The sequence below is a fragment of the Enterobacter sp. HG048 genome, from assembly GCF_024702055.1.
GTDB lineage: Bacteria > Pseudomonadota > Gammaproteobacteria > Enterobacterales > Enterobacteriaceae > Enterobacter > Enterobacter dykesii.
This window is the reverse complement of record NZ_JANLIZ010000022.1, coordinates 1-57,004: the sequence shown is the minus strand read 5'-3', so window position 1 is coordinate 57,004 and position 57,004 is coordinate 1. Positions and strand designations below refer to the sequence as shown.

Below are 57,004 nucleotides of genomic sequence, written 5' to 3'. Positions count from 1 at the left end.
CACCAATGCCGGGCGATTTGATCATCATGCAGGTGGAATCGAATAAGTGGAACCATTCAGGGATCTTGCTGGAGGGGAACATGCTTCTCCATCATCTTTATGGTCACCTCAGTCAACGTGTGCCATATGGAGGGTACTGGATGGAGAGAACCATGAAAATTGTCAGGCATAAAAGCCTAATCATGCAGGAGGGATAATGTACGAATCCGTCCGTACTGTTCGCCTATATGGTGTTTTGGGTACTACGTTTGGCCGCGAATTCCAACTTTCAGTAGCCTCACCAAAAGAAGCCATCCGCGCATTGTGCGTTATCGTGCCAGGCTTCGAGCGTTTTTTGAATACCAGTAAGCAGCGCGGGCTTACTTACGCTGTATTCAGTGGAAAGCGTAACCTGAACGATGAAGAACTCTCTATGGATCAGAGTACCGCTGACATCCGTATCGCGCCGGTTATCCTCGGGAGTAAACGTGGTGGAGTATTCCAGACTATCTTAGGCGTGGCTTTGGTCGCAGTTGGTGCTGTGGCGTCATACTTTGGCGGTGGTGCAGTTGGCGTTCCTCTAATGCAATTTGGCGCTGCGATGGCCCTTGGTGGTGTCGTACAAATGCTCTCTCCGCAGACAACGGGACTTGCCAGCAAGCAATCGGCAGACAACAAGGCCAGCTACGCATTTGGTGGAGTAACCAATACGACAGCCCAGGGAAATCCGGTACCGCTTCTTTACGGCAAGCGACGAATCGGTGGTGCGATCATTTCTGCTGGCATTTATGTTGACGATCAGCAGTAGCTATAGTGCCAAGCTAAGAGTATCTTCTTGAAAGAACGCATTATATAACTGGAAATGCTTATGGATGGTTATGCTATAGACTTTCAAGATTTACTTGGATTAAGAAAATTAAACGAGCCTGGTTTGGACAGAAGGGCGTTCACAGACTGGGCTGAAAACCAGATTTCTGCTGGCAATGAGTCTTCAAATCTTTTGATTTTGGCATCTTTGGGATTAGATAAGGAAATCTCGAAAGATGAGTTATTTCGCTACTTTGATGGCTACGTTGATGAGATTGGGGAAGTGTTGCCTACTGAACGAGTCGCGTTCATATTGGCAATGCGACTAACATTCAAAAAGCTCGCCTATTCTGAACTTGAGGATGATGTCTGGAGTGAATTAACTAGAACTTTTGCTAAATGGTATGACTTGCCAAATGGCCTTTTATATAGAGTAATGACGTACTGGAGCGCATTGCATGATGATTTTACAAATAATTATGAATATGAGGTTGGGTATTATTACCTGAACTATCCGCGACACGGTGACATTCCTCGTTCGGAACAATTAGAGTACGTTCGTAATTGTGCAATTCGCTTTCTCCGTATTTTCGATGAGCACTATTATTTTGGTTTGCTTATCAAATAATATTTAATTCAACATTGTTCTAATTATGGCCACCTCCGGGTGGCTTTTTTTATGGGCGCAATATGGCTATAGCAACCGCTATTAAAGGCCGCAAGGGCGGCAGTTCAAGCTCAAGAACTCCTACAGAACAGCCAGACGATCTGCAGTCAGTAGCCAAGGCAAAAATCCTTCTCGCGCTGGGAGAGGGGGAGTTTGCTGGTGGCCTTACTGCGCGCGATATTTATCTCGATGGCACCGCACTTGAGAACGCAGATGGTTCACAGAACTTCAGCGGTGTGGCGTGGGAGTTTCGTTCTGGAACTCAGGCGCAAAAATACATTCAAGGGATCCCGGGTACCGAAAATGAAATCAATGTAGGCTCCGAAGTTTCCAGCTCTACAGCGTGGACGCGCACGTTCACCAATACGCAGCTTTCAGCTGTTCGCCTGCGTCTAAAATGGCCTTCTCTCTTCAAACAGGAGGATGATAGCGATCTGGTTGGCTATTCGGTCAACTACGCAATTGACCTGCAGACAGATGGCGGTACCTGGCAGACGGTGCTAAATACCAGCGTGACCGGGAAAACCACCTCTGGTTACGAGCGCAGCCACCGTATCGATTTATCTCAGGCTGGCAGCATCTGGACCATCAGGCTGCGTAAGATTACAGCTGACGCAAATAGCGCGAAGATTGGCGACACGATGACGCTGCAAAGCTTCACAGAAGTAATCGACGCCAAACTGCGCTATCCGAATACCGCGCTACTGTACATCGAATTTGATTCGAGCCAGTTCAATGGCTCGATACCGCAAATATCCTGCGAGCCTCGCGGACGTGTTATCCGTGTGCCCGATAACTATGACCCAGAAACACGAACGTACAGCGGCATCTGGACGGGCGCTTTTAAGTGGGCATGGACAGATAACCCTGCGTGGATATTTTACGATCTGGTGGTCACTGACCGCTTCGGCCTTGGTAATCGGCTAACGGCAGCCAATATCGACAAATGGACGCTTTATCAGGTCGCTCAATATTGTGATCAACCGGTACCGGATGGTAAGGGTGGTAGCGGAGCTGAACCTCGTTACACCTGCAACGTATACATTCAGGATCGAAATGACGCTTACACCGTCCTGCGTGACTTCGCCGCCATTTTTCGAGGCATGACCTACTGGGGAGACGATCAGATTGTTGCCCTTGCGGACATGCCCAGAGATGTCGATTTTACCTACACGCATGCTAACGTTGTCGACGGCAAATTCGTATATTCCAGCAGCACAACCAAAAGTCGCTACACAAACGCTCTTGTATCCTGGTCTGATCCGGCAAATGGCTATGCTGATGCAATGGAGCCAGTCTTCGAACAGGAGCTGGTGGCGCGCTATGGTTTCAACCAGCTTGAGATCACCGCCATCGGTTGCACCCGGCAGTCTGAGGCTAACAGAAAAGGGCGCTGGGGGATCCTGACCAACAATAAAGATAGGATTGTAACGTTTGACGTTGGTCTGGACGGCAATATTCCTCAGCCGGGGTACATAATTGCTGTTTCTGACCGAAATCTTTCAGGGAGAGATTTAGGCGGTCGATTATCCGCGGTTAATGGTCGCGTCCTCAAGCTTGACCGGGTACCAAGTGCTAAGGTCGGCGACAGGATAATGGTAAACCTGCCGTCGGGTATTACCCAATTCCGGACGATTCAGTCCCTGTCAGGTGAAATGGTTACCGTGACAACCGCCTTTAGTGAACTTCCGCAGGCTGAGGCTGTATGGGTTATTGAATCTGATGAACTTTATGCGCAGCAGTACAGGGTAATTAGTGTCACCGATAACAATGACGGGACATATACCATCACGGGGGCAAATCACGATCCGGATAAATATGCCCGAATCGATACGGGTGCCATCATTGATCAGCGGCCGGTAAGTGTCATCCCTCCAGGTAATCAGTCGCCGCCAGCCAACATCGCGATCAGCTCGTTTTCGGTGGTTCAGCAAAATATCAGCGTCGAAACCATGCGCGTAAGCTGGGACCAGGCACAAAATGCCATCGCCTATGAGGCGCAATGGCGCCGCAATGACGGGAACTGGGTTAACGTGCCGCGCAGCTCCACCACGTCATTCGACGTCCCGGGGATTTACGCCGGACGGTACCTGGTGCGCGTGCGTGCTATCAACGCAGCGGAAATTTCTTCCGGGTGGGGATATTCAGAAGAGAAGACGTTGACCGGCAAAGTGGGCAATCCGCCCAAGCCAGTGGGCTTTATGGCTACGGCCATCAACTGGGGTATTCGTCTGAACTGGGGCTTCCCGGCAAACACCGGCGATACGCTTAAAACGGAAATTCAGTACACCGCTAACAGTGACTTTTCCGATCCGTTGCTGCTATCGGACGTACCTTATCCATCTGCTGAATATACCCAGCTCGGGCTGAAAGCCGGGCAGGAATTCTGGTATCGCGCGCAGCTGGTTGACAGAACGGGTAACGAGTCCGGCTATACCGACTGGATCAGGGGAATGTCTAACGATAATGCTGATGATTATCTGGGTGAAATCGCAGACGATTTCCTTACCTCGGCCGACGGCGACCGTCTGACCAGCGATATTGATACCAATCTCGAAGCTGCAATGCAGAACGCGCTGGCCAACCATGGAACAGTTGAACATCAATGGGCGCAATACGGAGAGGTACGCGCCGATATCCTCGTTGTGAAAACGACTATTGCTGAGGTGGATAGGGCAATGGCCGAAATGTCGACACAGGTGCAGGCGCAGATCGACAACGTCACCGCTTCCCTGGAAGACAAGCTCACAGCCGTCGTCGATGCCTCAGGTGCTTCAGCAATCTACACCCTCAAAACAGGCGTGAGGATAAACGGGGTGATGTACAACGCCGGGATGTCGATTGCTGTGCTTGCTGAGGCCGGGAAACCAGTAGTTACCCGTATTGGGTTCAACGCTAATCAGTTTGTATTGATGAGTGGCAGTGGTGATACCCAGTATTCACCGTTCGCAGTGGTTAATGGTCAGGTCTTTATTAGCTCAGCGTTTATTCAGGATGGCACGATCACCAATGCTAAAATTGGCAACTTCATCCAGTCCAACAATTACGTACCAGGGCAGTCCGGGTGGAAACTGGACAAAGGCGGTACCTGGGAAAACTACGGCAGCGATGGGCAGGGCGCAAGAAAGACCACGAACGTTACTGACAGCATCAGGGATGCGAACGGTGTCCTCCGCGTACAGATTGGTAAACTTACAGGAGTATTTTAATGACGTGGGGCATTCAGACATGGGATGCCAATGGCAATCCGAACAATTATGGTATTAAGCCAGTTTCAGTGGTCGGACGTATTCAACTTTCTGAGGGGCAAAACTCTGGAAGCTGGTCGTTTACCATTCCGGCAGGAATGAAGGTCGGGTTTGTCGTTTCTCTGGATAAGGGGGCGGTCTCGGTAGGGCGCAGTATCGTCGCCAGCGGAAATACGATAACTCTTGGAGCAGCAAACAGCGCAGGGATTGGAAACTTTCCAGCCTCTGAATGTGAGCTCGTAGTTTTTGTGGAGAAAGCATAATGGCAGATTATGGCGCACTGATAGCTCTGGATAATGGAAATCCCTTTATTACGCCTCAGTCCACGCCATTTTGTCTCTACAGGAGGGCAGTGGTTAACTCAGTAGCAAGCGGGGCATATCACGGTGCATCTGCAACAATAGCTCTGGACGTTTCTTACCCAGCAATGGTTTTTTGCAAAACGAGTGATACTGCTCAACCTACTATGGTTACTGCAGCCAGATCAGGAGGAAATATTCTTGTTGGATCAAGCAATGCCTATGGACAGGCACATACATTAACGGCTTACATCTTTGCTATTTATCCTCAGACATTGCCAAAATGGGGATTTGCTATCTGGGATGCCACCGGGAAGTTGGTTCTGACAAACGAGAGTCGGATATTGAGTGACCTTGTGACTGTTGGGACGCCTGGAGCTACGACAGGTGGAATTAATATTGACGTCACTCTGCCTGGTAGTTATGCGGTGGCACCCGCTATTCTTGGCTCCCAGATCATCCAGAACAATAACACTAAACCACCCACTATTGTGAATATCACAGCCTACTCAGGATGTCGGTTTAATGGTTCATCAACCAGAATTAATGCCGCGCCCTCGACAACGTCTACCGGTTCTGCTGCGGGTGGGACAACGACTGGAATAGCTTTGACGGCTATCAACACCGCCGCCTATGATTGATCGTTTTAAGCGATCAAATTCACTTAATTGATCTGTTATATCTATTTTATATTTCAGTACCGCTGCGTTAGTTTTTACTTAATAAAAACTAACCACGGTGTGAAATGACGAAAATAATGTTAGCGATGGCATTTTGCCTGTTTCTTTCTGCTTGCTCTGGTTCAGTTCTGCAAAAGCAAAAGCCATTATGCGAGGCAGAAGCACTTATTGGAGGTCAGGTTCTGTCGGTACAGATTTACGGTGTGCGTAAAGTAGCTAATCAGACAGAATATAGAGCAGGCTACCCCTTCAACTGGCGATGGGTGAGCAAAAATAACTTCACCAGGTCGACCTGTTCAAAATGAACAAAACAAGAACCCGCTTCGGCGGGTTTTTTATTATCTGCACTCAGGAGTCTTTTATGTCGGCAGGTACCCTCACCCTGACAAATGGGTCCGCTATTGTTGGCGGTTCCGGAACTGTATTCGCAACCGAACTCTCTGCAGGTGACTTCATTGTCTCTACTGTGGGTGGTGTACCTTATACGCTGCCGGTGAAATCAGTCGAGAGCAATACCCAGCTGACGCTGGTCAGCAACTTTACCGGGCCAACTCAATCCGGCGCGGCCTGGTCAGCGGTCCCTCGCGTGGCGCTTAACATGGTCACTGCCGCGCTGGTGACGCAAAGTGCTGAAGCGCTGCGTGGACTGAATTACGATAAACAGAACTGGCAGCAGGTTTACAGCGCCGCCGGAAATATCACAGTTAAGCTGCCAGATGGTACGACATTCATCGGCCCTTCATGGAAATATCTGTCTGACAATATGGCAACTAAGAGCGGCGGGGCCGTACCTGTTAACCAGGGCGGTACCGGATCGACAACCGCATCAGGCGCTCGCACAAACCTCGGTTTAGGAAACAGCGCAATCAGGGACGTCGGCGCAGCGGCGGGAACGGTCGCCGCCGGCGATGATTCGCGTTTAAATACTGTCGATCAGAAAGCGGGTGGAAAAATTACGAGCCCAATTACAGTCCAGCCAGGGATTAACGGTAACCCCGGATTTGCCATCAATTCTGGGGATAATGGTGGCGGTGGATTGATGAATAACGGCATCAGCCTGGTCGTGGCCAGTGGCTATAACCCAAATACAGGTAATTACGTCAACCTCATCAAAGGCACCTGGTATACAGGAGAATGGTCTTTCGGGGGAGCCCGTGGTGGCGGGGCTAATTTTGATAATGTCACACTAAACCTGAAAGGGTCGAATCAGGAAGGGATGGTCACTTGGGTTTTCCATTCCAATGGCGCTGCCACAGGCAATTGGGTAACGGCATCTGACGAGCGCATCAAAGAAAATGTAACGGTAATCGCTGATCCACTTATGAAAATGCAGCAGGTTCGAGGCGTTGAATGGGACCGCCTCGACACTCCTGCGCATGGGTATGGCTTCATAGCTCAGGAAGTCGAGAAGGTTTTTCCTGAAGCAGTTAAATCATATGGAAAAACAACGTTACGAGATGGCTCAGAAATAGAGGATGTAAAATCAGTCGATACCTTCGGTGTGGCTGCCGCTCTTCACCATGAAGCCATCCTTGCTCTAATGGATGAAGTTAGTTGCATCAAAAGGCTAATCAAAGAACTGGATGTAGGGGCTTTGGATTAAAACTACTCAATTGGAGTTTGAAGCGAATAATTTACAAAAGTCATAATTCGAAACGAGAGAGAAACTTAGAAACGAAACGGCGAAGCTTTAAGCAGTGACGGTAGGGCCTGTATCTTGCGGACACTTACAAATAAAACTACTGTATATAAAAACAGTATTAGAGGTGTATGCAATGGAATTCATCAGGCCAACAGAACTGCGAGAAATTATCGCGCTTCCGCTTTTCAGTGACTTAGTGCAGTGTGGTTTCCCCAGCCCTGCAGCTGATTACGTTGAACAGCGTATCGATCTCAATGAGTTACTTGTTGCTCACCCGAGCTCAACATACTTCGTTAAAGCCGCGGGTGATTCAATGATCGAAGCCGGGATCAGCGACGGTGATCTGCTGGTGGTGGACAGCTCACGCACTGCTGAGCATGGTGACATTGTCATCGCCGCGGTGGAAGGGGAGTTCACTGTTAAGCGCCTGCAGCTGCGCCCGACCGTGCAGCTCAATCCTATGAACAGCGCTTACTCGCCGATTATTGTCGGTAGCGAGGACACGCTTGATGTTTTCGGTGTCGTGACTTTCATCGTTAAATCTGCGAGCTGAATATGTTTGCGCTCTGTGATGTGAATTCTTTCTACGCATCATGCGAGACGGTGTTTCGGCCCGATTTGAAAGGGCGGCCAGTGGTTGTTCTCTCGAATAATGACGGCTGCGTAATCGCGCGCAGCGCCGAGGCCAAAGCCGCCGGAATTACCATGGGAGAGCCTTTCTTTAAGCAAAAGGATCTATTCCGGCGCGCTGGTGTTGTTTGCTTCAGCAGTAATTACGAGCTCTATGCTGACATGTCCAACCGGGTGATGACAACGTTGGAGGAAATGAGCCCCCGCGTCGAAATTTACAGTATCGATGAAGCTTTTTGTGACCTGACTGGTGTTCGAAATTGTCGTGACCTGACAGACTTTGGGAAAGAGATCCGCGCTACAGTTCTGAAGCGTACGCACCTGACGGTCGGTGTTGGCATTGCCCAGACAAAGACACTGGCGAAGCTCGCAAACCATGCCGCCAAAAAATGGCAGAGGCAGACGGGCGGAGTTGTTGATTTGTCCAATATCGATCGCCAGCGTCGGTTGTTGGCTATTGTGCCTGTGGAGGATGTCTGGGGCGTCGGCAGGCGCATCAGTAAGAAGCTGAACGCCATGGGCATCAAAACGGCTCTCGACCTCTCAGAGCAGAGTACGTGGATTATTCGAAAGCACTTCAATGTTGTCCTGGAGCGAACTGTCCGGGAGCTGCGCGGCGAACCATGTCTGGATCTGGAGGAGTTTGCACCAGCTAAGCAGGAAATCGTCTGCAGCCGGTCATTCGGCGAACGCGTTACTGAGTATGAACAGATGCGCCAAGCTATCTGCAGCTATGCCGCCCGTGGTGCTGAAAAACTACGGGGTGAACATCAGTACTGCCGCTTTATTTCTGCGTTCGTGAAAACCTCTCCCTTTGCGCTTAACGAGCCGTATTACGGTAACAGTGCGTCCATAAAGCTTCTTACCCCAACTCAGGATTCACGCGACATCATTAACGCCGCGGTAAAGTGCCTGGACAAAATCTGGCAGGATGGTCACCGGTACCAGAAAGCCGGCATTATGCTCGGGGACTTCTTCAGCCAAGGTGTGGCCCAGCTTAACCTGTTCGATGAGAACGCGCCGCGGGCCGGAAGCGATAAGTTAATGGAGGTGCTCGATCATCTGAACGCAAAAGACGGGAAAGGAACGCTCTACTTTGCCGGACAGGGCATACAGCAACAGTGGCAGATGAAGCGTGAAATGCTCTCCCCACGCTATACCACTCGTTTTTCTGATCTCCTTAGGGTCCGATAATATTTAGCGAACCCATGGCTAACTTAATCTTGTGTTGAAAACTAAATTACTCAAATTCATCCAAGGTACCGATTACCGCACCCTGTTCAATTTGACCAAGTCCAAACTTTCCAACTAGAACATTGCATTCCATGGTAACAGAAATAGTCATACTGCGACCCGGTACTCCAACTTCTTTTCGATGCTCGCCACTTGCATTAGCTGAAATTTCTGCATAAAAGCCGTTTTCGAAACTATAGCTTTCTAAATTAATATCTTCAATATTCTCAAAAATGGTATTTGACATCGCTATAGCGCCTGCGGTTCCTTCATTATTAAAGATATCAAAAGGATAGCTCTCAAATTCATCCCTGCAAGATTCAGCAAGCAGATCGCCAGAAATTAATTTAAAAGGTTGCTCTTCAAATAAAGATTCTAGATGTTCGAAAATAAAATCCGCAGTGAGGTTTTCATTGTCTGAATTTTCGTCATCTACTATCTGTTCTAATCGTTTTGCCAATTCATCATCATAATAAACATACTTTACTTTTCCTAAAGTCTCATTATTGAAATCCTTGTCATTTACTAGTGATTCGAAATCTTCATATCCAAATAGAGACGCTATGATTGAGCTTAAAGCATTAAGGGAAAGATGAATTCCATCTTGACTTAGGCTGCTTTCAACTGTCTGCATGAGATAATATGCAGATGGAAACCTGTTGGTTGCTTGAGTGGCTCTTGCTTTAGCAGAGTCGCTTTCAAATTTTATCTTTTCCAACTCGGCTTGTTTAATTTTTTTCTCTAGGTCTATTTTAGATATATATTCTTTATTTAATGCTTCTTGTGCTAACGCCTCCTGCTCCTTAGCCATGGATTTAGCTTCTAAAGTTTTTTGTTGTAATCTTGAGGTTCTTTCATTTAAATGCTCCAGTACGACATTTCTTTTATTGATGTCTTGCTGGACTAATTGTTCTAGAAATTGTTTGTTAGGGTTTGACTTTAATTTTTCTTTGTTAAGGTTTTTTTGATGATTAATTTTTATTAATTCAATATCAACTGCTTGTTTATGAAGGCTTTCGTTAGCCCAATGCTGAAGGAAATTAATACAAAATGAGAACCAAGGGAAAATAAACAAGTAGAATGCCGCAATGCAGAATGGAATTGTAAATAGTTGATTCCATCCAAGTAAAGGTGTCTCGGAAATGTAGTTATAAAATAAATTTATTCGTTCTGAGGCTTTACCATTTCCCCAGAAAAGTAAAGATAGCTGTCTCCAGTTGCATATCAACCAAGCGCAGAAGAATGTCCCAATAAATGGATCATTTATTTTTGTCTTTGCGTTGCCAGCTATTGATGTAAATATATCATCTAAGAATTTCATTGTTTCAAGCTATAGTGAGTATCTGTAGGGATTAATCTAACAGAAAAAATAATAACATAACAATAAAACTATACATTCATTATTGCTAAGTGGGACTCAACATATGTTAACGAATGTTAAAAGTCGAACTTGTGCGGAATAATTGTTGACTTATTGATCGTTTTGTATTAAAGCAAGAGGTTAAGGTTTGTATTAACTAATTATGTCAATCAATTCTTTTCCTTGCGATTTAACATTCCCTATATTACGTGACACCGCATGCCAAACAAAGTTCTCTGCTGGCACAGCGCCGTCGACGGCTATATCTTCAGCTTCTTTCCCGCCTATATCCTGACGTATCCACTCCCTGGCGGCTTCTGGTGACAGAACAAGCGGCCGGCGGTCGTGAATATCGACTAGGCCTTTATCAGCTGCAGAAGTCACGATGAGAAAACCCTCCGCTTCATCGCCTCGCTCAAACGGAGTGCTGCCGATCGCAGCCATGAATATCGGCTGGCCATCTGCACGGTGGATAAAGTAGGGCTGTTTTTTGTCGCCTTCCTTTTTCCACTCGAACCATCCATCGGCGAAGCATATCGCTCGGCCATGCTGCCACAAAGATTTAAACATTCGACTCGTGGCCGCAGTTTCGACGCGCGCGTTAATCAGTGGCGGCTTATCCCACCACCCGGGCGCATAGCCCCAGAACACTGGATCGAGATGCAGCTGCTCGTCGCGTTCGCTCAGAAGCAGAACTTTTGTACCGGGCGCAACGTTGTAGCGTCCAATCGGCTCCGGGTCGTATGGGATGTCACGATCGGCTTCATCGACCAGGTAAGCCAGATATTCTTCACGCGTTTGAGCTTGTGCAAAACGTCCACACATAGAAACCTCCAGCCAAATGTCAGACTGAAAGTATAGGGCAGGGAGAAAAACAGGAATGCGCTGTGTAAAGTTAGGGGCAAATTTAGGGGCAAAAATGCGGAATAGGGGCAAAAAAAGGGCATTAAAAATGTAGTTGTGGGTAGCTTTAGGGAGAAGTTGCTATGCTATAATTACTTGAATAGATTGATAAAAAAAATAATATCAATGAGTTGACAAAATCAGCGTAGCTTATTCAGGTTGTATTGTTCTTTTTTGTTAATTTCTTGATTCTGTTGCATTAAGTACTACCTTCGGAGCCAGCAGGGGCAAACATTGTATGCCGCGTATGGTACGGATTCCGGCGACGAATACCAGCACGTTTTACAGCGGGGTTAAATATGGAACCCTATAATGATTCACATTATGCAGGCTTAAGGGTAATGACTAGTGATGTCGGGGTGATGCGTTATATCGACAAGGGTAGCTTTAAAAAGCCTGAAAAACCTGGGAGGGCATCAGAAGGGTGAAGGCTCGCTGGGATAAGTATCACTTTTATCTCAGCTTAAAGCACCTCAACCAATTCAAATTCTTCTGCGATCAGTTCCATATCTTCAGAAAAATGGCCTTCGCGGAAGAAAAATCGCTGATGCTCTTTCTGCCAGTATTCAAGGCTTAAATCACCTTCACCCTCTTTGCGAGCGAACTCCTCATTAACATCGCAAAAACGCACCAGCCGCATTGAAACCAGCCGGATCACACAGACCGGGACATTCTGGCCATCAAGGATTATGTTGTAGCTCCCCATCCGCGGAGCAGACATATCCTGCGCGTACGAGGCAAAAGATCCGCAGGTGGCCGTTTTGATTCCTTTTTTAATCAGGTCCGCAAGCACGCTGGCCAGTTCCGGGCCATCACCCATTTGCCAGGCCATTGCGCCTGGGTATTTCATTTGTAATTCCTCAACCTTTACCATGCCAATCCTTTCTTAACCCTTGATTAAAACAGTTTTAGCATAAACTCTGTCGTTACAGGAAGCGTAGTCGGCTTTTCCTACGCGTTTGTGCACGGGTGGGCAGGAAAACAAAGCGTTGCGCATATTGGCCGAGTAAATATAACCTTATGGGGTTATTTGTGTGGTGAATCCGTTGCCTGCAGCCAGGCGCGTGACGTTGTATAACGAGGAAAAGTCAGTGGAACAGAACCGACACCACGCTTTTTCTGTAACTTTTATATTTCTGACGCCTGACATGGTATTTCTTTCTTTATCAACCATGCTTAAGACGATGACAATTCAATCACTTCAGCATCATCGAAGCGGCAACTTCACTCTGGTCGAGAATCCTCAATGCGCCGTATATCGATTTATTTAGCTGTAGCCACGACAATTTTTATACTGGGCGTTTTTATTATCAATTTACAGGTCTGGTATTCTGCACGGGCAGACAGTCTGGCAGGGGCGCGCTACGTCGTCCGTAATATGAATGTTATTCTTAAGGAAGCCCGCGATGCAGCCCGGATAGCGATGCAACTTGCTGAAAATGAATGCGATGCTGAAGGACAATATCGGCTCGGCACCGAAGCTGCGTTACAGCCACACCTGAGAACGATCGTTATTCTGAAAAAAGATGCGGTCTGGTGCTCTTCGTTGCCGGGAAACCGCGTATTGTTGGTTAACGGCTCAGCGCTGCCTGAAACAATATTGCTGCTCGTTCCCGCGCAAAGTACAGTCAACGGTCTGCCGGTTCTTTTATACCAGACACAGCATGCCGGAAGCCGAATCATGGTGAGCATCAGTGACAGCCATATCCGGGATGCGCTGAATATGCCATTACGTGGCGTGGCGTATTCACTGCAGGTTGGCAATCGTAGCTTAGGCCAATCCGGCGATGTGATGACGCCAGCCCATGCAAACAAAGATGTACTCAGGGTAAAAGACGCTGATTATCCTTTCGCGATTCAATTTAACTCTCCGCCTTTTTTTAGCCTGACGAGACTATTCGACCAGGCCGGTGGAGTGCTGTTATTTCTGCTGCTCATTTCCTCTCTTCCTGCTTATCTTCTGCAGCGATATCTCTCTAAGGATATTTCGCCTGAGGAATCGCTGCGTATTGCCATCTACAGAAATGAAATTATTCCCTACTACCAACCCGTAGTAAGCGGTAAAGAGGGAACGTTGCGTGGGGTAGAAGTGCTGGCCAGATGGAAACACCCGAAGTCAGGGTTTATCTCTCCCGCGTCATTTATTCCTCTCGCTGAGAAATCGGGCTTAATCATTCCCTTAACCCAGAGCTTAATGCGTCAGGTTGCATCGCATATGAATTCGATTTCTACCTTGTTACCCGAAGGGTTCCATGTCGGTATTAACTTCAGCGCGTCTCATATTGTTGCCTCCACTTTTGTTGAAGAGTGTCTCCACTACAAGCGTAGCTTTATTCATCAGGATCTTAACCTTGTCATTGAAGTGACCGAGCGAGAACCCCTCCATGTCGATGAACATCTCGTTAAGACCCTGAATGCGCTCCACGAGATTGGTTTTGCTATTGCACTGGATGATTTTGGAACCGGCTATTCTGGTCTGTCTTACCTGCAGGATTTGCACATTGATTACATCAAAATCGACCAAAGCTTTGTTGCCAGGGTTAATGCCAGTGCGGACTCAACCGTTATACTGGATTCGGTACTGGAGCTGGCAAAAAAATTGTCAATCAGTATTGTGGCAGAAGGCGTTGAAACACCAGAGCAGCTGGATTATCTCACGCGTAACCACATCAATTTTTTACAAGGTTTTTACTTCTTCAAACCCACACCGTTTAAGGAACTGGTGAAAGTTCTTTTGTCGAAGCCAAAAGTTAAGGTGAAAGTGGAGTGACGTTTATCGCACCGTATAAAAAGGGGGGGACAACATCTTGTGTTTAAATAACAGAGACAGTCTTTCATTTAAGAGACAGGCGTAAGAGAGGGTATACTGTGCCCTCGGCAACCGCTTCACAACCCAGTAACCCGTGCTATGACCCTCAATCGCTTGTGTTATTCACTTCTGATTTTCGCTGCAATAGCTAGCCTTCTTACCTCGCATCCGCTGATCATCTGGTTTCTGCTGATTAACGCCCTGACGACAGGTATGTATGGCGCCGATAAAATGGCGGCGCGTAAAGGTTTGCGCAGGGTGCCGGAAGTCACGCTGCTGGTGTTTGGCGCGACAGGCGGCTGGCCTGGTGCCATTGTGGGCCAACAGGTCTTTCGTCATAAAACTCAAAAGCAGCCCTTCAAAACCTACTTTGTTATCAGCATTTTCGTCAGCATCGCCGTAATGGTGACGGCTTACCATTTCTCTTCTTTTGCTTCCTGACCAGCGCAGGGAGAAACAGCTGAAGTGCTTGTTGACATCAAGTTAACTTGAGCTTTTAAGATGCCTCCACGTGCTGATAAAGGAGTAACATCTTAAAATGAAAGATATCGATGTTGGTTTTACCCACGTTGCGTTTATGGTCAGGGATCTGGAAAAGAGTATCGCTTTCTACCGTCGCTACGCCAATATGGACGTCATCCACCTGCGTGAACCCGGTATTCCCGATGCCCGAAAGGTGGCATGGTTAAGCGACCGTACCCGTCCTTTCGCTCTTGTGCTGGTGCAGGCCGACCATGTGACTGATACGCCGCTGGGCAACTTTGGTCACCTGGGGATTGCCTGCGCCACGCGTGAAGAACTCGACAGGAAAACGGATATGGCAATCGCTGAAGGGGTGTTAAGAAAAGCACCGGAGGAGTTGGGCGATCCCGTCGGTTACTATGTATTTTTTGCCGACCCTGACGGCAACACATTAGAACTGTCATTCGGGCAGCGGGTTGGGCTTGAGGCAATCCGGACGGCTCATACGGAAAAATGAAGTTAACGGGTGATATGAGAAAAAAGATGGAAGACAGGTTGCCGTTTCAAACCCCCCGGTTACGACTACGTCCTCTGGCATCTGCCGATTTATCGCAGCTTGCAGGCTACCGTAACCAGCCTGAAGTTGCCCGTTTTCAGAGCTGGGAGCGGTTTACGACGCGGGATGCAGAAAAATTATATGCTCAGCAGACCCTTCTTGAGTTTAACAGCGATGATACGTGGTATCAGATTATTGTTGAACGGCAAACGGACGGGGCAGTGGCGGGTGATATTGGTGTTCATTTTTTTGATGAGGGCAGGCAGGCTGAACTGGGTATGACCTTTGATATGAAATATCAGAAGCAGGGTTACGCCCGGGAAGCACTCAATGCCGTTATCACGCTGCTATTTACGCATTACGCAAAGCATCGGCTCATCGCCGTTGTGGATATACGAAATACGCCTGCTGTAAATCTGCTGGAAAAACTCCACTTTCGACGAGAAGCTCATTATCGGCAGAATGTCTTTTTTAAGGGAGAGTGGGGGGATGAATATCTTTATGCATTGCTGAGAGAGGAGCACCTCCAGCCTTAACGCCTCGTTACCATTAGACGCCAGCACTGCTAATAGTAGTAGGTCTATTCTCAATGGCTTGCTGTTTTTTGCACAATCTGAATAATAAATGCACCAACAAGGAAGACAACATCCCATGAGAATTCAAACTATTACACTGGCGGCGCTGGCGTTTATTTCTGCGCCTTCCTGGTCCGCGTTTCAGGAGCGCGAATATAATACATGGTATATAAAAAATGCCGTTCTTTATGATATGACGCAGACCTCAGAAGGTTTCCCCGTCATGGTGAGTATTTCTCAACCGGCCCGGCGTTCGGCCAATCTGCTGGTGTCCTACATATCCCCTGGACAATGTGGTGCGAACCGGCAAGAGCTTAACGTCAATGGCAAGGTGCTTCCTGCACAATATCACTGTGTTCAGGTGGGAGAGTACAGAATTGAGCATTTTTCAGTACTGGACGCTGACAGCGTTAATAGTATGGTGACACATTTGAAATCCGATTTTACCGTACTGCTTCAAAATGACATCAAGGTTTGGGCGGCAAACATTAAGACACCCATATATGGGCTGACGCCGAGATTTTAAATACTAAAATTCCGTCTTACGACGGTTTTTTTTAGGTGAAAAAATCATTGCCTTAATAATAATTCCCGTATTTTATTATTCAAAATAAATGACAAGTGGTTTTATTTATTTACGCATTAACATTTCTGTACGCTAAATGATACGGAATATCAGCAAATAACTTTGCTGAATGTTATTTTTAATATGGCTAAAGCTTAACTCCAGACTTACGCTTGCTAATGGATTTTGGTTGTCCAACACATCTTTATTGGTAAGGAGCAGAAAATGTCACAACGTAATAATCTGGATTTACTCAGCCGTAAAGAAGGAATGTGTTTGTTAGAGCAAAGCATGGGTTTTGTATGGCAGGCAGCACTTCGGGCTGTCGCGGTATTAGGCGTTGCAGATCTACTGGCTGAAGGAAAGAAATCCGTTAAGCAGCTGGCGAAGGAGCTTAATGTCGATGGCGATTATCTTCATCGAATCATGCGTTTATTGTCTTCGCGTGGGGTGTTCAACGAAGTATCCGAAGCGGAATACGGTCTTAGCCATTCAGCACAATTCCTGCGTTCCGATCATGAATTTTCCTTGCGTGCGGCGGTGCTCATGCTGACAGACCAAACATTCTGGCAGCCAGCGGCCAGAATGGATGAAATATTGCAAGGTAAACCCGTTTTTAACGAATTGTTTGGCAAGCCTTTTTACGATTACTGGCAGCATGACGACACGGCGACGGGTAGCAATATTTTTCACGCCGGTATGGCCTCTATGTCATCCGTAGAGAATGAAGCGATTACTGATAGCTATTTGTTCCCTGAAAACGCTGTCGTTGCCGATATCGCCGGTGGGCTGGGTAATTTATTGCTGGCCGTTTTACGTCGAAATCCGACCTTAACAGGGATCCTGTTTGATCAAAAAGACGTGCTTGCGCGCAATCGACTGTCACTATTGAATGATAATCGCCGATGGAAGCCGGTAGAGGGTAGCTTTTTTGAAGCCTGTCCTGCAGCGGACATTTATCTGCTTAAGTATATCCTCATGGACTGGCCTGATGAGAAGGCGGTACAGATACTTCAGTGCTGCAGAAATGCAATGAAAGAGAACGCCCGCTTATTAATTTTTGAACCGCTTATTAAAAAAGAAAATAATGAGCAGGGACGATTTGAAATTGACCTTCTTCTGTTAACAAGCTTTGATGGCGGGCGGGCAAGAACAGAGCCTGAGTATCAGGTCTTGTTTGAACAGACCAATCTGAAGCTGAACAAAATAATAGATACCCGTTCCTATCTGTCGATTTTGGAGGTCATACCTGTCTGAACTTGTCCGTCATTCCGTTTTACCATATTCCTGCTAACCTTGTTTGTTGTACCAGGAGCATGAATATGAAAAACAAAGATGAACAAACCGGATTAGTGGGGCTGGCGATTGGGGCCGCCGTAATTGGGCTGGTTTCCGCCCAGAAACCGATCCATCGCAACAGTATTGTGGATGAACTGGTCAGACTCGGCAGGCAAAAAGGCGATGGCGTAGAAGATGAGGTTTTCGTTAAGGCTGCCGAGCTGGTGAGAAAAGGGGTATAGCCCATGGCTGAAAGACGGAATGCGAAGTGCCATTGCGGGGCGGTGGCGTTCACCGTTGAGCTCACTGATGGCCTCAACACCGCGCGGCGCTGCAGCTGTTCCTTTTGTCGCATGCGGGGCGCGGTCGTTGTCTCTGCGCCTTTGTCAGGGATTAAGGTGACCAAAGGTGAGGATAAGCTCACCGAGTACCGCTTTAACACGGGAACGGCACGGCATTTCTTCTGCTCGGTGTGCGGGATCTACACGTTCCATCAGCGGCGTTCTAACCCAAACGAATATGGCGTGAATGTCGCCTGTTTTGAAAACGTTTCACCTTTTGATTTTCCAGAGGTGAAGGTGATGGACGGCGTTAACCACCCCATGGATGGGGAAAGTGGGGTATTTGGTTATCTCTCTTTTCGCGAGAAAGGGGAAGAGCAGGCATGATTGCCGCCTGGCCACTCTTTACTCAGCCTGGCTATAGTGGAAAATGGTTATCTGATACAGGAGAAACTATGCTCTGTGTTGAAAAAGACGATCCGCGTGAGGCCCCTGAGTCAGGGGATAAAAAGCCTCAACCTGTGAAAAAATAACGCGACATACGCGTTTACCCGCCACCGGCACTGCTGGTGGCTTTTTATTTTCTGGAACACGGTCAACTGCCATCCAGATGGTTTAACAGCGCGCCGAGATGCCCGACAATATCACCAAAATCAAAAATTAACGCCATCCACAACAATGCTAAAAGGGTAAGTACGACAAGGGATATACGACCAAACAACGCTGTTATCCTTAGTGACGAAAGGGCTATCACCGCAGTTTAACCCGCTTGTTTTCAACTTTCCCTCAACCAATCTCTTTCTTAAACTGTCTTTTGTGACAAATGTCATAAAAAAGCGAGCCCGCATAATTATGCGGGCTCTGACCATCAGAACTGGTAAACCAGGCCTAACGCTACAACGTCATCGGTGCTGATGCCGTTGTCTTTGTAGAAGCTGTCATCTTCATCCAGCAGGTTGATTTTGTAATCAACGTAGGTGGACATGTTTTTGTTGAAGTAATAGGTAAACCCTACGTCAGCATATTTAACCAGATCCTGGTCGCCCTGGCCGTTGCCCAGGTCCTTACCTTTCGACTGCAGGTAGGAAAGGGACGGGCGCAGGCCGAAGTCGAACTGGTACTGCGCGGTCACTTCGAAGTTCTGGGTTTTGTTCGCCACGGCGTCGATATTATCACCATACGGCGTCATATTGCGGGTTTCAGAATACATGGCCGCCAGGTAGACGTTATTGGCGTCATACTTCAGGCCCGCCGTCCAGGCATCCGCTTTGTCTCCACCCGCAGTGGTATTCATGACCTGCTCGTTGGTGCGGTCAGAAGAGGCATATGCGGCACCCGCAGTAATCCCCATGCCGAAGTCATAGGTGGTAGAAATACCGAAGCCATCACCGTTCTCGTGACGCGTGTCGCGTCCGTTATTGGTACCTTCCTGGTTGTTGCTGGCGTCTTCATTTTTGCCCTGGTACTGCAGCGCAAAGTTCAGGCCCTGCGCCAGACCGTAGAAGTCGGTGTTACGGTAGGTTGCCACACCGTTGGCACGGCCGGTCATGAAGTTGTCGGCTTTGGTGTAGGAGTCGCCACCAAATTCAGGCAGCATATCGGTCCAGCCTTCCACGTCGTACAGCACGCCATAGTTACGGCCGTAATCGAAGGAGCCGTAGTCGCCCACCTTCACACCGGCGAAGGCCAGACGCGTCCAGGACTGATTATCAGACCCTTCCGTATTATTCGCCTGGATGTTGTATTCCCACTGCGCGTAGCCGGTCATCATGTCGTTGATCTGGGTTTCACCCTTGAAGCCCAGACGCATATAGGTTTGATCCCCGTCAGCGCCTTTATCGTCGGAGAAATAGTGCAGACCATCTACTTTTCCGTACAGATCTAATTTGTTGCCGTCTTTATTATAAATCTCTGCTGCATGAGTTGCGCCAGCCATTAACAGAGCCGGAATCATCAGGGCCAGTACTTTTCTTTGCATTGTGATATTCCTTTGCAGTTGTTTTTATTTAATTACCTGTTGAACTTTCATAATGAGAAAGTTGTCTCATGCTAAATCACTCCCGTGAAGGAGTAATAAAATATAATTGTTACGAACTAAGTAAAATCTAAACCGAATAAATCGGCGGTAATGGTCATTGATTTGATGAATGATTTAAAAGTTTTTATATTAAATTGAAATTATTAAACAGGGTTTAATTAAGGTAATATTGAAGGCGTTATATGCCTGTAAGATGATTAATCCATAATTAACGTGAATGCTATTAAGGAAACTAAATAGATATTCAATAATTATCTGGATTCGCCCGGTGTGAATACGCCGGGCTTTTTTTATGGTAAAAAAATGCCCGGACAAGCCGGGCAGAGGAACTAGTCGCTGGTCGGTTTTTCGGCTTTACCCGCCATCTGCGCCAGGAAGTCATAGCGTTTTTGCAGGTCAGCAGCGGCATCTTTCCAGAGTTGCTCGGCCACTTCCGGCTGCTGGGCGTTAAGGCGACGGAAGCGCTGTTCCTGCATTAACGTCTCGGCCAGTGCGTCCGACGGCGGACGCGAATCCAGCGCCAGCGGTAATTTACCCTCGTCAGCACGACGCGGGTCGAACCGGTACAGCGGCCAGAAGCCGGTTGCGGTCAGCTGGCGCATCTGGTCGTGGCTGAGGGCCAGATCGTAGCCATGCTCTTCACAAGGGCTGTAGGCAATGATCAGCGACGGGCCAGGATACGCTTCCGCTTCCTGAATCGCTTTCACCGTCTGGTTAAGCTGCGCGCCCAGCGAGATTTGCGCGACGTAAACGTGACCGTACATCATCATGCTCACGCCGAGATCTTTGCGCGCCTTGCGTTTACCGTGTTCGCCGAATTTCGTTACCGCGCCTAACGGCGTCGCTTTCGACGCCTGGCCGCCGGTATTGGAATAACACTGCGTATCCAGAACCAGGATGTTGACGTTTTCGGTCAGGCTCAACACGTGATCCAGCCCGCCAAAGCCGATATCGTAAGCCCAGCCGTCACCGCCAATCAGCCAGATTGATTTTTCGACCAGGGCGTCAGCGTCGGTCAGCAGCTGTTCAGCCCCCGTCACGCCCTGCAGCGCGCGGCGCAGCTCAGCAACCTGCTCACGGCGTTCTTCTGGCGTCGCGTCCGCGTGAAGCGCGTCATTGAGCTCCGCGGGGATCTGCCCGGCAAACTGCTCCAGCAGGCGCATCACGCGCGCGCGGTGCTGGTCGACGGTCAGGCGGAAGCCCAGGCCGAATTCGGCATTGTCCTCGAATAGCGAGTTTGCCCACGCCGGACCGCGCCCATTCGCGTCGGTGGTGTACGGCGTAGAAGGCAAATTGCCCCCGTAGATGGATGAACAGCCGGTAGCGTTGGCAATCAGCATCCGGTCACCGTACAGCTGGGTAAGCAGCTTGATATACGGCGTTTCACCGCAGCCGGAGCAGGCGCCAGAGTACTCAAACAGCGGCGTAATCAGCTGTGACGTACGAATATCAATACGTTCCAGTTTGCTGCGATCGATTTCCGGCAGATTCAGGAAGAAGTCATAATTGACCTTCTCCTCTTCAACGTGCTCCAGACGCGACATCATATTGATGGCTTTGATCTCCGGATCCTGCCTGTCTTTCGCCGGACAGACCTCGACGCACAGGTTACAGCCGGTGCAATCTTCCGGCGCGACCTGCAGAACGTATTTCTGTCCGCGCATATCGCGAGACTTCACATCCAGCGAATGCAGGCTGGCTGGTGCCGTTTCCATCTCTTCCGGTGAAACCACTTTGGCACGAATGGCAGAGTGCGGGCAGGCCGCAACGCAGTGGTTGCACTGGGTACACAGCTCTTCTTTCCAGATGGGGATCGCTTCGGCGATGTTGCGTTTTTCCCAGCGGGTCGTACCCATCGGCCAGGTGCCATCCGGCGGTAGCGCAGAGACGGGAAGGGCATCGCCCAGACCGGCCAGCATCGCCGCCGTCACGGTCTTCACGAAATCGGGCGCCGCATCGGACACCACCGGAGGGCGGTTCGGGCTTGCGGCATCCACCGGCTGCAGCGGTACCTCATACAGCGATTCGCGCGCCAGCGCCAGCGCCTGCCAGTTGCGCTCGACCAGCTCCTGGCCCTTGCTGCTGTAGCTTTTGGCAATCGCCCCCTGCAGCTCCACCAGCGCGCTGTCGCCCGGCAGGATATTGGTCAGATGGAAGAAGGCCATCTGCATAACGGTATTAATACGCGCAGCCAGGCCACATTCGCGGGCAATTTTTGCGGCGTTGACGACGTAGAAACGGGCTTTTTTCTGGTTCAGCACCGCCTGAACTTCCTGCGGCAGTCGACCCCAGACTTCGTCTGCGCTGTACGGCGTATTGAGGAGGAAAATGCCTCCGGGCTTCAGGCGCTCGGCCATCTGGTATTTATCGATAAACTGCAGCTGGTGGCAGCCAACAAAATCAGCCTGAGAAATAAGATAAGCAGAGCGGATGGGCTGTTCGCTCACGCGCAGGTGGGAAACGGTCAGGCCGCCTGCTTTTTTGGAGTCGTAGACGAAGTATCCCTGGGCGTACCACGGCGTTGAGTTGCCGATGATTTTAATGTTGTTTTTGGTCGCGGAGACGCTGCCGTCGCTGCCCAGACCATAGAACAGCGCCTCAAGTTTTGCGGTCGAGGGCAGGGTATTTTCCGGCAACGACAGGGACAGATTCGTCACGTCATCATAAATGCCGACGGTAAAGCGCGGTCTGGGTTTCGCTTCGCTTAACTCGTTGAATACCGCCTGCACGCAGTCCGGCCCAAACTCCTTGGAGGACAAACCATAGCGCCCCCCGATAACGCGCGGCAGCGTTTCACGCTCGCCCTGATTAAAGGCTTCTGCCAGGGCCGTCATCACATCCAGATAGAGGGGTTCCGCCTGCGCGCCAGGCTCTTTGGTACGATCGAGCACCGCCACAGCGCGCGCGCTTTCAGGCAGCGCCGAAAGCAGATGTTTAGCCGAGAACGGGCGATAGAGACGTACCTTAAGCACGCCAACTTTTTCGCCGCGCGTCAGCAGCTCGTCAACCACCTCTTCACAGGTCCCAATGGCTGACCCCATCAGCACGATCACCCGTTCCGCCTGCGGATGGCCGTAGTACTCAAACGGTTTGTACTGCCGGCCGGTTGCGGCGGCAAAATCATTCATTGCCTGTTCAACATGGTCGTAAACAGCGTTGTACCAGGGGTTCGTGGCCTCGCGGGACTGGAAATAAGTATCCGGGTTCGCCGATGTCCCGCGAATAACCGGGTGTTCAGGATTCAAAGCCCGGGCGCGATGCGCGTCGATTTCCGCCTGCGGGAGCAGATTCAGGATAGTATCGTCGGCCAGCGGGACGATTTTGTTGATTTCGTGAGAGGTGCGGAAACCATCAAAGAAGTGAATAAACGGCACGCGGCTTTTGAGCGTGGCGATATGCGAAATTAAGGCAAAGTCCTGCGCTTCCTGAACGCTGCTGGCGCATAGCATCGCGCAGCCGGTCTGGCGCACGGCCATCACGTCAGAGTGGTCGCCAAAGATAGAGAGCGCGTGGGTAGCAACGGTACGCGCGGCAACGTGCAGAACGAAGGGGGTCAGTTGACCGGCGAGTTTGTACAGCGTAGGGATCATTAACAGCAATCCCTGTGAGGAGGTAAACGACGTGGAAAGCGCGCCGGTCTGAAGGGCGCCGTGTACCGTGGCAATCGCACCGGCTTCAGACTGCATTTCAACCACTCTCGGGACATCGCCCCAGACGTTTTTTAACCCGTTACCCGCCCAGGCATCCGCCTGCTCGGCCATGGTAGAACTTGGCGTAATCGGGTAGATGGCGATAACTTCACTGGTGCGAAACGCGACTGAGGCAACTGCACCATTACCGTCAATAGTTTGCATAGGACAACACCCTTACATTGCGCAAAAAATAGGGGTCTGTATTACGGCAACAAACCCTGAATATTATCTGTGTATTCTAGCAAACGGGGGATTTTACGATTTTCGCTTTTGTGTCCTTGGTATTCTTGCCATCAATGAGTAGATCAAACTTTTGGCGAAAAAATTGCGAGAAATTGTTTCTGTAGCGCATAAATACGCACTTCCGCTCTCGACGACACGGGATGTGATGCCTATTATGCATAGGTTTCGTATTATTCATGGGGGAGAGAGCATGCGCTCAGCATTTTGGGTAGGGTGTGCCGCGTTATTGTTGTCGGCATGTAGCAGTGAACCAGTCCAGCAGGCAACGGCAGCCCACGTGGCGCCGGGAATGAAAGCGGCAATGTCCAGTTCAGGTCAGGCCAACTGCGCGATGATTGGCGGTTCGCTGTCTGTCGCCCGCCAGCTTGATGGTTCTGCTATTGGGATGTGCGCCTTGCCAAACGGCAAACGCTGTAGCGAACAGTCGCTTGCCGTTGGAAGCTGCGGTAACTACTGATTATTCTACACGCTTAAACATCAGCGTTGTATCGGCTGTCGCCAGCGTTAACTGGTCCTCAGTCAGGTCGACCTGCGCCCCTTTGCGCAGCATGTCGCCGATGGTCTGATCCAGCTCATTCAGCTGCTGCTCGGTACAGAGCTTACGCGTCATGGCCAGCGTTTTAACCTTAAGCTCGCCTTCGGACAATTTCCCCTGTCCGTTGAAGCGGTTACACATCTGGCCGGAAACGCTGATGTTATTCACCAGGCTGATATCTGGCAGCGCGCTAAAACCGATTTCAGGTTGCGTTGTCGCGGTCTTCACGGCCTTACCGTTTACGTTTTCCAGCACAAAGCGGTGGTTTTTAAGTTGCTCCGGCTGTACGGAGGTTTTACCCGGATTAACGCAGCCGGTAAGGACAAGACTAATAACGCTTAACGCAATGAGCTTTTTCATTTTTCTTCTCAAACTATAAGTACCGTGAATCTTTTTCCAGTGTAACGATACTCTGCCGTGGGTTAATGGGGTTTATCTGAAAGTGCGGGGAGAAGTACCGGGCAACGCAGCGGTTGCCCGGAATGACGTTAATGCGATTTAAATCCAGCCGCCGTCATCAGCATGCGGAAGAGCATACTGACAGCAGCCAGCGCCAGTACGCTGCCGCCCCAGATAATGGCCAGCCACAGTAATCTTTTCCAGACAGGTTGTTGCATCAGTGATAACCCTCCCCATGCTGAACTTTGCCGCGAAACACGTAGTAGCTCCAGAAGGTGTAGACCAGAATAACGGGAATGATCAACAGCGCGCCCACCAGCATAAAGCCCTGGCTTTGCGTCGGGGCGGCGGCCTGCCACAGGGTGATCGACGGTGGAATAATATGCGGCCAGATGCTGATCCCAAGCCCGCTAAAGCCGAGGAATATCAGCCCCAGCGTCAGAATAAACGGACGGCTATGGCTGGCGGGATTATTCAGGCAGCGCCACTGGTAGAGGCTAAAAATCACCACCAGAGCAGGGACCGGCAGCAGATAAAACAGATTCGGCAGCGTAAACCAGCGCGCAGCGATGGCCGGTTGCGCCAGCGGCGTCCAGAGGCTGATCGCCGCAATAAACGCCAGCAGCACGATTAACAGCGTTTTCGACACCTCACGCATCCGCTGCTGCAGCGCGTTTTCGCTTTTCATCACCAGCCAGGTAGAGCCTAACAGCGCATAAGCCACCACCAGCCCCGCGCCGCAAAACAGGTTAAACGCGGTAAACCAGTCAAAGGGGCCGCCGGTATAGGCCCGGCCGGTGACGGTAAAGCCGTTAATGACGGCGCCTACCGTCACGCCCTGGGTGAACGTTGCCAGAATTGAACCGCCTATAAACGCCTTATCCCAGAAAGGGCGGTGGGCCGGCGTGGCTTTAAAGCGAAACTCAAAAGCCACCCCGCGGAAAATAAGTCCGATCAGCATTAATGTTAGCGGAATGGTCAGGGCATCAACGATCACTGCATACGCCAGCGGGAATGCGCCGAACAGAGCGGCACCGCCAAGCACCAACCAGGTTTCATTTCCGTCCCAGACCGGCGCGACGCTGTTGACCATTACGTCGCGATCGTCGGCGTTCTGCGTGGCAGGGAACAGAATGCCAATCCCCAGATCAAAACCGTCCATGACGATATACATCAGCGTGGCGAAGACGATGATCACAAACCAGATAATGGAAAGATCGATACCCATTATGGCTGCTCCTTATGTTCAGTTGTGACGGCAGAAAGCGGGCGCGCCGGACGTCCGTCGGACTCGGTAGCGAAAGTTTCATGCGGCTGTGGGCCTTTTCGGATGAGGCGTACCATATAGCTGTAACCCACGCCGAATACCGAGGTATAGACGACGAAGAAGGCCAGCAGGCTCACGCTCATATGCAGATCACCGTGGGCGGACACCGCATCCTTCGTTCGCTGGAGTCCGTAGACCACCCACGGCTGGCGGCCCACTTCGGTGGTGATCCACCCGGCCAGGATGGCAATCAGCCCGGTTGGCCCCATCAGCAGCGCAAACCACAGGAAAGGGCGCGACGAATAAACGCGCTTTTTATAGCGCAGCCAGAGTGCCGTCACCCCGAGCAGTAGCATCAGCATGCCCAGGCCCGCCATGATGCGGAACGACCAGAAGACGATGGTGGAATTCGGACGATCTTCCTTCGGAAACTCTTTGAGTGCCGGAACCTGTTTATCCAGACTGTGCGTCAGGATAAGACTCCCCAGCGCCGGGATCTCCAGCCCAAATCGGGTGCGCTCCTGTTCCATATCCGGCCAGCCAAACAGCAGCAGCGGGGTAGGCTCACCCGGCGGATTTTCCCAGTGGCCTTCAATGGCGGCAATCTTGGCAGGCTGGTGCTTTAAAGTGTTCAGGCCGTGCATATCGCCAACCATGGCCTGAATGGGGGCGACAATCAGCGTCATCCACAGCGCCATAGAAAACATCGCCCGGATGGCAGGAGTATTATTCCCGCGCAGCAGATGCCATGCCGCGGATGCGCCCACAAACAGGGCGCTGCTCAGGAATGCGGCTATCGACATATGCAGCAGGCGGTAAGGGAAGGAGGGATTAAACACCACGGCGAACCAGTCCACCGGTACCACCTGGCCGTTGACGATCTCATAGCCCTGCGGGGTCTGCATCCAGCTGTTCGACGAGAGGATCCAGAAGGTGGAGATAATGGTGCCCAGCGCCACCATGCAGGTGGCGAAGAAGTGCAAACCCGGCCCGACTTTATTCCAGCCGAACAGCATCACGCCGAGGAACCCGGCCTCGAGGAAGAAGGCGGTCAGCACTTCATAGGTCAGCAGCGGGCCGGTAATACTGCCCGCAAACTGTGAAAAGCCGCTCCAGTTGGTGCCAAACTGGTAGGCCATCACCAGCCCGGAGACCACGCCCATGCCAAAGTTGACGGCAAAAATCTTCGACCAGAAATGGTACAGCGAGCGCCAGACCGGATTTTTTGTTTTCAGCCACAGCCCTTCGAGCACGGCAAGATAGCTTGCCAGGCCGATGGTGATCGCCGGGAAAATAATGTGAAAGGATACGGTAAAGGCAAACTGTATCCGTGCAAGGTGAAAAGCATCTAAACCAAACATGCACAGCCTCAATGTCAAACGGTGTGCTGTTATGGTATAGGGGCAAAGTTCGGACTATCAGACGCAGAAAAGTGATTTTTAACCATAACAGTTGGCTTAAAACTCATGCTTTAGCCATCTGATATACCTCGAGTGAGGAATAAAAACCGTCTTTTTATGAATTTTACGCATAAAACTGCTTGCCTTGTCGTCTGCGCCGTGCGTTAATGGCTCTCTGGTTTTGAGTCCAAATAAATATCTGACGTAGTTTTATAAAGCAGTTCTCATCACGTTGTGCCTCTCCGCAGCCTCTCTTGGGTCTTTATCTACTTTCCGATTCGTTTTGTTTTAAAACCATTATTGCCCAATCGGCCCATTAGTAATTTACGTTTTTACGTTCACAGGAGAATCCTATGACTTCTTATATTCATTTCCGCTGCCCATGCTGTCATGGCTCGCAGTACCGTACCTCAGCCTTTGATATGTCTGAGAAAAACCCACTCGGCGCGAAATGCATCTTTTGCAAATCGTCGATGATTACGCTCGATCACCTGGCCGCCGCGCGTCAGGCGCAAAGCCACGTTACCGAGTACCGTAAGTAATTCGTTTCCCGAACCATAACAGTTAGCTAAATCTTCTCTTTTTCTCCTGCTGATATACACTGTCGGTCACAAGGAGAATTTGATGAAAAAATACCAGCGTCTGGCGCAACAAATTATCTCGCAGATTGAGCTTGGCGTATGGTTGCCGGGCGATAAGCTGCCTTCGCTGCGAGAGCAGGTGGCGAGCAGCGGCATGAGTTTTATGACCGTTGGCCACGCGTATCAGATGCTGGAAAGTCAGGGGCGCATTGTCGCCAGACCGCAGTCGGGCTATTATGTTGCCTCGCGCCCGACCGCACATCAGCCTGCTCCACCTGCCCAGGTAATGCGTGACGAAGTGGTGGATATTAATACCTACATCTTCGACGTCTTACAGGCCAGCCGCGACCCGTCCGTTGTTCCTTTTGCCTCCGCGTTTCCCGATCCCCGACTTTTCCCGCTGCAGCAGCTCAACCGCTCGCTGGCGAACGTCAGCAAAACCGCGACGGCGATGAGCGTGATTGAGAACCTGCCGCCGGGTAACGTCGATCTCCGCCACGCCATTGCCCGTCGCTACGCGCAGCAGGGGATGAACATCTCCCCGGAAGAGATTGTGATCACCGCAGGCGCGCTTGAAGCGCTCAATCTCAGCCTGCAGGCGGTGACCGAGCCGGGCGACTGGGTGATCGTCGAAAACCCGTGTTTCTACGGCGCGCTACAGGCGCTGGAACGCCTGAAGCTCAAAGCGTTGTCGATTGCGACGGACGTCCGCGAGGGGATTGACCTGAATGCCCTTGAACAGGCGCTGAAGGAGTACCCGGTTAAAGCCTGCTGGATCATGACCAACAGTCAGAACCCGCTTGGCTTTACGCTGAGCGCTGCGAAAAAAGCGCAGCTTGTGGCGCTGTTAACGCAGCACAACGTCCCCCTGATTGAAGACGATGTCTACAGCGAGCTCTATTTTGGCCGCGAAAAGCCGCTCCCGGCGAAAGCCTGGGATCGTCAGGACATGACGCTTCACTGCTCGTCCTTTTCAAAATGCCTGGTGGCCGGTTTTCGCATCGGCTGGGTGGCGGCAGGAAAACACGCGCGGCGCATTCAGCAGCTGCAGCTGATGAGCACGCTCTCCACCAGTTCGCCCGTGCAGCTGGCGCTGGTGGATTATCTGGCGACGAAACGCTACGACGCCCATCTGCGCCGCCTGCGGCGTACGCTCGCCGAGCGAAAACAGCAGGCCTGGCAGTCCCTTTTGCGCCATATGCCTGCCGGCGTCAAAATCCACCATAACGACAGCGGCTACTTTTTATGGCTGGAGCTTCCGGCGCAGCTGGATGCGGGGCTGCTCAGCGAACAAGCCTTAACGCACCACATCAGCATTGCTCCCGGAAAGATGTTTTCCACCTCCGACGCGTGGACACCGTTCTTCCGGTTTAATACCTCCTGGGCCTGGGGAGAGCGAGAAGAGCAGGCGGTCATTCAGTTAGGAAAATTAATTAGCACGATGCTGGAATAATCAATTCGACCTTATTTAAATAATCAATTCTTATCCTGATGACGGCGCTGCGAATATTTCGCAGTGCCCTGTCATAGGAAATCTGCATACCGTCTTTCGCGCCTAACTCCTTGTCTATAATCCAGTTAACGGGGAATGCGCCCTCTGTCACACCTTGATGAAATTTCCTGAAGCCATACGGTGCGGCGCATTTGCGCGGTCTACGTTTAATAAGGGAGATATTTTTACGGCACGGCTGCCGCTAAATTTCATTGCGACAGGAGTAACTCTTATGAGCAAACATTTTGCCCGCAGCAGCCTGTGCGCGCTCGGCATGACTATCATGACAGCGCAAGCCGCAGAACCACCAAAGGCCATCGGCGACGGGGAAGGTCGGCTGGATATTATCGCCTGGCCGGGATACATCGAACGCGGACAGACGGATAAAAATTATGACTGGGTCACCCAGTTTGAAAAAGAGACCGGGTGTGCGGTCAACGTCAAAACGGCGGCCACGTCGGATGAAATGGTCAGCCTGATGGCGAAAGGAGGATACGATCTGGTGACCGCCTCGGGTGACGCCTCCCTGCGCCTGATCATGGGCAAACGCGTCCAGCCCATTAACCCCGATCTTATCCCCAACTGGAAAACCCTAGACGGACGGATTGTGAAAGGGGAATGGTTTAACGTCGGCGGGAAAGTCTACGGCACGCCGTATCAGTGGGGGCCAAACCTGCTGATGTACAACACCAAAACCTTCCCGACGCCGCCTGACAGCTGGAGCGTGGTCTTTACTAAACAGGATCTGCCGGACGGTAAAACCAATCAGGGACGCGTGCAGGCGTATGACGGCCCGATTTATATCGCCGATGCCGCGCTGTTCGTCAAAGCCACGCAGCCGCAGTTGGGTATCAAAGACCCTTACCAGCTCACCGAAAAACAGTATGCCGCCGTGCTCAAGGTGCTTCGCGACCAGCACGCGCTGATCCACCGCTACTGGCATGACACCACCGTCCAGATGAGCGACTTCAAAAATGAAGGCGTCGTGGCCTCCAGCGCCTGGCCGTATCAGGCGAATGCGCTGAAGGCTGAGAACCAGCCCGTTGCCACCGTCTTCCCGAAAGAGGGGGTGACCGGCTGGGCGGACACCACCATGCTGCACGCGCAGGCAAAACACCCGATGTGCGCCTACAAATGGATGAACTGGTCGCTGACGCCGAAAGTGCAGGGCGATCTGGCCGCATGGTTTGGCTCCCTGCCCGTAGTTGCAGAAGGGTGTAAGGCCAGCACGCTGCTGGGTGATAAAGGCTGCGAAACAAACGGTTATAACGAGTTCGACAAAATCATGTTCTGGAAAACCCCCATCGCCGAAGGCGGCAAATTTGTCCCTTACAGCCGCTGGACGCAGGACTACATCGCCATCATGGGCGGTCGTTAATTGCCCGGGAGCAGAACATGACGTACGCGGTAGAGTTTAACAACGTTTCCCGTCTGTACGGCGACGTACGGGCGGTGGATGGGGTCACCATTGCCATTCGTGACGGAGAATTTTTCTCCATGCTGGGGCCTTCGGGCTCCGGTAAAACCACCTGCCTGCGTCTGATCGCCGGTTTCGAACAGCTGTCAGGCGGGACGATCTCTATCTTCGGCAAAGAGGCGAGCGAACTGCCCCCTTGGGAGCGGGATGTGAATACCGTCTTTCAGGACTACGCGCTGTTTCCGCATATGTCGATCCTCGACAATGTTGCCTACGGGCTGATGGTCAAAGGTATCGACAAGAAAAAACGCCATGCGCAGGCCCGTGATGCCCTGGAAAAAGTGGGCCTGAGCTTTGCCGTTGCCCGCAAACCTTCACAACTTTCCGGCGGCCAGCGGCAGCGTGTTGCCATCGCCCGGGCGCTGGTTAATGAGCCGCGCGTCCTGCTGCTGGATGAACCCTTAGGTGCGCTCGATCTCAAACTGCGTGAACAGATGCAGTTCGAGCTGAAGAAGCTTCAGCAGGAACTCGGCATCACCTTTATTTTTGTCACCCACGATCAGGGCGAAGCCCTTTCCATGTCAGACCGGGTGGCGGTGTTCAATAACGGGCGCATCGAGCAGGTGGATACCCCGCGCGATCTCTACATGCGTCCGCGCACGCCGTTTGTCGCCGGTTTTGTCGGCACTTCCAACGTATTTGACGCAGTCCTTGCGCAGAAACTATGCGGTATGGAAGGCAGCTATTCCCTGCGCCCGGAACATATTCGCCTTAATCAGGGCGGAGACGTTCAGGTTCAGGGCATCGTGCAGGCCGTTCAGTATCAGGGGGCGGCCACGCGGCTGGAGCTGAAGCTCGCGGATGGCGTCAAACTGCTGGTGAGCCAGGCTAATCTCAGTGAAACCTCGCCGCTGAGCGGGATTGCGCCGGGGCAGGCGGTGATGGCGTCGTGGTCACGCGAGGCGATGATTCGCCTGCACGAGGAGAGGTGAAATGTCTATGAGCGTTGCGCATCCTCCCGCCTCGCACGGGTGCTTAAGCCGCATGACGGCGCTGTTCTGGCGCAAACCGTCGCTTGGCCTGTTCCTGCTTCTGCTCGCGCCGCTCATGTGGTTTGGCATCGTCTATTTAGGATCGCTTCTGACCCTGCTGTGGCAAGGTTTTTACACCTTTGACGATTTCACCATGACCGTCACGCCGGATCTGACCCTGGCGAACATTCGGGCACTTTTCAACCCGGCAAACTACGACATCATACTGCGCACGTTAACGATGGCGATTGCGGTGACGATAGCCAGCGCCATCCTGGCCTTCCCGATGGCCTGGTACATGGCGCGCTACACCCGCGGCAAGTGGAAAGCGTTTTTCTATATCGCTGTGATGCTGCCGATGTGGGCGAGCTACATCGTCAAAGCCTACGCCTGGACGCTGCTGCTGGCGAAGGATGGGGTGGCGCAGTGGTTTCTCAACCATATGGGGCTGGAGCCGATCCTGACCTCACTCCTTACGCTCCCGGCGATTGGCGGCAACACCTTGTCCACCTCCGGGCTGGGACGGTTTCTGGTGTTCGTCTATATCTGGCTGCCGTTTATGATCCTGCCCGTCCAGGCGGCGTTGGAACGCCTGCCGGCCTCGCTACTGCAGGCCTCAGCCGACCTCGGCGCGCGCCCTCGGCAGACCTTTCGCTACGTCGTTCTGCCGCTGGCGATCCCGGGTATTGCCGCGGGCTCAATATTCACCTTTTCCCTGACGCTGGGGGATTTCATCGTTCCGCAGCTGGTGGGGCCGCCGGGCTACTTCATCGGTAACATGGTCTACTCACAGCAGGGCGCCATTGGCAATATGCCCATGGCCGCCGCGTTCACGCTCGTGCCCATCGTGCTGATTTCACTCTATCTGGCGTTCGTGAAACGTCTGGGAGCATTCGATGCACTCTGAACGCGCACCGCTGTTCCTGAAAGTGGCAGCCTGGGGAGGCATCATCTTCCTGCACTTCCCGCTGCTGATTATCGCGACCTATGCCTTCAATACCGAAGACGCGGCCTTCAGCTTTCCGCCGCAGGGGCTGACGCTGAAGTGGTTTAGCGTGGCGGCGGGGCGCGGCGACATTATTGAGTCCGTGACGTTGTCACTTCAGGTTGCCGCGCTCTCCACCGCGATTGCCCTCGTGCTTGGCACGCTTGCTGCAGCGGCCCTGTGGCGAAGCGAGTTTTTTGGCAAGAATGCGATCTCGCTGTTGCTGCTGTTGCCGATTGCGTTGCCGGGGATCATCACCGGTCTGGCGCTGCTCACGGCCTTCAAAACGATCGATCTGGAGCCGGGGTTTTTCACCATCGTGGTCGGACACGCCACCTTTTGCGTGGTGGTGGTGTTTAACAACGTGATTGCCCGGTTCAGACGCACCTCCTGGAGCCTGGTGGAAGCGTCGATGGATCTCGGGGCCGACGGATGGCAAACCTTCCGCTATGTGGTGCTGCCCAGTCTGGGTTCCGCGCTGCTGGCCGGGGGAATGCTGGCGTTTGCCCTGTCGTTTGACGAGATAATCGTCACAACGTTTACGGCGGGACACGAGCGCACGTTACCGCTGTGGTTGCTCAATCAGCTCGGTCGTCCGCGCGACGTGCCGGTCACCAACGTCGTAGCACTGCTGGTGATGCTGGTGACAACTATCCCCATTCTGGGAGCCTGGTGGCTAACCCGCGACGGCGAGAACATCGCCGGCAGCGGGAAATAACAGTGAATTCAACAGGAAAATGCTATGCAAACACAACTGCTGATAGAGGGAAAACTGGTAACCGGAGAGGGAGAAAAACAGCCGGTCTATAACCCGGCCACTGGAGAACTCCTGCTGGAGATTGCCGAGGCGTCAGCGGCTCAGGTCGACGCGGCGGTTCAGGCGGCCGACCGTGCTTTTGCGGAGTGGGGACAAACCACGCCGAAGACGCGCGCCGAGTGCCTGCTGAAGCTCGCGGATGCGATTGAAGCGCATGGGGAGGAGTTTGCCCGGCTCGAATCTCTCAACTGCGGGAAGCCGCTGCACTGTGCTCTGGGTGATGAAATTCCGGCGGTGGTCGACGTTTTCCGTTTCTTTGCCGGGGCCGCCCGCTGTCTGAACGGGCTGGCCGCCGGGGAGTACCTTGACGGCCACACGTCGATGATCCGCCGCGATCCGGTGGGCGTGGTTGCCTCTATTGCCCCCTGGAACTATCCGCTGATGATGGCGGCCTGGAAACTGGCCCCCGCGCTGGCGGCAGGGAACTGCGTGGTGATTAAGCCCTCAGAGATCACGCCCCTCACCGCGCTGAAGCTGGGAGAGCTGGCTAAAGATATCTTCCCGGCAGGTGTGCTGAACGTCCTGTTTGGCCGGGGGAAAACGGTGGGCGATCCGCTGACCGGGCATGAAAAAGTCCGTATGGTCTCGCTGACCGGTTCGATTGCTACCGGGGAACATATCATCGGCCATACCGCGTCCTCCATTAAACGCACCCACATGGAGCTGGGCGGTAAAGCGCCGGTTATCGTCTTTGATGATGCTGACCTGGATGCGGTTGTCGAAGGGGTGCGGACGTTTGGTTTCTACAATGCCGGACAGGACTGTACGGCGGCGTGCCGGATTTATGCCCAGAAGGGTATTTATGCCGCGCTGGTGGAAAAGCTGGGCGCAGCGGTCGCCAGCCTCAAAATGGGGGCGCCGGAGGATGACTCTACCGAACTGGGACCGCTCAGCTCGGCCGCCCATCTTTCACGCGTCTGTCAGGCGGTCGATGAGGCGAAAGCGCTCGACCACATCCGCGTTGTCACGGGCGGGAGCAAAAAAGAGGGGGCGGGCTACTACTTCCAGCCAACCCTGCTGGCGGGGGCAAAGCAGGACGACGCCATCGTTCAGCGGGAGGTGTTTGGCCCGGTGGTGAGCGTCACCGAGTTTGACGACGAGGCGCAGGTGCTGGCCTGGGCGAACGATTCGCAGTATGGCCTGGCGTCATCGGTCTGGACCAAAGACGTGGGCCGCGCCCATCGTCTGAGCGCGCGCCTGCAGTACGGCTGCACCTGGGTGAATACCCATTTTATGCTGGTGAGCGAAATGCCGCACGGCGGCATGAAATTATCCGGCTACGGCAAAGATATGTCGGTCTACGGGCTTGAGGATTATACGGTCGTGCGGCATGTCATGATCAAACACTAAGCCCGCCACGCCTGGCCGCATGCGCGGCCAGGCGTTCCCCGCGCCCGCCATGAGTGTTACGTAAGATACTCAATTGTTATTGTCCTTAATCTTTAAGTGGTTATTCTGTAACGAAAAAACTTGATCTGTATCAACATATGACGCATATTGCGTGCGGTTATTTTTTCGGCTCTGGTATACAGAATGACGTTGTATCAAAAGATGTTGGTTTTTTACGCAATCATGGCTTCCATCTGCGCATTAATTACCTGGTTCCTTTCTAAAGACCGCAAACGTATCCGCCTGCTCAGCGCTTTTCTGGTGGGGTCAACCTGGCCAATGAGCTTTCCCGTTGCGCTGCTGGTCTCGCTTTTCTGAAGCACGCTTCCATTTTTAAAAGATGAATATGGCATTCCAGATACGGTAACTGTATAAATACACAGTGAATCGTAAAAGGAGTGCTTATGAACAGTTTTTACTCGCAGCAGGCCGGTTGTACCGTGCGCTGGCAAAGACGTTAGCCGAAAGTATGGCGGAGTGAGGATGGCCCGCACTGCTGCGGGCCAAAGTATCAGCGTAATAAAGACTGCAGAGCCTTCCTGGCGCCCGGCTGAACATCATGCGGATGTTGGTAATCAATGTTCTCTATCGCGCGGCTATAGAGTGCAACCAGCCAGTCGTAAACGTACGCGGTGGCCGCATGCACGGGCTGCTCCCCCAGGCGGGTCAAACGAGGCTCCGCGCTGCTGACCACTGGCGTGACGAAGATGGCCTGACCCTTGCGGATGCGGCTTGCCGGGCGCGTCGCCACGGGCGTCTGGTCGTAACCCAGCCAGCCAATGAAATTGCCCATCACGGCATGCAGCTGTGCAGCGCTGCTTTTATCCGCTTCGACAATGCGCTGAAGCTGTTGAGGCAGATTAAGCCGGTAGCTAGTGACCACCAGCACATCCGCGATTTGCTGCAATACTGCAGACTCCAGCCCGAGGCGCGCGGCCGTGGCCTCGTTGCGGCTCCACTGACGCAGATGATTTATCCAGACTCTGTGCGCCAGACGCGCTTTGTCTTTTGTCTGGAACAGGCCGGTGCTTTCCTGCGTATTCTCGGCAAACAGGTCAATCGTGTCCGTAAACAGCCCGTTCACCTGCTCCTCGCGCGGCTGCTGAACGGCGAGCAGCGTTTCAAAGGCTTTCAGCGGCGGCAGCAGGCCTTCAAGCAGTTCGCCGTGGCGGGCGGCGCTGCTTTGCAGCGTGCGCACCATGCTTTCGGCCTGAGCGCGTCTTGTCCCCGGCTCCTCAACAAGCGGCGTCAGATAGCTTTGCATCAGCGATGAGAGCTCCTGTCGCAGCAAGCCTTTCAGCGTGCCGAGACGCTTCTGTCGCTGCCCGGGCAGCGTGGCCTGAGACAGCCATTCGATGACGCGCTGCATGCTGTGGCTGTCCAGCGCCTGCAGCGTGCCCCAGCGTAAACCCGGCTTTCCGAGCAGATGCTGTACGGCTTCATCGAGATTCTGCCGGGTGGTAAAGCGGGCGTCGTGAGGGGTAATCGCCCATACCAGCCCCGGCAGGGCCGATTCTTCAGCAGGCTGCGTCTCCTTGACCCAGTTCATTAACACTTTTGCTTTTTTGGCCGTCTGCTCGTGCTGCGCCGTCGCATTGCAAATCACCAGCACATCCGGCTGAAGCTGTTGACGGTAATGCTCGAGCAGCCACTGGGACTTCGCCTGGCGTAGCGGGTCGGCACGGTTATCTTCAAAGACCGGAATATCAATAATATCGACGTTATCCAGCGCGCCGTTCTCAACCGGCAGCACCAGCTCGCGGGTCAGCAAGGCCAGCACGTCGACGGGGATGCTGATGGCGTTTAGCATTTCACCGCTATTCAGCGGATGAAGCAGCGTCTCCTGCGCGTCCTGGAGATCTAACGTGCCGTCGTGCGTCAGGAAACCATCACCCGGCAGGCCAAAGCTGTCCACCAGCAGGCTAAGCGGGGCAGCAAGCTCCCCGGCATGGCTGGTCTGGTGCAGCACATGTGCCAGTTTTAACCACTGCTGGGTCAACTCCTGCTGCTCGCCCCACAGCAGTGACCAGACGCTGGCCCGCGTGCTGAGATCGAGAGAAGGCACCAGCCGGGCGAACTCATGCCACAGGGCATCATCAATTTGCTGCTTAGCGGCGGGTACGGTGCTTTGCCAGAAGCGGGCTATCGCCCCCACTTCCTGAGCCGTGATGCCGGGCACGCCCTGCGGCTGGCGCAGCCCGCGCCATTTGTCCAGACGTGTCTCAATGACCGCCTTATCCACCGCGCGCATCTGCGGATGCAGCGTCGTGCGGGCAATAAACAGCTGTACCAACTCGGCCTCGGTGACCAGGCTCAGACGCAGCGGGAACGCCTCATCCGCCACCTCCGTGTTTTCACGGGTAAAGCGGATGGCCATGTTGGTCAGGGCATGTCCCGGATTGATATGCGAAAAATAGTCAAAGGTGCGCTGGCCCGGCGTTACGTTCAGGCGTCCATTACCGCTGCCGCACAGGGATAACAGCAGATGGGCTTTCGCACTCTGCGAATGACCGTAAAGCCCAATGCTGCTCTGGCGGGTCATGGCGCGTTCAATGGCCTGTTCCCGCGCCTGCGCCGCGTTGATGCGAGCAAGCAGGGCGTCAGCATCGTTATCCAGCACAGGGGCGTTCAGGCGCGTCTCATTAATCCACCCGATTAAGGCCTGAGTGGTGGTCGTCGTCGCTGTCATTTCAGGTATACGCTCCCGCTGTCGATCCAGTAGTGGCTACCGCTGTGTCGGCGATCGGCCAAGGTATTCAGTTTGAAGGTTAATGCGTCAGGGGCAACCGGCGTGCCGTCCTGCAGCCAGGCATCGCTCAGCTCGAAGGCCTCAGGGCCTTCCTGCTTGCTGCCGCCGCAGAGCTTCAGCCGCACGTTCAGCACGCCGTCACCGGCAATGGCTTTCGCCAGTTCAGCCGAGTTGATGCTAAGCGTGTAGAGCGGCGTGGCGGGCCAGCGCGCGTTCGCCAGCTGGCGGAAGCCGAGGGTAACGTTACCGCGCAGTGGGAAGTACAGACGCGCGTCGAGCTTCGCGCCCGGCTTATCGAGGTCGATATCTTGATACCAGACGTTTTCCTCGCGCAGGGTATTAACAGTGTTATCCAGCACGCCGAGATACCGCACGGTGGAATACGCGCCAATGTCCGCGGCTTTAAAGTTGAAGCGCGGCAGACGCAAGTCGAGCGCCAGGCTGCAGAGCATAGCCCCCACGGCGGCCGTTGATTTCGGGTTGCCAATGCGCCCTTGTTGGCTGAACGGATACCACTCGTGCACCTGGTATTTATCCAGCCAGACGATGCGGTTGACCGGCACCGGCTGCAGATGACGAATCAGCGCCTGAACGCCAGGCAGGCAGCCGGGGCGTCCGGTGATCAGCAGAACATCGCAGCTATAATGGGATATCGCCTCGCACACTGCGTGGAGCGGCGAGGCCAGCGTAAATTGCCCGGCCAGCATCGCATCCTGCATTTCGCGGAAATTCACGTGCAGCGGCACCGCGAACAGGTCAAACGCGTCTGAACCCGCAGGCAGGGCATGGTCGATCGCCTGCTGCAGATAGTTCATGACGTTGCGCGTCGGTTTCTGCGCCAGGAGATCGCCAAAGGTGGCATGCAGACCGGCCAGCGGATCGTCAACGTCGCTCGATTCCCACGCGGCAAGAATGGCGTGGCCAATCGGCATAAACAGCTGAAGCGCCGTTTGCTGACGGAGTACCGCCTGGGTATCGATACGCCCGGAGTCGCCGAACAGCGACGCCATCAGCAGCGAGGCGTCCGCGATACCGGATTTCTGCAGCTGCGTTTGCAGCGCGGGCAACACGTAGCGCTGAATCACGTCCAGAAGCGTATCGTCGCCAGCGACTTTGAAGCCTTCACGGAACAGCAGCTGCGGGGTGATTTTGACGTTATTGCCAGAACCGTCATCCAGCTGATAATGGGTGATCGCCATATCCGTTGTGCCGCCGCCGATGTCGATGGACGCGACGCGCAGCGCGCGGCCCGGCTGGCTACCCGGCTCAGGCTCACGGTCCGGGCGGGCCAGGGAGGCGAAGAAGGCTTCGGTCTGACCGCCAAAGCGGGAGATCGCTTCGTTATACAGCCAGACCAGCTGACCGCAGCTGGCTTCATCCCACTCCATCTGGATTACAGGAACCGGCACCACGCTTTTATCCTGCTGTTTGCGGGTAACAAAATCCTCATCCTGCGGGTGCCAGCCCATCGCTTTCCACACGATGGCGATGGCTTCAAACATGCGGCGACGGAAAATCTCGCGCTCCTGCTTGGGCATGGCCGAGGGCAGGGTCAGGATCAGGGTGCGCAGCTGGCGCGGCGACGCCGGGAAGCCCAGACGCAGGCGCGTGGCGACGCTGTTGATCTGCCCCAGCGCCTGCGCCAGCAGCTCGCACAGCATGTGCGTCATCAGCGTACTGCGGCTGTACTGCGGCGAGAAGACCGGCAGCCGCTCGTCCTGCGGCAGCGTGAAGAGCGGCTCGCCGTCATCGTTCATCAGGTTCATCAGCGGGAACGCGGTGGCAAGCGGCTCACGCTGGGTTTTGCTGTTCATCTGGCTAAAGCGCCAGTCCTGCACGACCGGCGTTTCATCCCACAGGTAGCGACGCGGGCTGGAGATGCCGCTGTTGCCTTCTGTTCCCAGACGCTGCATCGCCAGCTTGCGGGCTTCATCGCCCACGCGAACAATCGACGGCCAGACAAAGGCATCTTCGCGACCGCTTTCAACCGAGAAGTGCTGCTTGCCGAAGCGCGCCTCCGAAAACTCGAGACGGCTGGTGAACAGCGGCGCATTCAGGAACTGCGGCTCGCTGAGCGAGCGGACCTGCAGCTCGGCGGTCTGGCGCAGGCCATCGTTGGCGTCGCCGTGGTCTTCAATAATGACGCCGCAGGTGTGGGTATTGCCCACGTCGAGGATCAGGTCGACCGGAATGGCTGGCGTGCTGAGCGTATGGGTAACAAATTTCACCTCCGGCACGGTGAGCTGTTCACCGAGCATGGTCAGCAGGTTAAGCCAGTGGGCCTGATATTCAAACCCGCGCATCGCCTGCTGGAGATCGCGTTCTGAGCGGTTTTCAACGCCGTCGGCATACTGGGTAAATGCCTCGCGCAGCCAGCCGTCAATCCAGGTCTGGTCGAGGAAATTTTCAACTTCGTTGTCTCGCCAGGCCAGCGCGAATCGGGTCCCGTTCAGAATATCGTTTTCAACCGGGGACAGGGCGGACGTGGCGTGTTCGGCTATCTGGCTGTCAAGGGCGAGCGTGACGCGGTGCGTATTGCCCGCCGTGTCGGGTGTATCCAGCCTGCGCACCTGAACGCGGGCCCAGTTATCCGGCCCCTCAACGAAGGTCCGCGGTGGGTTGAAGCGCAGAAACGGAACCGGGAGCCAGACGCCGTCCAGCACCGCCAGGGACTGATGCAGCGGGAGGGTGGTTTCCGGTTTAACCACTTCAGGCTGGCCGCCGTTCGTCCCAGGCACGGTATAGCGCCCGTTAACCAGGTCGAAATCGAGCCGCAGCAGCGGGCCGTTCGCGGTTTTACGTACGAAGCGCCCGTTGCTGGCGGTGTCCTGCGGCGTCAGACCGAAATCAAGGAACTGCACGCCGCTGTTGGCAATAAGCGTGACGCTTTGTTTATAGTCGCAAAGATTAACCAGCATAGGATCAGGCACCTGCTTTCTTGAACGTCAGGGGAACGACGGTATTGGCATCATAACGGGCGCGACATTCTGCGATATCGCTGGCGCCTGCTTTACAGGCAACCTCCGGCATCGGGTAGCGGGAGCCGTCGGTGCAGCGGGCAGTACCGCGACTTTTAATCATCAGCTCGCCGTTGCTGTGCAGGCCGGAGAACACTTCCGCGCGGCAGACAACGTTGTCGCCATGGACAACCCGGGCGAAGCCTTTATTGTTCTGGATCTGATAGCGCATTGACGGCGGCTTGCCTGTGACCGGATCTTTCACGTCGAGAACCGCACGCCAGGTACCGTTCAGGAAACGCGTCGATCCCGCTTTTACCTGATTCGCTTCCATCACCATGGCGTCTTTCGGGATGGCGACAATCACCACCGGGGCAGGCTGTGGCGCAGGCGCAGGCTCTTTTTCTTTGCTTGCCAGGACCTCTGCCTGATGCAGCGGTAGTTTCATGGCCAGCGGCTCAACCGCTTTGATCGGCTTTGGTGCAATCTCTACGGGCTGAGGTGCGGGCGCCGGGGCGGTCTCAGCGGAAGGGGACTGTTTTGGCCACAGCAGCGGGGCGGCAACGGCGGCAACGATCGCGACGGCAACCGGCAGCGTCCACAGGGGAACGCGACGTTTTTTCACGACTATCGGCACAGCCGGTTCCTGAACGGGTTGCGCAACGGCCGATGCCGGCTCCGGCTCATACAGTTCTTCCGGCGTGATGCGCACCACCGTGGAAGGGGCGATCAGCGGCTCGTCGGCGTGTTCAAAGGCCACAACCGGTTCTGGCTCAGGCTCGGGTTCAGGATCTTCAATCACAACGGGGGCGGGCTCAGGGACCAGCGATTCACGCAGGCAGTCGAGGACATCGTCGCGCGCATTTTCGTTCAGGTTTACAAACCCCCAGAAGCTGATGACCGGCTTTCCGTCCACCAGGAAGAGGAAGTTTTCACCCGGGAACTGAAACGCCTTTGACAGCAGAGAGCCAAAAAGCTGCTGCGCGGTTTTGGGCGACTGGAGGCATTTCTTGCTTAATGACTCGACGCTGGCGAGCGTGTTTTCCAGGTAGCGCAGGGCGCGATAACGGTCATCCTCATCGGCCGCTTTCCAGCTGGTTACGCTCCCTTCAACAGGAGAATACCAGTCCACGCGGTCACCGCTGTCGTTGACCTGAGGAATAGCCAGACAGTCGACGATGGCCTGTTGTTTGCGCAACCGGAGCGCTTCCCGGATTTGTAACGCTGATTCAAAAACGGCTTGTCCGCCGCCGCCAACGGCCTGAAAGTCATCCAGGTTACCGCTGCGTAAAAGAGTTTTTGCCACGATTTGATCCCATATACTTCTTCACACCATTACTTTAACGAAACGAGGAAGCAACCAAACGGGGGAAGAGACGCTAAAAGGGCCGATTTCTTGCGGCATAGAAACTGACGGTTGTGCTTGACGAATAACGGCCCTTAAGGCAAATCACCTTTTCGGGCGCTGGCTGTTAAAACAGCAAAAAACGCGGCTTTAGAATAACCTGATAGTGTTTCGTTATTTGCCAGGTCATATCGCCTGTGCTGTTATTACTGTCTTATATAATAAAACTGTCAGGGTTATAACCATGTCTACAGGGAAAACACTGCTCGCCCTCGCGCTGAGCACTCTTTTACCAGCCGGTGCCGCATGGGCGGCGAACAACGACACCCTTATTTACTGTTCTGAAGCGTCCCCCGAGTCCTTCAACCCGCAAATCGCCAGCTCTGGCCCGTCTTTCGTGGCCAGCTCTCAGGTACTGTACAACCGCCTGATCAATTTCGACCCGGTAAAAAACACCCCGGTACCGTCGCTGGCGGAGTCCTGGACGATTTCACCGGACGGTAAGACGTATACCTTTGCCCTGCGCAAAGGGGTGAAGTTCAACAGCAATAAATACTTCAAACCGACGCGCGACTTTAATGCCGATGACGTTATTTTCTCGGTTATGCGTCAGAAAGACCCTAAACACCCGTATCACAACGTGTCGCAGGGCAACTACGAATACTTTAACGATGTCGGGCTCGATAAGCTGATTCAGGACGTGAAAAAGGTCGATGATTATCACGTTCAGTTCACCCTCAGCGAGCCCAACGCCGCGTTTCTGGCCGACTGGGGGATGGATTTCGCCTCTATTCTCTCCGCCGAATACGCCGACGCGATGCTGAAAAAAGGCACGCCTGAAAACGTAGACACCTGGCCGATTGGTACCGGGCCTTATGTCCTGCAGCAGTACAAGGTGGATTCGTTGATTCGCTATGTTGCTAACCCGAACTACTGGGATGGCGCGGTGCCGACCAAACACCTGATCTTCTCCATTACCCCTAACGTGGAGACCCGTCTGGCGAAGCTGCAGACCAACGAGTGTCAAATCATTCCTGCACCGTCCCCGGTTCAGTTTGACGTGATTAAAAAGAACAAAGATTTGACGCTGCACTCTGTCGATGCGCTGAACGTCGGCTATCTGGCGTTTAACACCGAGAAAAAACCGTTTGATAACGTGCTGGTGCGCCAGGCGCTTAACTACGCGACCGACAAGAAGGCTATCGTCAATGCGGTCTTTATGGGTTCCGGTACGGTGGCAAAATCGCCGATCCCGCCAAATATGCTGGGCTTTAATAAAGACCTGAAAGACTACAGCTACGATCCAGAAAAAGCGAAAGCGCTGCTGAAGCAGGCGGGGCTGGAGAAGGGGGCGGAAGTCACGCTGTGGTCAATGCCGGTTCAGCGTCCGTATAACCCGAACTCGCGTCGTATCGCGGAGATGATCCAGAGCGACTGGGCGAAAGTCGGCGTGAAGGCCAAAATTGTCTCTTACGAGTGGGGCGAATATCTCTCCGGGATGCGTAAAGGCGAACATGACTCCGCGCTGTTTGGCTGGATGTCCGATAACGGCGACCCGGACAACTTTGCCGACGTGCTGCTGGGCTGCAACAGCATTAAAACTGGATCAAACGCCGCGCGCTGGTGCGATAAGGGTTATGATGCGCTGGTTCAAAAAGCGAAGCTGACCAGCAGCCCGGCCGAGCGTGCGAAACTCTACGGCCAGGCACAGGAGATTTTCTACCAGCAGGCGCCGTGGATCGCACTGGCAAACGGGAAAACGTTCTATGCGACCCGCAGCAACGTGACGGGATACAGCGTGAGCCTGATGGGCAGCGATTTCTCTAAGGCGAAGCTGAACTAAGCGTTTTATTGCCCGGTACGGCGTAGCGCCACCGGGCTCATAACAAGGAGTGACAATGTCACATTTAAACGACGTTACCGCCCTGGTGGATGCCGCCATTGAAGAGGGCGTCATTACCCATATGAATGAACTGCTGATCGAATTAAGCGATGATGCAGAGCTGAGCCGGGAAGATCGCTATACCCAGCAGCAGCGCCTGCGTACCGCGATTTCGCATCACGGCAAGCAGCATAAAGAAGAGATAGACGCGCGTGAGGAACAACTGACCAAAGGCGGCACCATACTGTAACGTTCAAAACTGGCGTCGCGCCACCAGCCAGGCTCCGACCACCAGCATCACCGCGCCGCATACCGGGCCAATCAGGGCGCGGAGCGGAATGCCGTTGCTCCTCAGCACGTCCATCACCAGCCCGCCGATGAGCTGGCTTGCCACCAGCACGGCGATGGTCGTCGCCGCGCCAACGTTCTGATACCCGCTGATGCTGGCAAACACGAAAAACGACCCCAGCAGCCCCGGGATGAGCGTCCACCAGCGTACCGTTGCGGCCAGCTCGCTAAACCCGGCGACGCCCTGTTTCAGCAGCAGAATGCTGACAAACAGCACAATGCCGACCAGCGAATTCAGCAGCATCGCGATAAGAATGGTGGAAGAGGACTGGGTGATACGCACCATTAAGGTATTTTGCACCACCAGGCCAATTCCCGCCGCCACCAGAAACGCCAGGGTCAGGGATTGATTCATGGGATGGCGTCCGGATCGCTGCGCTCGTCCAGCTGCAGCTGCATAAAGGTTAAGTCCAGCCAGCGGCCAAACTTGGTTCCCACCTGCGGCATCTGCCCCGTGGTGACAAAACCAAGCGTTTCATGGAGATGAATCGAGGCATGGTTTTGCGCTTCAATACCGGCCACCATCACGTGTTTACCGATGGCGCGGGCCTCGTTTATCAGGGCGATCATCAGCGTGCGGCCAATGCCTTTGCCCTGATGGTCCGGGTGGACGTAGACAGAATGCTCAACCGTATGACGGAAACCGTCGAAGGCGCGCCAGTCGCCGAAAGAGGCGTAACCGGTGATAACGCCGTCTTCCTCACTCACCAGAACCGGGTAACCCGCGAGCGTGCGCGCCTCAAACCAGGCGATTCGGTTATCGGTATCGACGGTTTTATCGTTCCAGATCGCGGCAGTATGCAGCACCGCGTGGTTGTAGATTTCGCCTATCGCAGCGCAGTCTTCCTTGCAGGCATGACGAACGATCATGATTAACCCTCTGTGTGTTGTTCACTATAGTATTACGCGGTAGCTACGATATTACACAACTGTACTGCCCGATCGCTACGGCATAAGCCATATTTTTTTGTTATCAAAAGCCCATTGAAATGCCGTTCATACACTATAGTATGACGTCATGAACACCATAACAGACACAATGAATCAACGGATTAGCGCAAGAATTCGCCTTGAACGCGAGTCTCGCGGATGGTCCCTGAGCGAGCTTGCTGACCGGGCAGGGGTCTCGCGCGCGATGATCCACAAGATTGAACGTGGAGACAGCAGCCCGACAGCCACCTTGCTCGCCCGTCTGTCCGGCGCGTTTGGCATCAGCATGTCCACGCTGATTGCCCGGGCCGAAATGCAGGAAGGCAAGCTGCTGCGCCTTGCAAACCAGCCCGTCTGGCGCGACCCTCAGACGCACTACCTCCGCCGCCATGTTTCTCCCCGCACCGATCTGCCCATCGACCTTGTTCAGGTTGAACTGCCTGCGGGCAGCGATGTCCCGATGCCTGCATCTTCTTACGCGCTGGCACGTCAGCTTATCTGGCTTCAGTCCGGCGAGCTGGTGTTTCAGGAGGGCGATACGCGCCACGAGATGCATGCCGGAGACTGTCTCGAGCTGGGGCCGCCAAATGACTGCCGGTTCATCAACGAAACGAATGAACCCTGCATCTATCTGGTTGTACGGCTTAACCAGTCTGGCTCGTAATGCTAATGCGATAACGCTATTCGTGAGCCAGGCTGTAATGACATTTGTACCAGAAGGAGATCCCGATGAATCAACCTGTTTCACAAAATCGCCGCTGGGTACTGGCCTCCCGTCCTCAGGGTGCGCCGGTGGCGAAAAATTTTCGTCTGGAAACGCAGCCTGTTCCCGCCCCTGGTGAGGGGCAGCTTTTGCTGCGTACCGTCTGGCTGTCGCTGGACCCGTACATGCGGGGCCGCATGAGCGATGCGCCATCCTATTCCCCTCCGGTTGAGATTGGCGCGGTGATGGTGGGGGGAACGGTCAGCCGCGTTGAGCAGTCAAATCATCCCGACTTCAACGCCGGGGAGTGGGTGCTGGGCTACAGCGGCTGGCAGGAATATGAGCTCTCGGACGGCAGCGGCCTGGTGAAGCTGGGCGAAAATCCGTCTCATCCTTCCTGGGCGCTGGGTATTCTGGGTATGCCGGGCTTCACCGCCTATATGGGATTGCTGGATATCGGGCAGCCAAAAGCGGGTGAAACGCTGGTGGTCGCCGCGGCAACAGGCCCGGTGGGCGCGACCGTCGGGCAGATCGGCAAAATTAAAGGTTGCCGGGTGGTTGGCGTCGCCGGTGGGGCTGAAAAATGCCGCCATGCCGTTGAGGTCCTCGGGTTTGACCTGTGTCTGGATCACCACGCGGCGGACTTTGCCGAACAGCTGAAACGCGCCTGCCCGAAAGGAATTGATGTCTATTATGAAAACGTCGGCGGGAAGGTATTTGACGCCGTACTGCCGTTACTGAATACCTCCGCGCGCGTGCCGGTGTGCGGCCTGGTGAGCGGCTACAATGCGACGGGCCTGCCAGAAGGGCCGGATCGCCTGCCGCTCCTGATGGCAACCATCCTGAAGAAACGCATTCGTATGCAGGGCTTTATCATCGGCCAGGATTACGGTCACCGCATTAAGGAGTTCCAGGAGGCGATGGGACGCTGGGTGCAGGAGGGCAAAATTCACTATCGCGAACAGATAACGGACGGGCTGGAGAACGCGCCCGAGGCGCTGATTGGCCTGCTCGAAGGGCGTAACTTCGGCAAAGTCGTGATTCGCGTCGCGAGCGACAATAAATAAACAGCACTATGGCGGGGTTTCCCGCCATATTTATTTGTGAAGATACGATATATTGTCTTTAATTAATGGACATGGCATTTCGCGCCCGCATCCCGGATGGGCCCGGAACCAATAAAAAAAACAAATTTTGCTTTTTTGATGTTTTTACGTACTTCCCACCACCAGGCATAACGATACAGGATATATCGGGCCGGCGTCGTTTTATTAAAACTGGCGTTTAAAAATAGCATTAAGTTTTAGCTACAGGAATTTCACATGCTTGATTTGGATCACTTAGAAAAAGCCCAAAGGGTTAGCCTTACCATGCAGGTTGAACACAGTTTGAAAGGGGCGTTAATAACAGGCTCCCTAAAACCAGGAGCACGACTGATTACAAAAGAGATCGCCGATAAATTAGGCACCAGTATTACCCCTGTTCGCGAGGCGCTTTTGCGTCTGGTGTCATCAGGGGCGTTACACGCCACGCCGGCGCAGGCATTTCTGGTTCCGGAGGTCACGCTGGAGCGCTATAACGAGATTAACGCCATCCGCAAGCAGCTTGAGCCGATGGCGGTCGCCGCAGCCTGTCATAATATGTCTGATAGCAAACTGGAGGCGTTGCGCAAATTGTCGGATGCCTTTCATGAGGCCATGCGCAACGGGAACGTTCAGCAGGCACTGCATGCGAATCGCGTCTTCCGGTTCACGCTTTATCAGTATGCGGAAATGCCTACGCTTAATGCATTAATAGAGCAGCTGTGGGTGCGCATCGGGCCCTGTATGAACTATCTGCATCAGGAGCTTAACGACATCAAAGCCTCGACATATCACTATGAAGAACTCCTTTCCGCCCTTGAGCGAAGAGATGTTGTTGCCTGCCAGAAGGCGATTGATAAGGTGATTGATGAAGCGAATTTGCTTTTACAGCGACAATATTTTAACTAAGCGATTATTTAACAGAGCGACTATATATCACCCCTAATTATTTATCTGGTGAATAACTCCTGATGGCTTATTGCCATCAGGAGCGTTATTTCATTAATAAGATAAACTTTTCTTTTCGCTTACTCGAAGCGATAAGAGACCGACAGCCCGACCCCGTAGTTACGGCCTGGTGCAGGCTCGTAATAACGACCGTTAGACTCGTTGACAATAACCGAGCCCGCGTACTCTTTATCGAACAGGTTATCGACGCGGCCAAAGACGTCCATGCCCCAGTTGCCGTAGTTAAACTTATACCCGGTATTTAGCCCGACTACCGTATACGACGGCGCTTTCGCCGTATTTTCGTCGTCGGCCATGATATCGCTCATGTAGCGCACGTCTGAACCCGCGTACCAGCCTTCCTCCGGCTGCCAGCCAAACGAGGCGTAACCCATGTTGCGGGCGATACCAGGCATCCGGTTACCGTTGCAGTCTGTGTCGCTGCAGACGTTAGTCCGGTAGGTGGCATCCAGGTAAGTCCACGCCATCTTCAGCTTCCAGTTCTCGGCAAACTGCTGGTCGAGGGAGACTTCCACCCCCTGACGACGGGTTTTACCGGCATTTTTATAGCTGGTACGCCCGCCAGAGCTGGCATCTACCACGATCTCATCATCCGTATCGGTGCGGAACAGCGCTGCGGTCAGGAGGCCATTGCCGATGCGGGTTTTGCTGCCCACTTCATACGTGTTGTTGGTGGACGGCTGCAGGCCGATGTTCAGGCCGCCCTGGTTATCGGTGCGATAGGACAGCTCGTTGATGGTTGGCGTTTCGAACCCACGCCCTGCGGCAGCGTAGAGGTTCCATGCGTCCGTCACCGCATACTTAACGGAACCGGCCGGGAGCCACTTGTGATAGCTCGCGTCACCGCTGTCGTCACCGTTGCCCGGCGTAACGTAATGGTCGTTGGAATCAAACCACACCGAGCTGTAGCGCACTCCCGCATCCACCGACAGTTTCTGCGTCAGCTGCCAGCTGGTTTGCAGGTAAGGGTCAACGTTCCACATCAGGTTACGTTCGTTTCGACGCTTGTCACCCTTCACGCCGTAATCCGGCACGCCGTTGTTCATCACGAAGTTTTCGTATCCGCGACGATCTTCGCTCATGTTTTCGTAGTTCAGGCCGGTAGTAAAGGTCACCGGCACCAGCAGCTCGCCACGGTGCGTCCAGCGGGTATCGATGCCCTGATAATGACGCTGCATATCAATCACGCCGCCGGAGTGGGAGGGTTTTAGCTGCGGCTGATACGGAATCGACTGATACTGCGTCATTTCACGCTCGCCGGCGTACATCATCACGCTGAGGTCGTCCTGGGTGCTGAGCTGACGATCGTAGCGCAGCCCTGCCTGGGTCTGCTTGATGGTCTTGCGGGTATTGTACTGATCGCCGCGCGGAGACTGACGCGGATTGTTCTGCCATTCCTGATAGCTCAGCCCGCCCGGATCGTTGGCCTTCATGTCCACGCTGTTGAAAATCAGCGTCAGCTTGCTCGCGTCGTCAATGCGCACGCCCAGCTTAGCATTGGCCAGATTCTTCCGCGCGCCGCTGTGGTCGCGGTAGCCTTTGGTGGTGAAACGGGTGGTGGAAACGGTGTAATCCACATCGCCCGCGTGGGTGCCATCACCCATCGCGCCGGTGGCTTTCATGCCGTAGCGCCAGGTACCGTAGCTGCCGTAATAGCTGCTGGCTTCAATGGTCGGCGGCTGCTGCCCGGTCTGGGTGTTGATGTTAATCACGCCGCCGGAGGCGTTGCCGTACAGGGCAGAGAAGGGGCCGCGCAGCACTTCAACGCTCTCCACGCTGGAGAGATCGATGTTGGAGGTCTGGCCCTGTCCGTCCGGCATGGTGGCTGGGATACCGTCGACATACATACGGATACCACGCACGCCAAACGTTGAGCGGGCACCAAACCCGCGCATTGAAAGCTGGAGATCCTGGGCATAGTTCTGGCGGTTCTGGATTTGCAGTCCCGGGACGCTGCCAAGAGATTCAGACAGGTTGATGCGCGGCGCGGCGTGGCGCATGTCATCGCCATTGACGACGCTGACCGCGGCCGGGGTATCCAGCTCCGATACGGTTTGCGGCGTGGCGCTGACGATCATGGTCTGTTCCTCCGCGCTCAACGCGGTGAGCGGCGCAAGAATAACGGGAACCAGCAGCAGCGGGAGAGAGGCCTTACGGGCAGAAATGATTTTCATGAATAAAACCGGTTGTGGTGTATAAACGAACCAAATGGAACATGTCCATACATGTTAAAGGTTTTGTAAATGTTTTGAAAACTATAACCGCACATTGCGTTAATGAAAGGCGAAGCGTGAAAGAAAAACTCCACATTCAGTTCATTAATGATTACTATTCTCATTATCAAAAGGCAATGCCATGACGTTGTCTGCCGGAAGTGATGTCAGCGGAACCCCCTCTTTTCAGAAAAGGAATTGTTATGTCTTTACGTCATCTGTGCTCGCCGCGTCTGAGCCTGTCACTGCTGTCTGCCACTTTACTGCTTGCCGGGACGTTCCAGGCGCATGCCGCCGAAGAGGTGCTGCGAAAAGCGGTGGGCAAAGGGGCGTATGAAATGGCGGTCAGCCAGCAGGAGAATGCGCTGTGGGTGGCGACCTCGCAAAGCCGCAAAACCGATAAGGGCGGGGTTGTCTATCGCCTTGATCCGGTCACCCTGGACGTGACGCAGGCGATCCATAGCGATCTCAAGCCCTTTGGTGCCACCTTTGACAATGCGACCCAAACGTTGTGGTTCGGTAATACCATCAACGGTGCGGTGACGGCCATTGATGCGAAAACGGGCGACGTGAAAGGGCGTCTGGTGCTGGACGGGCGTCAACGCAGCGAAACCGTCAAACCGCTGCAGCCGCGCCAGCTGGTGGCGGATGACGCGAGCAACACGATTTACATCACCGGTGTCGGCAAAGAGAGCGTGATTTGGGTGGTGGATGGCGCCACGCTGAAGCTGAAAGAGACCATTGCCAATACCGGTACGTACAGCACCGGCCTGGCGCTGGATGCGCAGGCGAAACGTCTGTACACCACGAATGCGGACGGTGAGCTGGTGACGATTGATACGGCCACCAACAAAATCCTGAGCCGCAAAAAGGTGCAGGATGACGGTAAAGAGCATTTCTACCTGAACCTCAGCCTCGATACCGCCGGCCAGCGCGCTTTCCTGACCGATTCAAAACAGCCGGAAGTGCTGGTGGTGAGCCTGAAAGACGGCAGTGTGATCGAGAAAATCGCCGCGCCGGAATCACTGGCGGTCCTGTTTAACCCTGCCCGCAATGAAGCCTATGTGACGCACCGTGAAGCCGGTAAGGTGAGCGTAATTGACGCGAAAACGTATAAAGTCACAAAAACCTTCGACACGCCGGTCTACCCGAACAGCCTGGCGCTCTCCGCGGATGGCAAAACCCTGTACGTGACGGTGAAACAAAAATCCACCCGTCAGCAGGAAGCCACCCAGCCTGACGACGTGATTCGTATCGCGCTGTAAATAAAAAAAGGGAAGGCATTTGCCTTCCCTTTTTAATGATTACCGGATGCTTAACGCGAGGTTTCTTCCACCAGCGGTGCGTCGTGTTTTTCATCGTCGTGATGAACCGGCGCGGTGCTGTGAATTTCGTGAACGCGCTTACGCACGCCGAACCAGCCGGCAATCAGCAGTACCGCCAGCAGCGGAATGGTCGCGATGGTGTAGGTACCGTTCGGGTAGTCAAACGCCATCAGCACCAGCACGCTGAACAGGAACAGCAGGGTGAGCCAGGAGGTCACCGGTGCGCCCGGCATCTTGAAGCTCACATCAGCCGCTTTGCCTTCTTTGATCGCTTTGCGCAGACGCATCTGGCAGACCACAATAAAGGCCCAGGAGGCGATAATCCCCAGTGCAGCGACGTTCAGAACGATCTCAAATACGCGGGACGGCACCAGATAGTTCAGGAACACGCCAAAAACGTAAACCACCAGCGTTGCCAGAATCCCCGCATAGGGAACCTGCTGCTTGCTCATCTTCGACATGAACTTCGGCGCAGAACCGCCCATCGACATGGAGCGCAGGATACGACCGGTAGAGTAAAGACCGGAGTTCAGGCTGGAGAGCGCCGCCGTCAGGACCACGATGTTCATGATGCTGCCAACGTAAGGCACGCCCAGCTTAGAGAAGAAGGTCACAAACGGACTCTGACCTGCCTGATAGGCAGTCCACGGGAGCAGCAGAACCAGCAGCACTACGGAACCGACGTAGAACAGACCGATACGCCAGATCACGCTGTTAATGGCTTTTGGCACCATGGTCTGCGGATCTTTACATTCACCTGCTGCGGTGCCCACCAGTTCGATAGAGGCGAAGGCGAACACGACGCCCTGAACCAAGACCAGCGCAGGCAGCAGACCGTGCGGGAAGAATCCGCCGTTATCGGTTATCAGATGGAAGCCGGTGGCATTGCCGTCCAGCGGCTTGCCGCTGCCGAGGAAGACGGTACCTACGACCAGGAAAATCACGATGGCCAGCACTTTTACCAGCGCAAACCAGAACTCCATCTCCGCGAACCACTTCACGCCGATCATGTTCATGGTGCCCACAATCGCCAGCGCGCCAAGCGCAAAGACCCACTGCGGAACATCACCAAACGCGCCCCAGTAGTGCATATACAGCGCAACGGCGGTGATATCAACAATACCGGTCATCGCCCAGTTGACGAAGTACATCCAGCCCGCAACGTAGGCCGCTTTTTCACCGAGGAATTCTCGGGCGTAAGAGACGAAGCTTCCGCTGGAAGGGCGATGCAGTACCAGTTCGCCCAGCGCGCGTAGAATGAAGAAAGAGAAGATCCCGCACACCAGATAGACCAGGGCGAGAGCCGGGCCAGCCATTTGCAGACGCGCACCCGCACCTAAAAACAGCCCCGTTCCGATAGCGCCGCCGATGGCGATCATTTGAACCTGACGGTTGCCCATCGCTTTGTGGTAGCCCTCTTCGTGGGAGTTCAACCAGCGACGTTTAGCAGCATGATGATCTGCTGCGCTTTTATTGCTTGTTTTCATTGAGTTACCTGTTTGCCTGTCTGAACCATTATCGTGATAGTCCTGCCTGGCAGAGCGCAATACAAACGATTGCTTCTGCGCAAACACATGTCGCCTTCCCAGTCATTCTGCGTATGGATAAGGCGAAACATGGCGAGGCATCCTACCTGCAATTCATAAGCGACGCAAAATATAACCGTGCCGAAAGTGATGCACGTCGAAGGAAATCGTGTGGTCAGAGCAGACGGCGATCACAACACGCTGAATCGTGATGAGTTTTTAGACAAAACGGTCGGTAGCTTGATTATTTAATCATCAGAATCTCTTAATTATTACCAGGTGGTAAAGATTTTAACTGTTGCAGAGCATAAAAATGGCCCCAGGCTTCAAAACCCCAGCGGCTAACCGCCAAAAACGGCAATCGCCTGCTGCAGGCGCGTGGTGCGCTGCGTCAGGTGATTCGCCGCGTGAGTGACGTTATCCACCATCCCCGTATTGTTCTGAGTCATTGCGCCGATACGGGAGAGGGAGGCGTTGATGAGCGTCAGCGCCTGGGTTTGCTCCTGCGTGGCGTGGCCGATCTCCTTAATCAGGGAGGAGACCTGCAGCACGTTGTTAATCATGACCGTCAACTGCGTTTCGGTCTGTTCCACTTTATCCACGCCAGCGTTGACGCTGCCGACATTTTTCTCAATCAGCACTTTGATCTCTTTCGCCGCCGTCGCGGAGTGCTGCGCAAGGTTGCGCACCTCGGCCGCCACCACGGCAAAACCGCGCCCGGCTTCACCTGCGCGCGCCGCTTCCACGGCAGCATTCAGCGCAAGAATGTTGGTCTGGAAGGCAATACGATCGATGACGCTGATAATATCGACGATCTGGCTGTTATCCTGCGACACGGATTGCATCATACCGATGGTCTCTTTCATCATCGCTTCACCGCGATGGGCGCTGTCGCGGGTGCGATCCGCCATCTCCGTGGCTTCTTTCGCGGTTTCTGCCGTCTGCTTCACCGCGCTGGCGATCTCTTCCACTGCGGACGCGGTCTGCTGCAGGAAGTCTGCGGTCTCTTCTGAACGCGTCTGCAGCGCCGCACCTTCTTTCGCGACCTGCTGGCTGATGGTGCCAATCCCGCTGATTTGCGCCCCGACATCGTCAACCAGCGAATTCAGGTTCAAACCTGATTGATTCACCAGGCGCATCATCAGCCCGATGTCATCGATCCTGTCAAAATGGTAATAGTCCGTTTTACGTCCTGAAACCACGCGCTGCATCTGTTGCACAATAGATTTTACCGGACGGGCGATCTGCGCATGAAGATAATAGGTCAGGGCAATAAACAGCAGCGCCAGACTTCCCGACTGCACAAGTTTATCAGGGAATAAATACACCGCCAGGCAGGAGAGTAACGCCGTCGTCGCAATACTCAGATGGATACGTTTACTGGTGCTGAGACATTTAAAGAGCGACATAAACGAAAATAAACCGCGCCGAACCAGTAACCCTTTATAAAAGCGGTAATGTTTTAATTCGTTATTACGCACTTTTGCATACAGTTTTTCACTGGCCGCAATCTCTTCCCGGGCGGGTATATTTCGCACGGAAATATACCCCGTCAGGGATCCACCCTGCCAGACAGGCGTCACGTTAGCCCGCACCCAGTAGTGGTCGCCATTATGACGACGGTTCTTCACCAGCCCCGTCCAGGTCTCACCTTGCTGCAGGGTATACCACATGTCGCCAAACGCTTCGGCAGGCATGTCGGGATGGCGGATGAGGTTATGCGGCTCACCCAGAAGATGTTCTTCTTTATATCCGCTGGCCTCAATAAAAGCGGAATTAGCATAGGTAATATGGCTTTTGGTATCGGTGGTCGACATTAACGTCGAACCATCGTTAAGTAAATACTCGTTTTGTGTAACGGGGGTGTTACGCCTCATGAGTAACTCCATGATGTTGTGCAAGAATAAAAAATGCCCGGAAAATGCTCCGGCAAGATGAGTTTGATTATTTTTATGTAACGGACTGCTGCATATTCTCTCTGAAATTATGGCTGCCTGAAATACCCATTCTCCATTATTTTTAATCTGTTAATGTTCTCGAATGTAATAAAAATGAAAATATTTTCAGGGGCGTTTTTTTGAGTCGCTGCAAATAAACGACATAACCAAAACTGAAAGAGAGAGATCGTCTCTCAGGAAAAATTGCCATGCTGAAATAGCGTTTCGTTAACAGAATGAAAACGCTATGATTTGGTCAATTTTCGTTAACACAGTGAGGCTGAGGTGAAAATTAACGTCATCGGAACCAGCGGGAGCGGAAAAAGCACGCTGGCGAAGCAGATTGCGACCGAACTGGCTATTCCCTATATCGAGATGGACAGACTCTACTGGCGACCTGACTGGCAGGGTACGCCGGACGATGAGTTTCAGTCAAAGCTGGAGCAGGCGCTACAGGCTTTGCCAGACTGGGTGCTCGACGGTAACTATAACCGCACGCGGCCGGTGAAATGGCGCAATGTCGACGTTGTGGTGTGGGTCGATTATGGCTTTGCCCGCACCCTCTGGCAGGCCGTCACCAGGGCAATCAAACGGGCCTGGCATAAGCGCGAGCTCTGGCCCGGCACCGGGAACAAAGAGAGTTTCCGGCGCGCGTTCTTCAGCAGAGAGTCCATCCTTATCTGGACGATGAAAACCTGGCGTAACAACCGCACGCGTTATGAAGCCGATCTGCAAAACCCGCAGTATGGGCATATTCGCTTCGTCCGTATTACCCGGCGCGGGCAGGTGAAAACGCTGATTGCCGACTTAAAGTCTTATTCTTAGCATGGTTTTATATATCTGATTTCCGGCAAACTAAATGTAAATTAATTGTTTCTCAGCGGTGAAATGCGCCTTTAATAATGTCGACATGTTAAGTCAAACGAGAACGCAACATGTCATGGCGAATCAGCATTCTGGATAAAAGCCCCATCGCTGAAAACGAAACGGCTGCTGATGCGCTGGCGCGTACCCTGGCGCTGGCGCAGCAGGCAGAAAATCTGGGCTATCACCGCTTCTGGATTGCCGAACACCACAACACTCCCCACCTTGCCAGCCCCTCGCCGGAGCTGCTGATTGCCTGGATCCTCGGGCAAACCACGCGCATCCGCGTCGGATCCGGCGGCGTGATGCTCCAGCACTACAGCCCTTATAAAGTTGCCGAGAATTTCAACGTGCTGGCCGCGCTGGCGCCAGGCCGCGTGGATCTCGGCGTCGGAAAAGCCCCTGGCGGGCTGCCGCTCTCAACCCGCGCGCTTCAACAGGGTCTGAATCAACAGGAAAAGGGCGGCTTCGCCGAACAGCTGGCCCAGCTCGACCGCTGGATCCGTCCTGAGCATCAGTCTCATGAAGAGGCCGTTCGCGCCACGCCGCTGCCGCCGTTGCCTGCTGAGGGTTTCCTGCTGGGCGCGAGCATCGATAGCGCGCTGCTGGCCGCCGGGCTCGGCTGGCACTTTGTGTTTGCCGCGCATCTGAACGGTGACCCGGACCTGCTGCGCGAAGTGGTCTCGACCTGGCGTAAGCACAGCGCGCGGGACGTAATTGTGGCGGTACAGGCGATTGTCGCGCCGACGCAGGCCGAGGCGGAAGCCCTGGCGCAAAAGGTCGAAGTGTGGGGCGTTGAGCTGGCAAACGGCCAGCGTGTCACCGTGGCCAGCGAAGAGCAGGCCTACGCTTTTGCGCGTCAGGCGGGCAGCGAGCCGGTGCGCATTGCCCGTCGGGCGCAGTCGCTGCTGGCG

53 protein-coding genes and 1 pseudogene (1 of these 54 cut by a window edge) are annotated in these 57,004 nt (G+C 53.6%); 36 read left to right on the top strand and 18 right to left on the bottom strand.

Annotated elements, in window-relative coordinates; genetic code table 11:
* From NUX24_RS20010 to NUX24_RS19965, 10 genes are all read left to right on the top strand, one after another.
* Window positions 1-197 carry the final stretch of a C40 family peptidase gene (locus NUX24_RS20010; RefSeq protein WP_257833670.1) on the top strand. It extends 526 nt beyond the left edge of the window, so the window shows 197 of its 723 coding nt (coding positions 527-723); the start codon falls outside the window, past its left edge; it ends in the stop codon at window positions 195-197.
* Complete coding sequence (locus NUX24_RS20005; RefSeq protein WP_257833668.1) at window positions 197-787, top strand: tail assembly protein; 591 nt, start codon at window positions 197-199, stop codon at window positions 785-787. The genes NUX24_RS20010 and NUX24_RS20005 overlap by 1 nt, the downstream gene beginning before the upstream one ends.
* A 60-nt stretch (window positions 788-847) precedes the next feature.
* On the top strand, window positions 848-1,414 hold the full coding sequence (locus tag NUX24_RS20000; protein WP_214586492.1) for a hypothetical protein: 567 nt from the start codon (window positions 848-850) through the stop codon (window positions 1,412-1,414).
* A 62-nt stretch (window positions 1,415-1,476) separates the two neighbouring features.
* Complete coding sequence (locus tag NUX24_RS19995) at window positions 1,477-4,662, top strand: host specificity protein J (protein WP_257833664.1); 3,186 nt, start codon at window positions 1,477-1,479, stop codon at window positions 4,660-4,662.
* On the top strand, window positions 4,662-4,964 hold the full coding sequence (locus NUX24_RS19990) for a hypothetical protein (protein ID WP_149323838.1): 303 nt from the start codon (window positions 4,662-4,664) through the stop codon (window positions 4,962-4,964). The genes NUX24_RS19995 and NUX24_RS19990 overlap by 1 nt, the downstream gene beginning before the upstream one ends.
* Window positions 4,964-5,641, top strand: coding sequence for a hypothetical protein (locus NUX24_RS19985; RefSeq protein ID WP_257833662.1), 678 nt, complete (start codon window positions 4,964-4,966; stop codon window positions 5,639-5,641). Before NUX24_RS19990 ends, NUX24_RS19985 begins: the two co-directional genes overlap by 1 nt.
* Window positions 5,642-5,745: 104 nt before the next feature.
* Window positions 5,746-5,985, top strand: a complete 240-nt coding sequence (locus tag NUX24_RS19980; RefSeq protein WP_257833660.1) for a cor protein — start codon at window positions 5,746-5,748, stop codon at window positions 5,983-5,985.
* Window positions 5,986-6,041: 56 nt separating this feature from the next.
* The gene (locus NUX24_RS19975; protein WP_257833708.1) at window positions 6,042-7,283 is read left to right on the top strand and encodes a tail fiber domain-containing protein; all 1,242 of its coding nucleotides are present in this window, start codon (window positions 6,042-6,044) and stop codon (window positions 7,281-7,283) included.
* A gap of 172 nt (window positions 7,284-7,455) precedes the next feature.
* Window positions 7,456-7,875, top strand: a complete 420-nt coding sequence (locus NUX24_RS19970; RefSeq protein ID WP_028013554.1) for a translesion error-prone DNA polymerase V autoproteolytic subunit — start codon at window positions 7,456-7,458, stop codon at window positions 7,873-7,875.
* 2 nt (window positions 7,876-7,877) lie between these two features.
* Window positions 7,878-9,146: a Y-family DNA polymerase gene (locus tag NUX24_RS19965; RefSeq protein WP_257833658.1), complete on the top strand. Its 1,269-nt coding sequence runs from the start codon at window positions 7,878-7,880 to the stop codon at window positions 9,144-9,146.
* A gap of 46 nt (window positions 9,147-9,192) precedes the next feature.
* Here the strand turns inward: NUX24_RS19965 and NUX24_RS19960 are convergent, their stop codons facing one another.
* The 4 genes and pseudogenes from NUX24_RS19960 to NUX24_RS19945 all read right to left on the bottom strand — a co-directional run bounded on the left by NUX24_RS19960 (window position 9,193) and on the right by NUX24_RS19945 (window position 12,322).
* On the bottom strand, window positions 9,193-10,506 hold the full coding sequence (locus NUX24_RS19960; protein WP_257833656.1) for a hypothetical protein: 1,314 nt from the start codon (window positions 10,504-10,506) through the stop codon (window positions 9,193-9,195).
* A gap of 192 nt (window positions 10,507-10,698) precedes the next feature.
* Entirely contained in the window at window positions 10,699-11,370 is a 672-nt protein-coding gene (locus NUX24_RS19955; protein ID WP_257833654.1) for an SOS response-associated peptidase, read from the bottom strand.
* Between the two features lie 313 nt (window positions 11,371-11,683).
* Window positions 11,684-11,755: pseudogene (locus NUX24_RS19950) on the bottom strand (hypothetical protein); the annotation flags it as partial.
* Window positions 11,756-11,911: 156 nt separating this feature from the next.
* Window positions 11,912-12,322 (bottom strand): ASCH domain-containing protein, encoded by a 411-nt coding sequence (locus tag NUX24_RS19945; protein ID WP_257833653.1) that lies wholly within the window; start codon window positions 12,320-12,322, stop codon window positions 11,912-11,914.
* 372 nt (window positions 12,323-12,694) lie between these two features.
* On the opposite strand from NUX24_RS19945, the gene NUX24_RS19940 reads away from it, so the two are divergent.
* The 9 genes from NUX24_RS19940 (at window position 12,695) to NUX24_RS19900 (ending at window position 18,507) form a co-directional block, all read left to right on the top strand.
* Window positions 12,695-14,218 (top strand): cyclic diguanylate phosphodiesterase, encoded by a 1,524-nt coding sequence (locus NUX24_RS19940; RefSeq protein ID WP_257833652.1) that lies wholly within the window; start codon window positions 12,695-12,697, stop codon window positions 14,216-14,218.
* A gap of 138 nt (window positions 14,219-14,356) precedes the next feature.
* Window positions 14,357-14,698, top strand: a complete 342-nt coding sequence (locus tag NUX24_RS19935; protein WP_257833650.1) for a DUF1294 domain-containing protein — start codon at window positions 14,357-14,359, stop codon at window positions 14,696-14,698.
* Between the two features lie 97 nt (window positions 14,699-14,795).
* The gene (locus tag NUX24_RS19930; RefSeq protein ID WP_257833648.1) at window positions 14,796-15,236 is read left to right on the top strand and encodes a VOC family protein; all 441 of its coding nucleotides are present in this window, start codon (window positions 14,796-14,798) and stop codon (window positions 15,234-15,236) included.
* Window positions 15,233-15,811 (top strand): GNAT family N-acetyltransferase, encoded by a 579-nt coding sequence (locus NUX24_RS19925; RefSeq protein WP_257833646.1) that lies wholly within the window; start codon window positions 15,233-15,235, stop codon window positions 15,809-15,811. The genes NUX24_RS19930 and NUX24_RS19925 overlap by 4 nt, the downstream gene beginning before the upstream one ends.
* A gap of 115 nt (window positions 15,812-15,926) precedes the next feature.
* On the top strand, window positions 15,927-16,376 hold the full coding sequence (locus tag NUX24_RS19920; RefSeq protein ID WP_047651072.1) for a hypothetical protein: 450 nt from the start codon (window positions 15,927-15,929) through the stop codon (window positions 16,374-16,376).
* 264 nt (window positions 16,377-16,640) lie between these two features.
* Complete coding sequence (locus NUX24_RS19915; RefSeq protein ID WP_257833642.1) at window positions 16,641-17,672, top strand: methyltransferase; 1,032 nt, start codon at window positions 16,641-16,643, stop codon at window positions 17,670-17,672.
* A gap of 65 nt (window positions 17,673-17,737) precedes the next feature.
* Window positions 17,738-17,935: a hypothetical protein gene (locus NUX24_RS19910; protein WP_023312007.1), complete on the top strand. Its 198-nt coding sequence runs from the start codon at window positions 17,738-17,740 to the stop codon at window positions 17,933-17,935.
* Window positions 17,936-17,938: 3 nt separating this feature from the next.
* Window positions 17,939-18,361: a GFA family protein gene (locus NUX24_RS19905; RefSeq protein WP_047651071.1), complete on the top strand. Its 423-nt coding sequence runs from the start codon at window positions 17,939-17,941 to the stop codon at window positions 18,359-18,361.
* A 68-nt stretch (window positions 18,362-18,429) separates the two neighbouring features.
* Window positions 18,430-18,507, top strand: a complete 78-nt coding sequence (locus tag NUX24_RS19900) for a hypothetical protein (protein WP_223239581.1) — start codon at window positions 18,430-18,432, stop codon at window positions 18,505-18,507.
* A 335-nt stretch (window positions 18,508-18,842) separates the two neighbouring features.
* Here NUX24_RS19900 and ompC read toward each other — a convergent pair whose 3' ends face one another.
* On the bottom strand, window positions 18,843-19,952 hold the full coding sequence (gene ompC / locus NUX24_RS19895) for a porin OmpC (RefSeq protein ID WP_257833638.1): 1,110 nt from the start codon (window positions 19,950-19,952) through the stop codon (window positions 18,843-18,845).
* Window positions 19,953-20,341: 389 nt separating this feature from the next.
* Window positions 20,342-23,866, bottom strand: a complete 3,525-nt coding sequence (gene nifJ, locus NUX24_RS19890; RefSeq protein WP_257833636.1) for a pyruvate:ferredoxin (flavodoxin) oxidoreductase — start codon at window positions 23,864-23,866, stop codon at window positions 20,342-20,344.
* A gap of 271 nt (window positions 23,867-24,137) precedes the next feature.
* On the opposite strand from nifJ, the gene NUX24_RS19885 reads away from it, so the two are divergent.
* Window positions 24,138-24,404 (top strand): DUF333 domain-containing protein, encoded by a 267-nt coding sequence (locus NUX24_RS19885; RefSeq protein WP_023312003.1) that lies wholly within the window; start codon window positions 24,138-24,140, stop codon window positions 24,402-24,404.
* On the opposite strand, the gene hslJ is transcribed toward NUX24_RS19885, so the two are convergent.
* The 4 genes from hslJ to NUX24_RS19865 all read right to left on the bottom strand — a co-directional run bounded on the left by hslJ (window position 24,405) and on the right by NUX24_RS19865 (window position 27,509).
* Window positions 24,405-24,842, bottom strand: coding sequence for a heat shock protein HslJ (gene hslJ, locus NUX24_RS19880; RefSeq protein WP_257833634.1), 438 nt, complete (start codon window positions 24,840-24,842; stop codon window positions 24,405-24,407).
* A gap of 128 nt (window positions 24,843-24,970) precedes the next feature.
* Window positions 24,971-25,099 (bottom strand): DUF2474 domain-containing protein, encoded by a 129-nt coding sequence (locus tag NUX24_RS19875; protein WP_008501283.1) that lies wholly within the window; start codon window positions 25,097-25,099, stop codon window positions 24,971-24,973.
* A complete protein-coding gene (gene cydB / locus NUX24_RS19870) occupies window positions 25,099-26,109 on the bottom strand; it encodes a cytochrome d ubiquinol oxidase subunit II (RefSeq protein WP_048029815.1) in 1,011 nt (336 codons plus the stop codon). Before cydB ends, NUX24_RS19875 begins: the two co-directional genes overlap by 1 nt.
* On the bottom strand, window positions 26,109-27,509 hold the full coding sequence (locus NUX24_RS19865; protein ID WP_029741510.1) for a cytochrome ubiquinol oxidase subunit I: 1,401 nt from the start codon (window positions 27,507-27,509) through the stop codon (window positions 26,109-26,111). Before NUX24_RS19865 ends, cydB begins: the two co-directional genes overlap by 1 nt.
* 392 nt (window positions 27,510-27,901) lie before the next feature.
* Here NUX24_RS19865 and NUX24_RS19860 point away from each other — a divergent pair, with 392 nt between their 5' ends.
* The 8 genes from NUX24_RS19860 to NUX24_RS19825 all read left to right on the top strand — a co-directional run bounded on the left by NUX24_RS19860 (window position 27,902) and on the right by NUX24_RS19825 (window position 35,578).
* Complete coding sequence (locus NUX24_RS19860; protein ID WP_257833630.1) at window positions 27,902-28,090, top strand: cold-shock protein; 189 nt, start codon at window positions 27,902-27,904, stop codon at window positions 28,088-28,090.
* Window positions 28,091-28,172: 82 nt separating this feature from the next.
* Entirely contained in the window at window positions 28,173-29,582 is a 1,410-nt protein-coding gene (locus NUX24_RS19855; protein ID WP_126328640.1) for a PLP-dependent aminotransferase family protein, read from the top strand.
* A 271-nt stretch (window positions 29,583-29,853) separates the two neighbouring features.
* Window positions 29,854-30,999 carry a putative ABC transporter substrate-binding protein YdcS gene (gene ydcS, locus NUX24_RS19850; protein ID WP_126328639.1) on the top strand — a complete coding sequence of 382 codons (1,146 nt, stop codon included), beginning with the start codon at window positions 29,854-29,856 and terminating at the stop codon, window positions 30,997-30,999.
* 17 nt (window positions 31,000-31,016) lie between these two features.
* Window positions 31,017-32,030 carry an ABC transporter ATP-binding protein gene (locus NUX24_RS19845; RefSeq protein ID WP_257833627.1) on the top strand — a complete coding sequence of 338 codons (1,014 nt, stop codon included), beginning with the start codon at window positions 31,017-31,019 and terminating at the stop codon, window positions 32,028-32,030.
* 1 nt (window position 32,031) lies between these two features.
* The gene (locus tag NUX24_RS19840) at window positions 32,032-32,976 is read left to right on the top strand and encodes an ABC transporter permease (RefSeq protein WP_257833625.1); all 945 of its coding nucleotides are present in this window, start codon (window positions 32,032-32,034) and stop codon (window positions 32,974-32,976) included.
* The gene (locus NUX24_RS19835) at window positions 32,966-33,772 is read left to right on the top strand and encodes an ABC transporter permease (RefSeq protein ID WP_257833623.1); all 807 of its coding nucleotides are present in this window, start codon (window positions 32,966-32,968) and stop codon (window positions 33,770-33,772) included. Before NUX24_RS19840 ends, NUX24_RS19835 begins: the two co-directional genes overlap by 11 nt.
* A 24-nt stretch (window positions 33,773-33,796) precedes the next feature.
* Window positions 33,797-35,221 carry an aminobutyraldehyde dehydrogenase gene (patD, locus tag NUX24_RS19830; RefSeq protein ID WP_257833621.1) on the top strand — a complete coding sequence of 475 codons (1,425 nt, stop codon included), beginning with the start codon at window positions 33,797-33,799 and terminating at the stop codon, window positions 35,219-35,221.
* Window positions 35,222-35,404: 183 nt separating this feature from the next.
* Window positions 35,405-35,578: a GhoT/OrtT family toxin gene (locus NUX24_RS19825; RefSeq protein ID WP_013096478.1), complete on the top strand. Its 174-nt coding sequence runs from the start codon at window positions 35,405-35,407 to the stop codon at window positions 35,576-35,578.
* A gap of 193 nt (window positions 35,579-35,771) precedes the next feature.
* Here the strand turns inward: NUX24_RS19825 and NUX24_RS19820 are convergent, their stop codons facing one another.
* From NUX24_RS19820 to NUX24_RS19810, 3 genes are read right to left on the bottom strand one after another with little or no spacing between them, the layout of a single operon-like run.
* On the bottom strand, window positions 35,772-37,949 hold the full coding sequence (locus tag NUX24_RS19820; protein ID WP_257833617.1) for a virulence factor SrfC family protein: 2,178 nt from the start codon (window positions 37,947-37,949) through the stop codon (window positions 35,772-35,774).
* A complete protein-coding gene (locus tag NUX24_RS19815) occupies window positions 37,946-40,927 on the bottom strand; it encodes a virulence factor SrfB (protein ID WP_257833616.1) in 2,982 nt (993 codons plus the stop codon). The genes NUX24_RS19820 and NUX24_RS19815 overlap by 4 nt, the downstream gene beginning before the upstream one ends.
* A 4-nt stretch (window positions 40,928-40,931) precedes the next feature.
* Window positions 40,932-42,272 (bottom strand): SrfA family protein, encoded by a 1,341-nt coding sequence (locus tag NUX24_RS19810; RefSeq protein WP_257833614.1) that lies wholly within the window; start codon window positions 42,270-42,272, stop codon window positions 40,932-40,934.
* Between the two features lie 283 nt (window positions 42,273-42,555).
* Between NUX24_RS19810 and NUX24_RS19805 the strand changes: the two genes are divergently transcribed.
* Together NUX24_RS19805 and NUX24_RS19800 are read left to right on the top strand one after the other, a co-directional pair.
* Window positions 42,556-44,154: an ABC transporter substrate-binding protein gene (locus NUX24_RS19805; protein WP_126328631.1), complete on the top strand. Its 1,599-nt coding sequence runs from the start codon at window positions 42,556-42,558 to the stop codon at window positions 44,152-44,154.
* Between the two features lie 55 nt (window positions 44,155-44,209).
* A complete protein-coding gene (locus NUX24_RS19800) occupies window positions 44,210-44,443 on the top strand; it encodes a YdcY family protein (RefSeq protein ID WP_047651056.1) in 234 nt (77 codons plus the stop codon).
* Window positions 44,444-44,446: 3 nt separating this feature from the next.
* Here the strand turns inward: NUX24_RS19800 and NUX24_RS19795 are convergent, their stop codons facing one another.
* Both NUX24_RS19795 and NUX24_RS19790 read right to left on the bottom strand, forming a co-directional pair.
* Window positions 44,447-44,896, bottom strand: coding sequence for a DMT family transporter (locus NUX24_RS19795; RefSeq protein WP_032656841.1), 450 nt, complete (start codon window positions 44,894-44,896; stop codon window positions 44,447-44,449).
* Entirely contained in the window at window positions 44,893-45,411 is a 519-nt protein-coding gene (locus NUX24_RS19790) for a GNAT family N-acetyltransferase (protein WP_033145680.1), read from the bottom strand. Before NUX24_RS19790 ends, NUX24_RS19795 begins: the two co-directional genes overlap by 4 nt.
* Before the next feature lie 148 nt (window positions 45,412-45,559).
* Between NUX24_RS19790 and NUX24_RS19785 the strand changes: the two genes are divergently transcribed.
* From NUX24_RS19785 to NUX24_RS19775, 3 genes are all read left to right on the top strand, one after another.
* Window positions 45,560-46,135, top strand: coding sequence for a helix-turn-helix domain-containing protein (locus tag NUX24_RS19785; protein WP_032643265.1), 576 nt, complete (start codon window positions 45,560-45,562; stop codon window positions 46,133-46,135).
* 65 nt (window positions 46,136-46,200) lie between these two features.
* Window positions 46,201-47,241: an NADP-dependent oxidoreductase gene (locus NUX24_RS19780; RefSeq protein ID WP_257833607.1), complete on the top strand. Its 1,041-nt coding sequence runs from the start codon at window positions 46,201-46,203 to the stop codon at window positions 47,239-47,241.
* Between the two features lie 255 nt (window positions 47,242-47,496).
* Window positions 47,497-48,165, top strand: a complete 669-nt coding sequence (locus NUX24_RS19775) for a GntR family transcriptional regulator (RefSeq protein WP_047651054.1) — start codon at window positions 47,497-47,499, stop codon at window positions 48,163-48,165.
* Between the two features lie 119 nt (window positions 48,166-48,284).
* On the opposite strand, the gene pqqU is transcribed toward NUX24_RS19775, so the two are convergent.
* Window positions 48,285-50,399 carry a TonB-dependent receptor PqqU gene (gene pqqU / locus NUX24_RS19770; protein WP_257833604.1) on the bottom strand — a complete coding sequence of 705 codons (2,115 nt, stop codon included), beginning with the start codon at window positions 50,397-50,399 and terminating at the stop codon, window positions 48,285-48,287.
* Window positions 50,400-50,641: 242 nt separating this feature from the next.
* Here pqqU and NUX24_RS19765 point away from each other — a divergent pair, with 242 nt between their 5' ends.
* The gene (locus NUX24_RS19765; protein WP_257833602.1) at window positions 50,642-51,703 is read left to right on the top strand and encodes a YncE family protein; all 1,062 of its coding nucleotides are present in this window, start codon (window positions 50,642-50,644) and stop codon (window positions 51,701-51,703) included.
* 50 nt (window positions 51,704-51,753) lie between these two features.
* Here the strand turns inward: NUX24_RS19765 and ansP are convergent, their stop codons facing one another.
* Window positions 51,754-53,250, bottom strand: a complete 1,497-nt coding sequence (gene ansP, locus NUX24_RS19760) for an L-asparagine permease (protein WP_047651051.1) — start codon at window positions 53,248-53,250, stop codon at window positions 51,754-51,756.
* Window positions 53,251-53,630: 380 nt separating this feature from the next.
* Window positions 53,631-55,166, bottom strand: a complete 1,536-nt coding sequence (locus NUX24_RS19755; protein ID WP_257833599.1) for a methyl-accepting chemotaxis protein — start codon at window positions 55,164-55,166, stop codon at window positions 53,631-53,633.
* Window positions 55,167-55,511: 345 nt separating this feature from the next.
* Between NUX24_RS19755 and NUX24_RS19750 the strand changes: the two genes are divergently transcribed.
* Together NUX24_RS19750 and NUX24_RS19745 are read left to right on the top strand one after the other, a co-directional pair.
* A complete protein-coding gene (locus NUX24_RS19750) occupies window positions 55,512-56,051 on the top strand; it encodes an AAA family ATPase (protein ID WP_257833596.1) in 540 nt (179 codons plus the stop codon).
* 110 nt (window positions 56,052-56,161) lie between these two features.
* Window positions 56,162-57,004 (top strand): MsnO8 family LLM class oxidoreductase (locus NUX24_RS19745; protein ID WP_257833594.1); only part of this gene is annotated, 843 nt, incomplete at its 3' end.

Excerpts from the sequence above, each read along its gene's own strand:
- NUX24_RS19840 (WP_257833625.1), top strand. The coding sequence starts at position 32,032 with ATGTCTATGAGCGTTGCGCATCCTCCCGCCTCGCACGGGTGCTTAAGC.
- NUX24_RS19960 (WP_257833656.1), bottom strand. The coding sequence starts at position 10,506 with ATGAAATTCTTAGATGATATATTTACATCAATAGCTGGCAACGCAAAG.
- NUX24_RS19800 (WP_047651056.1), top strand. The coding sequence starts at position 44,210 with ATGTCACATTTAAACGACGTTACCGCCCTGGTGGATGCCGCCATTGAA.
- NUX24_RS19910 (WP_023312007.1), top strand. The coding sequence starts at position 17,738 with ATGAAAAACAAAGATGAACAAACCGGATTAGTGGGGCTGGCGATTGGG.
- NUX24_RS19785 (WP_032643265.1), top strand. The coding sequence starts at position 45,560 with ATGAACACCATAACAGACACAATGAATCAACGGATTAGCGCAAGAATT.
- cydB (WP_048029815.1), bottom strand. The coding sequence starts at position 26,109 with ATGGGTATCGATCTTTCCATTATCTGGTTTGTGATCATCGTCTTCGCC.
- NUX24_RS19855 (WP_126328640.1), top strand. The coding sequence starts at position 28,173 with ATGAAAAAATACCAGCGTCTGGCGCAACAAATTATCTCGCAGATTGAG.
- NUX24_RS19805 (WP_126328631.1), top strand. The coding sequence starts at position 42,556 with ATGTCTACAGGGAAAACACTGCTCGCCCTCGCGCTGAGCACTCTTTTA.
- NUX24_RS19825 (WP_013096478.1), top strand. The coding sequence starts at position 35,405 with ATGACGTTGTATCAAAAGATGTTGGTTTTTTACGCAATCATGGCTTCC.
- NUX24_RS19935 (WP_257833650.1), top strand. The coding sequence starts at position 14,357 with ATGACCCTCAATCGCTTGTGTTATTCACTTCTGATTTTCGCTGCAATA.
- NUX24_RS19815 (WP_257833616.1), bottom strand. The coding sequence starts at position 40,927 with ATGCTGGTTAATCTTTGCGACTATAAACAAAGCGTCACGCTTATTGCC.
- NUX24_RS19775 (WP_047651054.1), top strand. The coding sequence starts at position 47,497 with ATGCTTGATTTGGATCACTTAGAAAAAGCCCAAAGGGTTAGCCTTACC.
- NUX24_RS19835 (WP_257833623.1), top strand. The coding sequence starts at position 32,966 with ATGCACTCTGAACGCGCACCGCTGTTCCTGAAAGTGGCAGCCTGGGGA.
- patD (WP_257833621.1), top strand. The coding sequence starts at position 33,797 with ATGCAAACACAACTGCTGATAGAGGGAAAACTGGTAACCGGAGAGGGA.
- NUX24_RS19980 (WP_257833660.1), top strand. The coding sequence starts at position 5,746 with ATGACGAAAATAATGTTAGCGATGGCATTTTGCCTGTTTCTTTCTGCT.
- nifJ (WP_257833636.1), bottom strand. The coding sequence starts at position 23,866 with ATGCAAACTATTGACGGTAATGGTGCAGTTGCCTCAGTCGCGTTTCGC.
- NUX24_RS19945 (WP_257833653.1), bottom strand. The coding sequence starts at position 12,322 with ATGGTAAAGGTTGAGGAATTACAAATGAAATACCCAGGCGCAATGGCC.
- NUX24_RS19965 (WP_257833658.1), top strand. The coding sequence starts at position 7,878 with ATGTTTGCGCTCTGTGATGTGAATTCTTTCTACGCATCATGCGAGACG.
- NUX24_RS19985 (WP_257833662.1), top strand. The coding sequence starts at position 4,964 with ATGGCAGATTATGGCGCACTGATAGCTCTGGATAATGGAAATCCCTTT.
- NUX24_RS19920 (WP_047651072.1), top strand. The coding sequence starts at position 15,927 with ATGAGAATTCAAACTATTACACTGGCGGCGCTGGCGTTTATTTCTGCG.
- NUX24_RS19820 (WP_257833617.1), bottom strand. The coding sequence starts at position 37,949 with ATGACAGCGACGACGACCACCACTCAGGCCTTAATCGGGTGGATTAAT.
- NUX24_RS19755 (WP_257833599.1), bottom strand. The coding sequence starts at position 55,166 with ATGAGGCGTAACACCCCCGTTACACAAAACGAGTATTTACTTAACGAT.
- pqqU (WP_257833604.1), bottom strand. The coding sequence starts at position 50,399 with ATGAAAATCATTTCTGCCCGTAAGGCCTCTCTCCCGCTGCTGCTGGTT.
- NUX24_RS19905 (WP_047651071.1), top strand. The coding sequence starts at position 17,939 with ATGGCTGAAAGACGGAATGCGAAGTGCCATTGCGGGGCGGTGGCGTTC.
- hslJ (WP_257833634.1), bottom strand. The coding sequence starts at position 24,842 with ATGAAAAAGCTCATTGCGTTAAGCGTTATTAGTCTTGTCCTTACCGGC.
- ydcS (WP_126328639.1), top strand. The coding sequence starts at position 29,854 with ATGAGCAAACATTTTGCCCGCAGCAGCCTGTGCGCGCTCGGCATGACT.
- NUX24_RS19995 (WP_257833664.1), top strand. The coding sequence starts at position 1,477 with ATGGCTATAGCAACCGCTATTAAAGGCCGCAAGGGCGGCAGTTCAAGC.
- NUX24_RS19765 (WP_257833602.1), top strand. The coding sequence starts at position 50,642 with ATGTCTTTACGTCATCTGTGCTCGCCGCGTCTGAGCCTGTCACTGCTG.
- NUX24_RS19955 (WP_257833654.1), bottom strand. The coding sequence starts at position 11,370 with ATGTGTGGACGTTTTGCACAAGCTCAAACGCGTGAAGAATATCTGGCT.
- NUX24_RS19975 (WP_257833708.1), top strand. The coding sequence starts at position 6,042 with ATGTCGGCAGGTACCCTCACCCTGACAAATGGGTCCGCTATTGTTGGC.
- NUX24_RS20000 (WP_214586492.1), top strand. The coding sequence starts at position 848 with ATGGATGGTTATGCTATAGACTTTCAAGATTTACTTGGATTAAGAAAA.
- NUX24_RS19790 (WP_033145680.1), bottom strand. The coding sequence starts at position 45,411 with ATGATCGTTCGTCATGCCTGCAAGGAAGACTGCGCTGCGATAGGCGAA.
- NUX24_RS19970 (WP_028013554.1), top strand. The coding sequence starts at position 7,456 with ATGGAATTCATCAGGCCAACAGAACTGCGAGAAATTATCGCGCTTCCG.
- NUX24_RS19885 (WP_023312003.1), top strand. The coding sequence starts at position 24,138 with ATGCGCTCAGCATTTTGGGTAGGGTGTGCCGCGTTATTGTTGTCGGCA.
- NUX24_RS19915 (WP_257833642.1), top strand. The coding sequence starts at position 16,641 with ATGTCACAACGTAATAATCTGGATTTACTCAGCCGTAAAGAAGGAATG.
- ompC (WP_257833638.1), bottom strand. The coding sequence starts at position 19,952 with ATGCAAAGAAAAGTACTGGCCCTGATGATTCCGGCTCTGTTAATGGCT.
- NUX24_RS19990 (WP_149323838.1), top strand. The coding sequence starts at position 4,662 with ATGACGTGGGGCATTCAGACATGGGATGCCAATGGCAATCCGAACAAT.
- NUX24_RS20005 (WP_257833668.1), top strand. The coding sequence starts at position 197 with ATGTACGAATCCGTCCGTACTGTTCGCCTATATGGTGTTTTGGGTACT.
- ansP (WP_047651051.1), bottom strand. The coding sequence starts at position 53,250 with ATGAAAACAAGCAATAAAAGCGCAGCAGATCATCATGCTGCTAAACGT.
- NUX24_RS19795 (WP_032656841.1), bottom strand. The coding sequence starts at position 44,896 with ATGAATCAATCCCTGACCCTGGCGTTTCTGGTGGCGGCGGGAATTGGC.
- NUX24_RS19860 (WP_257833630.1), top strand. The coding sequence starts at position 27,902 with ATGACTTCTTATATTCATTTCCGCTGCCCATGCTGTCATGGCTCGCAG.
- NUX24_RS19875 (WP_008501283.1), bottom strand. The coding sequence starts at position 25,099 with ATGCAACAACCTGTCTGGAAAAGATTACTGTGGCTGGCCATTATCTGG.
- NUX24_RS19940 (WP_257833652.1), top strand. The coding sequence starts at position 12,695 with ATGCGCCGTATATCGATTTATTTAGCTGTAGCCACGACAATTTTTATA.
- NUX24_RS19925 (WP_257833646.1), top strand. The coding sequence starts at position 15,233 with ATGAAGTTAACGGGTGATATGAGAAAAAAGATGGAAGACAGGTTGCCG.
- NUX24_RS19930 (WP_257833648.1), top strand. The coding sequence starts at position 14,796 with ATGAAAGATATCGATGTTGGTTTTACCCACGTTGCGTTTATGGTCAGG.
- NUX24_RS19900 (WP_223239581.1), top strand. The coding sequence starts at position 18,430 with ATGCTCTGTGTTGAAAAAGACGATCCGCGTGAGGCCCCTGAGTCAGGG.
- NUX24_RS19845 (WP_257833627.1), top strand. The coding sequence starts at position 31,017 with ATGACGTACGCGGTAGAGTTTAACAACGTTTCCCGTCTGTACGGCGAC.
- NUX24_RS19780 (WP_257833607.1), top strand. The coding sequence starts at position 46,201 with ATGAATCAACCTGTTTCACAAAATCGCCGCTGGGTACTGGCCTCCCGT.
- NUX24_RS19865 (WP_029741510.1), bottom strand. The coding sequence starts at position 27,509 with ATGTTTGGTTTAGATGCTTTTCACCTTGCACGGATACAGTTTGCCTTT.